The organism is Streptomyces sp. NPDC029159, assembly GCF_055564055.1.
On the sequence record NZ_JBVHWT010000001.1, the window covers coordinates 435,705 to 491,248 of the forward strand.

The window sequence follows — 55,544 nt, forward strand, 5'->3', positions numbered from 1 at the left end:
CGACAACGTCCGCACCGTCCACGTACCGCGCCGCCTCCACGAGCTGTGGGTCCAGGTCAACGGCGCGACGGAGGATCTGACGGTGCTCCACGGGCGCTCGCCGACCACCGCCGAGATCGCCGAACGCCTCAAGATCGGCGAGGAGGAGGTGCTGGCCTGCCTGGAGGCCGGGCGGTCATATCACGCCACATCTCTGGAGGCGGCCCAGGAGGGCGACGGCCTCCCCGGACTCCTCGACCGGCTCGGCTACGAGGACCCCGAGCTGGCCGGCGTCGAACACCGCGACCTCGTCCGCCATCTGCTCGTCCAACTTCCCGAGCGCGAACAGCGGATTCTGCTGCTGCGTTACTACAGCAACTTGACGCAATCTCAGATCAGCGCGGAGCTGGGGGTGTCGCAGATGCACGTCTCGCGGCTACTGTCACGGAGCTTCGCCCGGCTGAGATCCGCAAACAGGATCGAGGTCTAACCGGCAGGGGCGACACGGGACCCCGCGTTCCTGCGCAGATATGTCGACATGACGCTACAGCGCGTTGCCGACATGTGACATTCTGCTGGAACCGCGTTTGCCGCGGCGCCGCCTCCGGTATTCAGGTGGAGGTATCACTCTCCGGTCCGCCTCGGTCCGGGGACGCCGCAGCGACCCGACCCGCGACCTCAAGGGGGTGGCATGTCCGTAGAACTGGACAGCTCAAAGGTGCTTCCCGCGATTCCCGCGCCCGCACCGCCCGTGCACGACGACGACGCCATCAACACCCGCACGCTCTCCCGCTCCCTGTTCCTGCGGCTGGCCACGCTCGACAAGGACTGCGCGGAGCGTACGTACGTCCGCGACACCCTGATCGAGCTGAACCTCCCGCTGGTGCGGTACGCGGCGGCCCGGTTCCGCAGCCGTAACGAGCCGATGGAGGACATCGTCCAGGTCGGAACGATCGGTCTGATCAAGGCGATCGACCGTTTCGATTGCGAACGCGGCGTGGAGTTCCCGACGTTCGCAATGCCAACGGTCGTCGGCGAGATCAAGCGCTTCTTCCGCGACACCTCCTGGTCGGTGCGGGTCCCGCGCCGCCTCCAGGAGCTGCGACTCGCGCTCACCAAGGCCAGTGACGAGCTGTCGCAGAAGCTCGACCGTTCGCCGACCGTCCCCGAACTCGCCCGCGCGCTCGGGGTGTCGGAGGAGGACGTCGTCGACGGTCTCGCCGTCGGCAACGCCTACACCGCCTCCTCGCTCGACTCGCCCTCCCCCGAGGACGACGGCGGCGAGGGCTCCCTGGCGGACCGCCTGGGCTACGAGGACACCGCGCTGGAGGGCGTGGAGTACCGCGAGTCCCTCAAGCCGCTGCTGGCCAAGCTGCCGGCGCGGGAGCGGCAGATCATCATGCTGCGCTTCTTCGCCAACATGACGCAGTCGCAGATCGGCGAGGAGGTCGGCATCTCGCAGATGCACGTCTCCCGCCTCCTCACCCGCACCCTCGCCCAGCTGCGGGAAGGGTTGATCGCCGAATGAGGACGGGTCCGCCGAGCGGTCGTTGACCTTCCGCGTCATCGCACCACCCGCACCACGCGCACCACCGTTCGCACGATGCGCACCACTCGGCGGACTGCGAAGAGAACCGTCGGCCCGACACCCGTCGGCCGCCCGCCGCTCTTCTCTTCCTGGTCACCTCCCTCGCCTCTCGCGTTTCGCCCCGGGGTTTGCGCCGGGGCTTCGTCCCGGAGTCCGTGCCGGGGCTTCGTACCGGGTTCCGCTCCGAGGCTTCGTAGCGGGTCTTCGAGTCCGGTCGTTCGGCCGCGCCTTCGAGGCGGCCCCTTCTCTCGCGGTCCTGTGCCGCCGTCGGCCGCCTCTCGCGTTCACCCCTGGGATCCGCGCCCCTGGTGTCCCTCTCGCGCCTCCTGTGCCCTCCTGGCGGATCTTGCGCCCCTGCGCTGCGTCGCGGGCCCGCAGCCCTTCTCGGCGCCTTCCCCTCGGCAGTTCTCGCCTCTCGGCCTCTCGCCTCTCGGCCTCTCACCCGGCCTCTCGCGCCCGGATCAACGCGCCGGTCTCCGGCCGCCTCCCGGTCGGCGCCCACCGAGGTCTAGGAATCTGACGACTCGTCATCAACACTGGGCCGATGCGACAGTCACTCCGCATGGCCGCCCGTGACACGTCCTCGCGCCCCGTTCCTGGCGCCGTACGCCCGCCGGGTTCCGCCTCGGCGCCCCGCCACTTCCGCCCCTCCCGTACCGCGTCGGCGCTCGCCGTGTGCTGCCTGGGCGGCGCGGTGCTCGTGGGCTGCGGAAGCGGAGCCGGTCAGGGGTACGCGGCGGTCGGCGCCGCCGGGGAGAGCGCCCCCACCGGCGCACCGTCCGGGCAGGGCGTCGAGCTGACCCCGCTGGACGGCTCCGGCGCGCCCGGCGGGAGCGGCGGAGACGCAACCGGGAAATCCGGCGAGGGCAAAGATCCGGCCAACTCCGCATCCGGAGGCGCCGGTTCAGGCATTCCGGATCATTCAGGGAAGGACCCTGAAAGTTCCGGCACCCCCGGTATGCCCAACGCGCCGGGCGGCTCCGATATGCCGGGCGACTCCGGCACACCAGGCGGATCCGGTACCCCGGGCGGCTCCGGGAAACCGGGCGGCCCCGATTCATCCGCCTCGCCGCCCGCCCGGCCGGGGACGCCCGGCTCACCGGGCTCGCCCTCGAACCCCGGGCTCCCCTCCCCCACCCTCCCCGCGGGCGAGGGCGCGCCCGCCGGGCTGGTGATCGGGAAGCCGGAGCGTTCGGACGGCGGGGAGCGGTGGTGCGAGAAGATCGCGTTCCCCGTGGTGAACACCGGTACGGAGCCGGTCACCGTCGGCACGGTCACCTTCGGGACGCACATCATCGGCGCCCTCGGCGTCGACTGGGACACCCGTACCTCCACCCGGAAGCTCCCGCTGCCCCTCGCGCCGGGCGCGCGCCGCACCGCCTCGTACCGGATCTGCGTGGACGCCTGGCGGGTCCCGCTGGGGATGCACCTCGACACCAAGGACGTGTCCTTCGACTGGACCCGCCACCCCGGGGACAATCCCACGTCCGGCGCCGACACCGCCCCCGCGAAGAAGGCCCAACGGAAGCCCGACTGACGAACCGGCCACCCCGGCCGCCGCCCCCGAGCCCCGCGCGGCGGGCCCGACCGCCTGCCGCCACGAACACCGCAGGCCAGCCACACCGGGTCCGGCACCGGCATCCGCACCACCATCCGAGATCCCCAACGAAAACGGGGCCCGAAAGGATTCCGGGCCCCGCGCTGTACGGAGGGGAGGGATGAGGGGTGGTGCCGGATCAGGCGAAGGCGAGCCAGACCGCTGCGGCGACGACCACCACGGCGACGACGACGCCGACGATCAGGCCGACGCGGGGGCCCGTCGACTGCGCGGGGGCCGGGGCGCGGCGGCTGCCGGCCTGCGGGGTGCCGCCCTCGTCGACGAAGGCGCGGAACATCTGCGTGCTGCCCGCCGGGTCGTAGTTGCCCTCGGCCTGGTTCTGCGGGTTGTTCGCCATGGGCAAGGACCCTAGCGAACCGCGCCCTTCAGGGCACCCCTGGACCGCGCGTGAGGCGGCGCCGGAACGACCTCCGGAAGCAGCCGGAAGGCGCCGCGCCCCCACCGCCGGACCACCCCTCCCCCGCCGGAAACCCCCGCCCTCCCGGTACGTAAAGGAGACGAGGGGAGAAGGAGGGGGAAAAGGGGCCTTTGGGGCAGAGGGGGCAGTGCGGGGCGGAAAGTGCGGAACGGCGGCCCGTGCACCACGTCGCGCACCCTCGCCGGCGCCGCCGAGGCGACCCAAGCGCCCGCCCAACCGCCCCGGAGTGACGCTGACCACATCCCGGAGCCACCCGGGCACCCCGGGCGAGCGGCGCTGACCTGCACCTTCCCGGCGATCATCAATTCCCTTGACCCCGGCCTGAGATCGCCTTTCCCTCCCCTTTACCGTAGGGGCCACCTATTCGTTTGCCTTCAGCAACCAACCGACCCTATGGTTGCCTCAAGCAACAAAACCGCGTGGAGGAGCCCATGGCCGCCCAGAGTCAGTACGAGGAACTGGCCAGGCAGCTCAGCGCCATCGGAGCCGTCAAGCGTGAAATGGGGCGCATCCTGCCCCAGGACTGCCCGCCCGCCTCGGCCGGGCTGCTCACCCTCCTCGACCGCCACGGCGAGATGCGGATGAGCCAGCTGGCCGAGCTGCTCGCGATCGACATGTCGGTGACCAGCCGGCACGTCGCCCACGTCGCGGAGCGCGGCTGGATCGAGCGCAAGCCCGACCCGGCGGACAAGCGGTCGCGTCTGTTGCGTCTGACCCCGAGCGGCAAGGAACTCCTGTCGGAGCTTTCCGAGCGCTACACCCACACACTCGCCCGGTACCTGGACGACTGGTCCGACAGCGACGTCGGCCACCTCGTCGAACTGCTCACGCGGCTCCGTACGAGCTTCGGCGACTGCCGTACCCGGGCGCATCACGACTCCACCACCCGTACACCCGCAGGATGAAAAGGAACTACATGGCTACGACCACACCAGCCGGTGTGCGGGGCGGCCACGCCAAGCACGGGGGCATACCCGCCTCCGGACAGCCGCCCATGACGCACCGTCAGATCATGGAGGCACTCTCCGGGCTGCTGCTCGGAATGTTCGTCGCCATCCTGTCGTCGACCATCGTGTCGAACGCGCTCCCCGAGATCATCCACGACCTCGACGGCGGCCAGTCCGCCTACACCTGGGTCGTCACGGCGTCGCTGCTGGCGATGACCGCGACCACCCCGCTGTGGGGCAAGCTCTCCGACCTGTTCAGCAAGAAGCTGCTGGTCCAGGTCGCACTGATCATCTACGTCGCGGGTTCGGTCGTCGCCGGGCTGTCGCAGAACGCCGGGATGCTGATCGCCTGCCGGGTGATCCAGGGCATCGGCGTCGGCGGTCTCTCCGCCCTGGCGCAGATCGTCATGGCCGCGATGATCTCCCCGCGTGAGCGCGGGCGGTACAGCGGTTACCTCGGCGCCACCTTCGCCGTCGCCACCGTCGGCGGCCCGCTGCTCGGCGGCGTCATCACCGACACCAGCTGGCTGGGCTGGCGCTGGTGCTTCTACGTCGGCGTGCCCTTCGCGGTGATCGCGCTGATCGTGCTCCAGAAGACCCTGAAGCTCCCCGTCGTCAAGCGCGAGGGCGTCAAGGTCGACTGGGCGGGCGCCTTCTTCATCAGCGCGGCGGTCTCGCTGCTGCTGGTGTGGGTCACGCTGGCCGGTGACAAGTACGACTGGATGTCGTGGCAGACCTTCGCGATGGTGGGCGGCGCCGTCGTCCTCGGAGCGATCTTCGTCTTCATCGAGTCCAAGGCGAAGGAACCGATCATCCCGCTGCGGCTGTTCCGCAACAAGACGATCACCCTCGCCTCGCTGGCCTCGCTGTTCGTCGGTATCGCGATGTTCACCGGCACCGTCTTCTTCAGCCAGTACTTCCAGCTGGCGCGCGGCGAGTCGCCGACGATGTCCGGTGTGATGACGATCCCGATGATCGGCGGTCTGTTCATCTCCTCGACCGTCTCCGGCCAGGTCATCACCAAGACCGGCAAGTGGAAGGCGTGGCTGGTCACCGGCGGCGTCCTGGTCACCGCGGGTCTGGGCCTGCTGGGCACCATCCGCTACGACACCGCCTACTGGCACGTCGCGATCTTCATGGCCCTGATGGGTCTGGGCATCGGCATGATGATGCAGAACCTGGTGCTCTGCACGCAGAACCAGGTCGCCCCGGAGGACCTCGGCTCCGCCTCGTCCGTCGTCACCTTCTTCCGCTCCCTCGGCGGTGCGGTCGGCGTCTCGGCGCTCGGTGCCGTGATGGCCACCCGGGTCACCCACTACGTGAAGGACGGCCTCGCCGAGCTGGGCCCGAAGGCGGCCAAGGCCGCTGCCCACGGCAGCGGCGGCGGCATCCCGGACCTTGACGCGCTCCCGGCCCCGATCCGTACCGTCATGGAGAGCGCCTACGGGCACGGTGTCGCCGACATCTTCCTGATCGCGGCCCCGTGCGCCCTGCTGGCCTTCCTGTTCACCCTGTTCATCAAGGAGGTCCCGTTGAAGACTCGCGGCGGACTGGCCCAGAACGCGGACGGCGAGGAGCCGGCGGCCACCCCGGCCACCACCCCCGCGGCCACCCCGGCCCCGGCGGCCGCTGCGGCCGCGGACGAGCCGGAGCCCGCCCTGGTCGGCGCGGGTGCCCCCGCCGACGAGCACACGCCCACCTGGGCGCAGCCCGCCGCGGCGGCCACCACCCAGCCCCTGGCGGCGTTCGCGTCGGCCGGCGGCGGTGACGTCCCGGCCGGACCGTCGATCACCGGCTTCATCCGCAACCCCGAGGGCCACCCCGTGCCGCGCTCCGCGGTCACGCTGATCTCCCTCAGCGGCCGCCAGCTCGGCCGCGCCGCCGCCCAGGCGAACGGCGCGTACGAGCTGACCGCCCCCGGCGCCGGTTCGTACGTGCTGATCGCGGCGGCCGACGGGCACCAGCCGCAGGCGTCGACGGTGATCGTCGGCGACCAGCCGCTCGGCTACGACATCCTCCTCAGCGGCACCAGCGGCCTCGGCGGCCAGGTCCGCAGCGCGGTCACCGGGCAGCCGGTGGCGGGTGCGATGGTCGTCGTCACCGATGTGCGCGGCGAGGTGCTGGCCACCGGCGCCACCTCTCCCGAGGGCTACTTCGCCTTCGACGAGCTGGCGTCGGGCTCCTTCACCGTCGCGGTGAACGCCGCGGAGTTCCGCCCCACGGCCGTGCCGGTCGAGGTCGGGAACCAGGGCACCACCCGGATCGAGGTCGAGCTGCTGTCCGGCGCGAAGGTGGAGGGTGTCGTGCGGGCCGGTGCCGCGCGGCGGCCGCTGCCGGACGCCCGGGTCACCCTGGTCGACGCGGCGGGCAACGTCGTGGCGACCTCCACCACCGGTGAGGACGGCGCGTACGCCTTCACCGACCTGGACGCCGGCGACTACACGGTCATCGCGAGCGGCTACCCGCCGGTCGCCAACGGCCTTGCGGTCGACGCCCGCGGGGTCGACGGCTACGACGTCGAACTCGCCCACCCCGGCGACTGACCCGCCGCCCGGGCACCCGCCCGGACGACGACAGACCCCGGACCGGGGCGCGCTTTTTGAGCGGAGACGCGCCCCGGACCGGACCCCAGGGCTCCGGCAGCGGTGCTGCGCACAGGCAGGGGACGGCCTGCAGGCCGCTGCCGGAGCCCGATCACGTACAGGCAAGAAACGGGAGTGGGAATGACTTCGACGGGCGCGGGACCTGCGGGCGTACGGGCACAGGTCCGCACACGGGACGGCTGGGCGGTTCAGCACGCCGTGCTGACCGTCACCGACATGACGGGGGCGCAGATGCTGCGCGCCACGGCCGACGAGGACGGCGCGATCCGCAGCACCGAGCCGCTGCGGCCCGGTCCGTACACGGTGATCGTGACGGCCGTCGGCTACGCGCCGGTCGCCTCCAGCGCGATCGTGACGGCGAGCGGCCGGATGGACGTCGGCAACGTCGTGCTGGCGCGGCAGGGCGGCGCGGAGCTGCCGCCGCCCGGCACCTGGACGATCGACCCGATGCACTCGACGGTCGCGGCGACCGCGCAGCACCTGGGCATCACCAGCGTGCACGGCCGGTTCACCGAGTTCAGCGGGCGTATCGAGATCGCCGAGGACCTGGAGAAGTCCGCGGTCGAGGCGGTCATCGCCGCGTCGTCGATCGACACCGGCAACGGTATGCGCGACGGCCACCTGCGGTCCGACGACTTCCTGAACGTCTCGGCGTTCCCGGAGATCACCTACCGCAGCACCGGCCTGGAGCCGGCCGGTCCGGACCGCTGGACCGTCCACGGCGACCTGTCGCTGCACGGCGTGGTCCGCCCGGTCGACCTGAGCCTGAGCTACCTCGGCACCGGACCCGACCCGTGGGGCGGCGTGCGGGCGGCGTTCAGCGCCACCGCGGAGCTGCGCCGCGAGGACTTCAAGATGAACTACAACCAGGTCGTGGCCGCCGGTATCGCGGCGATCGGCACGACCCTGCGGGTCCAGCTCGACATCCAGGCGGTGCAGGGCGACTCGCTGCCGATGGCGGGCTGAGCAGGGCCGCCGCGCGGCGGAACGAGCGGCACGGCGGCAGGACGAACGGCGTACGGCGCAGGACCGGCGGCGTACGGGACCGGGCCGGGCGCGGGCACCTTGGGGGGTGCGCGGGCCCGGCCCGGTCCCGTTGTGCGGGGAGCCCTTACGGGTCAGCCGCCCGCGCGCCGGTCCCGTAGCGCCTCGATCCCCGCGATCTGGAGGTCGAGGGCGAGGGTGAACTCCCGGTCGAGCATCTCGACGATGCCGTGGCCCTTGCGGGCGTACCCGGCGCGGGCGGACAGCTCGCGGGTCTCCGCGTACTCGGGGCGGTCCGCCATCGCCGCGGTGACCTGCGCGAAGTAGTCGTCGAGGGAGACCCCGGCGGCCCGGCAGCGGGCCTCGTGCAGCGCCCGGATCGTCGCGAAGCCGTAGACGAAGTGGAAGACCGTGCCGAGGGCGCCGGCAGCCCGCTCGGGGCCCAGACCGCTGCGGCCCATCACCCGCAGTGTGGCGTTGGAGAACGCCAGCGAACGGGGGCCGATGTTGAGGTACTCGCCGAGCAGCCGGGCCACCCAGGGGTGGCGCAGCAGCAGATCGCGGTAGGCGGTGGCGAGCACCCGCAGCTGCTCGCGCCAGTCGGCGCCGCCGTCCTCGTCCGGCAGCGTCATCTCCCCGGCGACCGCGTCCATCGCCAACTCCAGCAGATCGTCCTTGGTGTCGACGTACCAGTAGACGGACATCGCGGTGACGCCCAGCTCGGCGGCGAGGCGGCGCATCGAGAACTTCGCCAGGCCGTCGGCGTCCAGCAGCCGGACGGTCGCCCCGACGATCTTGTCGAGGTCGAGTCCGTCCGGCTGGTCCGCCTTCCGCTTGAGCGGCGGGCGCCCGGCCAGCCAGACGCTCTTCGGCCGTCCACCGGCGCCCTCTCCTGCCGCTGCCATGACGCCTCTCCCCTCGCGCTTCGCCCTCCCGCCGAGCGGGACGTGCTCCGCTTTCGATGCTATTCCGCCGCGGCGACCGCCCCCTCCGCCGCCGGGCCGGACGGCTCCCCGGACGACCGCTCCGCCCGCCGCAGCAGCACCGCGGCGAGCAGCCCGCCGAGGAACACCGCGACGGCGCCCGTCAGTTGACCGGTACGGATGCCGGCGGCGAACGCGTCGTGCACAACGGCCCGTTCCGCTTCCGAACCGGTCCGGGCCAGCGCCGCGGCCAGCGAACCGGCCCCGGCGACGGCCACCGGCAGCAGCGCCTGGAAACGCGCGGTGAGCACCGCACCGAGCACCGCGACGCCCAGCCCCTGGCCGAACTCCATCAGCGTGCCGTTGACGCCGGCGCCGACACCCGCCTTGGCCGGCGGGATGGCCGACATGATCGCGTTGGCCATGGCCGGCATGGAGAGCGCGATGCCGGCGCCCATCACGATCAGCCCGGCGAGCATCCCGCCGTAACCGGACCCGCCGAGCGTGGCGATGAGGACGAGCCCCGCGGCCAGCAGCGACATCCCGGAGACGATCATTCCGGGGGTGCCCAGGCGGGGCAGCAGCCGGGCGCCGAGCCCGGTGAAGTTGATCAGTACGACGGTGACGGCGAGCGGCGCCATCCGCAGCCCCGCCTCCAACGGCCCGTAACCGAGGACGAGTTGGAGATGCTGGGTGAGCAGGAACATCGAACCGCCCATGCCGAAGGCGACGAGGATGCCGCCGGAGACGGCGCCGATGAAGCGGCGGTTACGGAAGAAGTGCATGTCCAGCATCGGATGCGGGGTGTGCAGCTCCCAGAGCGCGAAGAGCGCGAGACCGGCGAACCCGATCGCGGCGGAGATCAGCACCTTGCCGGAGAGCCAGCCGTCGACCGGCCCGGAGATGATCGCGAAGACCACCCCGACCATGCCGACCATCGACAGCACCGCACCGAGCGGATCGGGCTTCTCGGCGCCCGGACTTCTCGACTCCGGCACGAGGGCGACCACCGCGCAGAGCGCCAGCACCGCGACCGGCAGGTTGACCAGGAAGAGCGAGCCCCACCAGAAGTGGTCGAGCAGCGTCCCGCCGATGAGCGGACCGGCGGCGAACCCGAGGGAGCTGACGGAGCTCCAGATGCCGATGGCCTTGGGCCGCTCCGCATCGTCGAAGATCTGCATGACGACGGCGAGCGTGGTGGTGACCAGCAACGCCCCGCCGACGCCCATCCCGGCGCGGGCGGCGATCAGCATCCCCGGCGAGGTCGCCAGCGTCGCACCGAGCGAGGCGAGCCCGAACAGCGCCAACCCGATGGCCAGCATCTTCTTGCGCCCGTAGCGGTCGGCGGAGTTCCCGGCGGTGAGCAGCAGCCCGGACTGGACGAGCGAATACGCGTTGATCATCCACTGGACGTCGGCGGTGGAGGCCCCCAGATCCACGGTGAGGGAGGGGATCGCCACGCTCAGCACGGTGTTGTCGAGGATGACGGTCAGCTGCGCGAGACAGATGACGCCGAGGGTCAGCCAGCGGGTGCCGGAACGCCCGGGGACTGCGGGTGGGCCGGTCGAGGGCGAGGGTGCGGTGTCATGGGTGGCGCGGGGCATGTGCGGCTCCCGGAGCGGAGGGTGAGCGGAACGGGACGTGCCGCCGGGCCCGTGGTGGTTCAGGCTCGCTGTCCGGGTCGGCGCCCGGGGTTCGGTGGGACCCGAACTGCCCGGCACCGGTGGCGCGGTGCGGTCGCCCGGAGCGGAACTGCCCGCACCGGGCGCCGAGGTGGGGCCTGGGGCCCACGGCGGCGTCGTAGAGCGTACGAGGCCGGGCTGTACGGTGTACAACACATTTTTGCGAGCCGATACGAAAACCCCCGGACGGTTCCACGAGGAACGGTCCGGGGGCTGCCGTTTCACGTGAAACGGGGGGCCTGAGGGGGGAGTTCGGGGGGCGGGTCGGGGTGAGGGCCGGGGCCGCCCAGCAGATCGCCTTTTCGCGTGTCGGTGTACCGGTGCGGCGGTGCGGCGGCACCTCGGTGCGCCGGCGTTCGGTACATCGTCAGGTCGTCACTTCTTCGGTGCCGCTTCTTCGGTGCCGCTTCTTCGAAGCCGTCGCCTTCTCGAAGCCCTCATACCCGCGTCCGTACTCGCGCCCGCCCGCGTCCGCGTCCGCGTCAGCCCGCCGGCTTGATCAGATATCCCGCGCCGCGCCGGGTGTGGATCATCGGCTCCCGCCCGGCGTCGATCTTCCGCCGCAGATACGAGATGTACAGCTCGACGACGTTGGCCTGCCCACCGAAGTCGTAGCTCCAGACCCGGTCGAGGATCTGCGTCTTGCTCAGCACCCGCCGCGGGTTACGCATCAGATAGCGCAGCAGCTCGAACTCGGTGGCGGTCAGCCGGATGTCGTCCCCGCCCCGCGTCACCTCGCGACTGTCCTCGTCCAGGGTCAGATCACCGACCGTCAGCACCGAGGCGCTCTTCGCCGCCGCGGCCCCCGCCCGGCGCAACAGCCCCCGCAACCGGGCCACCGCCTCTTCCAGGCTGAACGGCTTGGTGATGTAGTCGTCGCCGCCCGCCGTCAGCCCGGCGATCCGGTCCTCGACGGAGTCCTTGGCCGTCAGGAACAGCACGGGCACGTCCGGCAGTTCACGCCGCAGCCGGGACAGCACCGCGAGCCCGTCCATGTCCGGCAGCATCACATCGAGCAGCACCGCGTCCGGCCGCCAGCTCCGGGCACAGCGCAGCGCACCCGCGCCGTCGCCCTCGGCCCTGATGTCCCAGCCCTCGTAGCGGAGCGCCAGCGACAGCAGATCGGCGAGCGAGGACTCGTCGCCCACCACCAGCACCCGCACCGGGCCCCCGTCGGCCCGCAGCAGTCCCTGCTGCCCACCGGGCGCACGGGCCTCCCCGCCGCCCCCCACGGCGGACCGGTACGGCCGGGCACCCGAAGGCCCCGCGGATACAGCGGACGGCGATGAAGTCACGGTCATATCCCGAACGTGCCCCTCCCCCGTGAGAGCCCCCTTTCCCCTTTCTGTGAATCCCCTGAGAATCCCCCCGACCGTGCGGCCTCGGCGTTCGGCCCCGCTGCCCCCGTACTGTGCCGGGTGCCGCCGCCCGGTGTCCCGTCCGCCGGATCCCCCCTTGCCCTTGCCCCCGGTCCCGCCCCTCCCCCTCCCCCTCCCCCTCCCCCTTCCCCTTCCGCCAACGATGTCCATCACCCGCCCTGACCCTCGCGGCGCCCGCCGGCCCTCCCGGCTCAGGTCCGTCACAACCTGTGCGCCGCCGCTCCCACGCCCTTCTCCCCACCCGGACGTCGCCCTCGCTCCGCACCCCCTCTCCTCATCACTCCCCCGTCACCGACAACCCGGCCACGACCGAGCTGGACCGCCCCCCCCGCACGGCCCACCCCGATCACTGCATCCCACCTTCTCACCCACCACTGACAATCACCCTGACCTGCAATAACACTGTATGCATGGCGTCCTGACACCCCGTCGGCATAGCGCCATCAGATCCTTGGGCCCCTCCGGTCGACCGGCCATCCACCGCATGCCGGCCCAACCCCCGGCGTACGGTCGCCCCATGAGACTCGTCGCCCTGTCCGGCAGCCTGCGTGCCCGCTCCTCGAACGGTGCCGTGCTGCGCTCCGCGCTGGCCTTCTTCGACGGCCCGGCCACCCTCGCCGACATCGCCGCCCTGCCCCACTTCAACCCCGACCTGGACGGCGAGGGCGCGACGCCGCCCGCGCCCGTCGCCGCGCTCCGTGCCACCGTCGCCGCCGCCGACGCGCTGCTCATCGTCAGCCCCGAGTACGCGCACGGCGTCCCGGGCGCCCTCAAGAACGCGCTCGACTGGCTGGTCAGCAGCGGCGAATGCGTCGACAAGCCGGTGGCCGTGATCACCGCGTCGCCGTTCCCCACCGGCGGTGATCACGCCAACGCGCAGCTGCGGGAGGTGCTCCGCATGATGACGGGCCGGGTCGTCACGGACGCCTGCCGCGAAATCCCCGCCATCGGCCCGAAGATCGACCCCACCACCGAACGCGTCACCGACGAGGCAACCCTGAACGAGCTGCGCACCGCCCTCCACACCCTCACGACAGCGGCGACAGCGGCAGCAGCAGCCGCCGCGTCCACATCAGCAGAAACGACGGCAGCCACCACAGCGGCGACCACCACCTGACCGACCACCCGCGCACGGCGCTCCACAACCGGTCCCCCCGGAGTCAGAACAACCCCTCCTGCCCTCCCTCCCCCTCCGCCCCACCGCGACGCGCCCCTCTCCCGTACGGGGCCTCCCGTACGGGAACCGTCGTCACCCCGCCCCGTGCAGGCCCCAGCACCCACCCGGACAGCAGCCGCGCGTCAAGCACCGCCACCACCTCAGCGGCTCCCTCCGTCCGCGTCCGCACATACACATCCGACCCGGCCCCCGCCAGGACCTCCCCGACCACCTCCGCCCCCGCGGTCGGCGCCCCCAGCTCGGCGGCGTCCGCCGGGATACGGTCCAGTCCGAACAGCGCGCTGTGATCGCCGAACGCGAAGTCCACCGGCTCCAGCGTCTCCGGCCATCCGGGCAGCCCCCGGGCCCGCGCATGGAGTTCCGCCAGCTCCGCGGAGCGCTCCGCCACCGGCGGCAACGTGCCCCGCGCCGCCCGCTTGGCCTCCTTGGCGAACCGGTCCGGCACCGCGAGCGCGCTCCCCAGCACCGCCTCCGCCCGCCGCGCCGCCATCAGCGGCCCGCGCCCCAGCCACGCGTACGCCACCGCCCCCTGCTCCACCAGGCGCGCCGCCCCGCGCTCGGCCGCCGTGATGCCGACCTTCACCAGAGCGGGACCGAAGTACGCGAGGTAGACGCCGTACGGGCGCGGATCGTCGGCCATGGTGTCCGCCGCGACGGACCGCGAACGGTCCAGCCGGGCACATGCCTCGCACTGGTCCCGGGCAGCGGTCGCCGTGATCACCGCCTCATACGGGCAGGCGAGCCACCGCCCACCGCGCCGCACCCCCAGGCACCGCCGCTCCCCCACCACGGAGAACGCCAGCCGCTTGCCCGCGGGCAGCGCGCTGACCCGCTCCGCGCCCCGCTCGGCGGAGTACCAACCGAGGCCCTGCCGAAACCCCCGCCCCTCTCCCGCTTCCCCCTCCAACGACCACCGCGGACCCGTACATCGCCACACCCCGCAAGCGTACGACCACCCACTGACATCGCCCCGGCCCGCCGGCCCCGGCCCCGCACCGCCCAGGGGCGGGCGTCCTCACACCCCTCGGAACGTCCGCCGGTACTCCCTGGGCGAGACCCCCAACGCCGCCTGCACATGGGCCCGCAGCGACGCCGCCGTGCCGAACCCGGCGCGGGCGGCGATCCGTTCCACCGTCAGGTCCGTCTCCTCCAGCAGCTCACGGGCGCGTTCGACCCGTTGGCGGGTCAGCCAGTGGTGCGGCGAGACGCCCATCTCCTCCCGGAACCGCCGGGTGAACGTGCGGACGCTCATCGCCTCGCACTCCGCCAGCTCGCGCAGCGTCACGGGCCGGTCGAGGTGGTCCAGCGCCCAGGTACGGGCCGCCGCCGTCGACGAGACCCGCGGCGCCGGTACGGGCCGCCGGATGTACTGGGCCTGCCCGCCCTCCCGGTACGGCGGGACGACCGTCCGCCGCGCCACATCGCCCGCCACCGCGGCCCCGTGGTCGCATCTGACCATGTGGAGACAGAGGTCGATCCCCGACGCGACCCCGGCGGCGGTCAGCACCCCGCGGTCCTCCGTGTAGAGCACATCGGGCTCCAGCGCCACGCCGGGGAAGAGCCGCCGGAAGTCGTCCACCGACTTCCAGTGCGTCGTCGCCCGCCGCCCGTCCAGCAGCCCCGCCGCCGCCAACACGAAGGAACCCGTACAGATCGACGCCACCCGGGTCCCCGCCCGCATCCGCCGCAACGCCCGCGTCATCGCCGCCCGCTCCGCCTCCGCCGACCGCCCGGCCGTCCCCTTGGGCGCACCGGCCCCCGGGCCCGTACCCGGGGCTCCGTCCACCACCCCCGCGCGCTCCTGACCTGCGTCGACGGCGCCCGTCACCACGGAAGACACCCCCGGTGCACCCGCTTCCCCGACGGCGCACTCCACGCCCTCGCGCGCCGCCTCCGCACCGTCCGCGCAGCCCTCGCCCGGCACCGTCCCACGGCCCCCGCCGCCGTCCGCGTAGTCCGCCGCGGACGCCGGGACGACCACGGTGTCCGCCTCCGCCAGCGCCTCCGGCCCGTGGGCGACGTTCACGGTGAAGTCGGCGTCCGTCCGGACCTCCCCGGGCACCGGCGCGCAGGTCACCACCTCGTAGAGCGGCTCTCCCGCCGCCGACCGCGCCTCCCCGAAGATCCGGTGGACGATGCCGACCTCGATGGGCAGCATCCCGTCCCGTACCAACACCGCCACCCGGTGCCGCGCCCCGCCGCCGACGAAAGCCCGCGCCCCGCCCGTCACACTCACCACAACCGCCGCCTCTCCGCCGTACGCACCGTTCCGGGGCCGCCGCCCCCTGGCGCCGACCTCGGAACACCTGCCACGAACTCCAACCCCGAACCCCCGCACGCCCATCCCACCGCGCTCCACCCTGTGCGCCGGGCCCCGTACGCCCCCGGCGCACACCACCCACCGCACGCCCCGCCACCTGCCTCAGCAGCCCTGGCCCGATCCTCACGCATCACGACCATCCGGCCACTCGTCCCCCGGGGCGGCCGCCCCGACAGTTGCCCCATGGCCACAAATCCCACCACCGGCACCACCAGCCCCACCGCCGCAGCAGCCGCACCCCGGCCGCCGACGCACCGCCCCCTGAAGGTCCTCTGGGTCTCCGCCCACCCCGACGCCCGCTCCCTGAACGCCTCCCTCCAGGCGGACGGGCTGCGCGCCCTCGCTGCGTACGGCCATGAGCACCGCCTCTCCGACCTGCACGCCATGCAGTGGAACCCGGTCGTCGACGCGGCCGACTACGCCCACGACCCGGCCGACCGCCTCCACGTCGGCACAGCCTCCGAACGTGCCCACCGCAACGGCACGTTGAGCCCCGACATCCGCGCCGAACAGGAGAAAGTCGACTGGGCGGACACGCTGATCGTGCAGTTCCCGCTGTGGTGGTACGGGATGCCGGCGCAGCTCAAGGGCTGGTTCGACCGGGTCTTCGTCAAGGGCTTCGCCTTCGGCCTCGACGACCCGGCCACCGGCCGCCCGCTCCGCTACGGCGACGGCCCGCTGACCGGCAAACGCGCCATGGTCGTCGTCACCGCGGGGGCCCGCACCGCCACCCTCGGGCCGCGCGGCGTCAACGGAGACCTCAACGATCTCCTCTTCCCCCTCCAGCACGGCACCTTCTGGTACACCGGCATGACCGTCCTCCCGCCGCTGCTCGTCCCCGGCGCGGACCGCCTCACCCCGGACACGTACGCCACCGCCGCCGACCGGCTCCGCGAACGCCTCCGCACCCTCGCCACCACGCCGCCCCTCGCCTTCCGGCACCAGAACTCCGGCGACTACGACGACGAGCTGCTCCTCCGCCCCGATCTGGCGGCCCCACGCCATCTCGGCCCCGCGGCCCACTACACGACCCCACCGGCACCGCTCGCCCCATGAGCCGCCGCGGGCACGTACCGCATACAGAAAAAGCCGTAGGCCCGGTGGACGAATCCACCGGGCCTACGGCGTCAGTAGCGGGGACAGGATTTGAACCTGCGACCTCTGGGTTATGAGCCCAGCGAGCTACCGAGCTGCTCCACCCCGCGTCGGTGAACAGAACACTACGCGAACTCGGCACCAATGCCTAATCCTTTCCCCACCAGACCCCCGAGCACCTCTTCCACCCTCCGGCCCGAGGACCACAAGCCCCCGATCCCCGGCCCCACGAGCCCCGACAGGAACTCGCTGAAGCTCCCGTCCAGCGCCCCTACCCACAGGAGTCCCATGCCTCCGCACAGTCACACCGCCCCCGCCCCCCACTACGTCCGCTTCCAGGGCGCCACCCGTAACGACCACGGCTACTTCCCCGGCGTCTTCGCCCTCGTCAACGGTCTCGCCCGCCAGGGCCTGCTCACCCCGGCCGAGGAACGCTTCCGCCGCGCCTCCAACGACTGGTACGACACCCACTTCACCAACCCCGCCCACGTCGACCCCACCGTCTACGACCGCGCCCGCCACCCCGGCGCCGCCGCCTGGTTCAAGTCCACGTCCCCGCACCTGATCACCCGCGTCGACGGCTACCTCGCCATCCTCCGCACCCACCGCATCCCCTGCCACCGCCTCCACTCCCACTCCCCCGGCCACGTCATCTACGAGGACCCGGACCAGGTAGTGGTGGTGCCGCGGCAGCTTCCCTGAGGGCGAGGTGTGGCGACCGATCATCACTCTCGGGTGAACCTTTCGCCATGCCCGGGAATGCGTGGACGAAAGCGCGGAAAGGGCCGCCCCACGGGCACGAAAAAGGCGCAGTTTCCCGGCCCTCCACCCCACCCGGGAAAGGAAGTCCGCGGGTGGCGACCCAACGATGGCGCAACAGGCACAAGCCGCCCCCGGGGACCCTTTCCCCGAGGGGCCCGGACTGGTCTTCGTGGCCCAGGGCCCGGCGCCCGGCCAGCCGACCACCCTGTACGAGGCGGTCCAGGGCACCGGTCAGATCCACTTCTCCAACATCCAGACCGCCCCCACCGCCGCCGTCGGCTACAACGCCATGGGCTTCCACACCCTGGACCGCTACCTCTACGCGATCAACAACAACGACGCCCTGGTCCGGATCGGGCAGGGCAGCGCGGTCACCAACCTCGGCCAGGCCGGCCTGCCGTCCAATACCGGCACCGTCAGCTACAACCAGGGCACCTTCGGCGAAGGCGCCACCGCGCCGACATCCTCTACGTCCGCCGCTCCACCACCGACAACAACCTCTACGCGGTCAACGTCGTGACCCGTACGACGACGCACATCACCCTCGCGTCCAACGTGCCGAACCTCTCCGACATCGTCTGGAAGGACGGCTACCTCTGGGGCGTGTACGGCGAGGGCCATCAGCTCTACCGCATCGACCCGAACACCGGTGCCGTCCTGTCGGTGCCCCTCACCGGGCTCCCCGCCAACCCGTACGGGGCCCAGTGGGTCTACGGCAACGGCAACATGTCACCGAGGTCGACGCCGCGGTCGGGCAGGTGCGCAACACCGCCGTGGCCCGCGGTGCGTCCGACGGCACCGCGGTGGAGTCCCCGCCGGCCAGCGCCCAGATCGACATCGTGGCCAGCCGGCCCGGTCTGGCGCTCCGCAAGACCGTCGACACCTCGCACCCGTACCGCGTCGGCGACGCCGTCACCTACACGTACACCGTCACCAACACCGGCAACACCACCCTCAACGGCGTCACCGTCACCGACAACCGCGTCACCGACGTGACCTGCCGCATCACCACGCTGGCGCCGGACGAGAGCACCACCTGCACCGGCACCTACACCGTCACCCGGGAGGACGCGAAGCGCGGCACGATCACCAACACCGCGGTGGCCACCGCCGACCACGGCTCCGTCCGCTCCGATCCGGCCGAGGCGACCGTCAAGGTCACGGAGAAGCCGTGCAAGGGCAAGGACTGCCACAAGCCCTGCAAGGGCAAGCACTGCGACCGTCCGTGCCACGGCAAGCACTGCGACAAGCGCTGCGACGGCAAGCACGGGACAGGCACTGCGACAAGCCGTGCGAGGGGAGGCGCTGCGAGCAGGAGTGAGGCACCCGGCGTGGTCGTGAGGCCCCCACGGGGCTGATCGCCACGCCGCATGACAGGGCGCCCGCCGGTGGCCGGCGGGCGCCCTCGTCATGCGGCCGGTGGACCGAACGCCGAAGGCCCCGTCGATCTCTCGACGGGGCCTTCGACCTGCTGTGCGCTCGGCAGGATTCGAACCTGCAACCTTCTGATCCGTAGTCAGATGCTCTATCCGTTAAGCTACGAGCGCTCGACTTCCCGGCGATCTTCCTACCGGTCGGCGTGCGGGAACCACCTTACATGAACCACGGCGCGCCGCCCTTTCCGCACCTCTCGGAGCTGCGGAAAGACTCACCGAAGCTTCCCGGAGCCCCGGAAGATCCTCGAAGCGGGAATCCGCGCCCGCTCGACGGCCCGGCACCGACCGCCGCACTGCCCTCGCTCTCCGCCACCGGAAACAATGACGGCACCGCGACCGGCATCCCGACAGTGCGCGCCCCATACGAACGCCGGAGGCCCCGTCGATCTCTCGACGGGGCCTCCGGCTTGCTGTGCGCTCGGCAGGATTCGAACCTGCAACCTTCTGATCCGTAGTCAGATGCTCTATCCGTTAAGCTACGAGCGCTCGGCTTTCCGGCAGCTTTTCTTGCCGGTCGGCGTTGCGTGGACAACATTACATGAACCGCGCCGGGACACGAAATCCATTGCCCATACCGCGCCTGAGCTGCGGAAACGACCCCTGGACGGCGCGGCGGGGCCCGGCTCGCGACACTCCCGCGAAAGCGGTGAGGACCGGCGCGGGGGAAACGCCATCGCGGCGTACTTCCCCGATCTACGGCCGCGAGCCCCGCAAGGCCCGATTCCCGGCTCCCGCGCCTCTTCCCCTGTACGCAAAAACGCCTCCGGGCCCTTTCCCACTGGGGGAAGGGGCCCGGAGGTCGGACGCGGAGGCGGAGGGATTTGAACCCTCGATGGGGGGTAAGCCCCAAACCGCATTAGCAGTGCGGCGCCATAGACCGGACTAGGCGACGCCTCCACACGCACCGGCGCGTGAGCGCCGTGGCGTGACCAGATGATGGCACAGCTCAGGGTGCTGTCACCAATCGCCCCCCACGGTACCGGGCGGGTGAGTCGTCGGGCAAAGACGTTCCTGCAGCGAAACGTCGGGGTGCCGGGCGCGTTAGTGGGGGTGGGGCCGGGTGCGGCGTGGCCGCGGGGTGCCCCGGTGGGTGCGTGCCGCGCGCCCGTTCCGCTCTCGCGTCTGGAGCCCTGATGCCGTATCTCGGGAAGTCCCTGCTGACCGTCGTCGCCCCGGTGGTGGCCGCCGCGGCCGCGCTGGCGCTGGCCGCGCCCGCCGCCTCGGGTGCGCCGATCCCGCTGCCGCTGCCCGGGGAGCGCGCCGCGGCGCCGAACCCCACCGGTCCGGCCGGCGTCCTCGACCGTACGGGGCTACGGCCGCCCACCGGGCACCGTCACCTCCGGGGCGTCTCGGGGCTGCCGGGTCCCGTCACGCGTACGGACGGCGGGGGCGGCGAGGGCACGGACGGCTCGGACGACACGGAGCGCGGGGCGGGGCGGTTGCGGCCGGCGGATCATCTGACGGTGACGGTGACGCGGTCCGGGGCGGCGGGGGTCGACGGGCGGTACGAGCTGTTCTGCCATCCGAACGGCGGGAACCACTTCGACGCGGCGGGGGCGTGCAAGCGGCTGGACCGGATGACGCGGTGGGGGCAGGACACCTTCGCGGCCGTTCCGCAGGCGGCGAAGTGCACGATGATGTACGGCGGTCCGATCACCGCGCGGGTCTCCGGCTACTGGGCCGGGCGGCCGGTGGACGCCACCTTCCGGCGGACCAACGGCTGTGAGATCGCCCGCTGGGACCGGTTCGAGCCGCTGCTCCCGACGACCGGTTCATGACGCGATGCCCGAGCCCTTTCGTGGCGGAGTGGGCGGTCAGGTCAGGACGCGGGGCACATGTCGGGCGTGCGGCGAGTCGCGCACGGCCCTGACGGCACCTCCCCCTCATCCGCCTCGGCGCCCACGGGAACTGCCCGTAGACTCCTGTCCAGCGGCCCGCCCAGCCGGGCCGGCACTGTGCGGTAACAGGGAGGAAGCGTCGTCGTGAGCAGCAGGCCATCCCGAGGCGCTGCTCGCCTCGCAGCCATACTGGACGCCCTTCCTGACGCCTTGTTGCTCGTCAACTGCAACGGCACGGTCGTCAACGCCAACACCATCGCCCTGGAGACGTTCGAGGCGCCCGGCACCGCCCTGGTGGGGCGCGGACTGCTCGATCTCCTGCCGTCGTTCGACTCCAAGCGGATCCCCGGCTCGATGCGGCGGCACGACACCGAGACCGAGGGCGGGCGGACGAAGCCGACCCGGATGGTGGCGCGCCGGACCGACGGCACCGAGCTGCTCGTCGAGGTGACCAGCGCCAACCTGGAGGACGGCCGTACCCCGTACGAGTCGGCCTTCGAGGCGGCGTACGCGGATCACCGCAACGGCTACACCGGCAACGAGCTGCTGATGCTGGTGGTGCGGGATCTGACGGGGACGGTGGACACCGAGACGGAGCTGGCGCGTCAGCAGCGGCAGACCGAGATGATCCTGCGGGCCGCGGCCGAGGGCGTCGTGGGCGTGGACGCGGACGGCAAGGTCGTTCTCGTCAATCCGTCGGCGGCGCAGATTCTCGGCTACCGGGCGAGCGAGCTGGGCGGCAAGGAGCTGCATCCGCTGATGCATCACTCCCGGGCGGACGGTTCGCCGTTGCCGTGGGAGGAGACGCCGCTGGCGGACACCCTGCGGTCCGGGCGCAAGCACCGGGTGCGCGGGCAGGCGCTGTGGGCGAAGGACGGCAAGTCGGTCTCGGTCGATCTGACGACGGCTCCGGTGCGCGACGGGGATCAGCTGGTCGGCGCGGTGATGACGTTCACCGACCGGCGGCCGTACGACGCGCTGGCGGCGCGCCACACGCAGTTGCTCGCGGTGCTGGAGCAGGCGCTGCGCGGGCCGTTGGAGGAGCTGACCGGGGAGCTGCGGACGCTGGCGTCCGACCCGGCGGGGCAGCTGTGGCCGGAGGCCAACCAGATCCTGCACCATCTCGCGGCCGGGCACGCGCGGATGACGACGCTGGTCGACAACGTTCTCAGCTATCAGCGGCTGGACGCCGGGGCGGAGAAGCTGCGGCGCAAGAAGGTGAAGCTGGACGGCGTCGTGGCGGCCGGTGTGGAGGGTGCGATCGATCTGATCGGGCCGGGCCGGGCGCAGTTCGCGGTGCACGCGCCGCCGATCGAGGCGGCGGTCGACGCGGAGCGGGTGGCGCAGGCGCTGTCGCATCTGATCGCGGATGTGGCGGGCGTCGACTCGACGGGCCGGATGCCGTCCGCGGAGGCGGCGGCCCAGGGCGCCCGCGGCCCGGTGTCCCAGGATTCGACGATCGTGGTGGCCGCGGCGCGGCGCGGCGATGTCGTCCGTATCGAGGTGCGCGGTCCGTACGCCGGTGGCGATCCGGTGCACGCGCCGATCGCGCGGGGCATCGTGCGGCAGCACGGCGGGGTGATGCAGACCCACAAGGTGCCGGGCGGCCAGGGCGCCGGCGGCAGTGCGTGGGTGCTGGAGCTGCCGGTGGCGGCGGACGGCACGGTGCCCGCGGGCGGCAGCCGGGTGCCGGAGGCGCAGGGTGACGGGACGACGGTGATGCCGGTCCCGACGCAGCGGGCGCGCGGTACGGAGCAGTCCGGTACGGACGGTTCGGGTCCCGGCGGTTCGGACGGTGCCGGGCGTGCGCTCGGTGACGGCGAGGCGGCGGACGGCGGTTCCGGTGGGTCCGGGGCCGGGCGGCCGGGCGGCGGTGCGGAGGCGAGTGACGGTTCCGGGCGGCGGCGGGCGCCGCAGCCGGACGGTGCGCCGGCGCTGCCCGGTGGTGCGGGGACGGGCGCGGCGCAGCTGACGCCGGTCGGGCATCCGGGGCAGCCGCAGCAGGCGCCGCCGCAGGGCATCGCGCAGCAGGGTTCCGGGCGGCGGGCGCGGCGGGCGCTGGCGGAGGCGCCGGAGCGCGCCGGTCAGCAGCAGGCACAGGGCGGTGCGCGGTCGCCGTTCGCGCTGCCGCCGGCGGCGGCCGATCAGGCGCCGGGTTCCGCCGGGGCTGCGGGTTCGGCGCTGCCGGCGCTGCCCGCGGTGGCCGGGCAGGCGCCCGCGCAGGGCGAGGGGACCGGGCGGCGCCGGGCGCGGCGTCCGGTGGCGAACGGTCCGGCGCACCCCGCGGAGGCCCCGGCGGGTCCGCCCGGGCTGGAGCCGGCGGTCAACCCCGGGGTGCCGCAGGGCGAGTGGCAGGACGAGCCGACCGGCCGGCGGCGGGCCCGGCGGGCCGCGGCCGAGGAGCGGGCGGCGGCGGCGATGGCCGATTCCGAGACGTCCGGGATGTTCGTGGCGGGTCCCGAGGGGCTGGTGGCGCAGTCCGGCGAGGAGGCCGAGGGCGCCGCGGCGCCGGGCGCGCCGGAGCAGCAGCAGGCCCGCCCGGGCGGTAAGCACGGGCAGCACGGCCGTCCCGAGGAGTCCGGACCGCAGCAGGCCCGCCCGGATGTGCCGCAGCAGCGCCCGGCCCACGGCGGGCCCGTACCGCCGCAGGGCACGGGCCCCGTACCGCCGCAGGGTGCTGGTCAGCCGGTGCCGCCGCAGGGGCAGCCCGTGCCGCCGCAGGGTGCGCCGGTGCCGCCGACCGAGCCGACGCGGGCGGCGCACGGCAGCGCGCCCGGGGCCGTGCCGGCCGACGGGGAGGCGCCCGCGCCGACCGGTCGGCGGCGGGGGCGGCCCAGTCCCGCCGAGGCCGAGGCGGAGCAGCGGCCGGAGGAGGACGGCGCTCCCGGTCCGGGGCAGTCGCACGGCCGGGCGTTCAGCGTCCGCACGCTCGGGCAGGGCGTGCCGTTCGCGCAGCAGCTCGCCGATCCGCAGGCCCAGGGTCAGCCCGCCGGGGGCACGCCGCCCGGCGGTACCCCGGCCGCCGGTTCCGGTCGGCGCCGTAAGCTCGCCGCGCCGCAGGAGGGCGCGCGCGGGGAGGCGGGCGCCGGGCGTCGGCAGGGTGCGCCGTCCGGGCAGGGCGCGCCGCAGCCGCATCTGCTGGACGCGAGCGAGGGCCGGGCGTTCGCGGTCTCCGCGCCGGACGAGGGCAGCGAGGGGCCGGAGCCGCTGGACGGGCCGAACGGCGCCGTGGAGGTGCTCGGTCCGCAGCAGCCGCCGATGGACGACGAGTTGCCGCCGGAGCCGCTGGACAATCCGCGGCGGCTGCTGGTCTGGCCGGCGCCGGACGTCTCCACGCAGCAGGCGCTCAGCGACCGCGGCTACCGCCCGGTGATCGTCAACTCCCGCGAGGAGGTCGACGCGCAGATCGCGGCGTACCCGGCGGCGCTCTTCGTCGACCCGCTGACCGGGCCGATCACCCGTACCGCGCTGCAGTCGCTGCGTCAGGCGGCGGGTGCCGCCGAGGTTCCGGTGCTGGTCACGGCCGGGCTGGGGCAGGCGACGCGGGAGGCGGCGTACGGCGCGGATCCGGCGGTGCTGCTGAAGGCGCTGGCGCCGCGGGACAGCGAGCAGCATCCGCCGCGGGTGCTGCTGATCGAGCAGAACGACGCCGTCGCCGGGGCGCTGACCGCCTCGCTGGAGCGGCGCGGGATGCAGGTGGCGCGGGCCGCGGCGGACAGTGACGCGGTCACGGTGGCGCATCAGGTGCGGCCGAATCTGGTGGTGATGGACCTGATGCAGGTGCGTCGCCGCCGGGCCGGGATCGTCGACTGGCTGCGGTCGAACGGTCTGCTCGACCACACCCCGCTGGTCGTCTACACCTCCGTCGACCTCGACCCGGCGCAGCTGCCGAGCCTCGCCAAGGGCGAGACGGTGCTGTTCCTCGCCGAGCGTTCGACCAGCGCCGAGGTGCAGGCCCGGATCGTCGACCTGCTGGCGAAGATCGGGACGAACTAGTCCGTACGCGCCGGAGCCCCCGCGGGTGAGATCCCTGCGGGGGCTCCGGTGTGTCGGTGTGCGGCTCAGCCCAGGTGGGTGACGTCCAGCTCGCCGTCGGCGTACCGCCGGCGCAGCAGCTTCTTGTCGAACTTGCCGACGCTGGTCTTCGGGACGGACGCGATGCGCGCCCAGCGCTCGGGCAGCTGCCAGCGGGCGATGCGCTCGGCGAGGAACGCCTTCAGCTCGTCGTGGCCGGTGGCGGCTCCGTCGTTGAGGACGACGGTGGCGAGCGGGCGTTCGCCCCACTTGTCGTCCGGTACGGCGATCACGGCGGCTTCCGTGACGTCCGGGTGGGCCATGAGGTGGTTCTCCAGCTCCAGGGAGGAGATCCACTCGCCGCCGGACTTGATGACGTCCTTGGCGCGGTCGGTGAGGGTGAGGAAGCCGTCGGGGGTGATGGTGCCGACGTCGCCGGTGCGCAGCCAGCCGTCGGGGCTGAACTTGTCGTCGGGGCGCTGCGGGGCGCCGTCCGCGCCACCGTAGTAGGCGCCGGCGATCCACGGGCCGCGGACCTCCAGCTCACCGGCGGACGTGCCGTCCCAGGGCAGCCGCGTGCCGTCCGGGCCGATCAGCCGGGCCTCGACGGAGGCGGGGAAGCGGCCCTGGGTGCTGCGGTAGCGCCACTCCTCGTCGCCGGTGACGCCGGCGGGCGGGTGGGCGACGGTGCCGAGCGGGGAGGTCTCGGTCATGCCCCAGGCGTGGACGACGCGGATGCCGTGCCGCTCCTCGAAGCCGCGCATCAGGGCGGGCGGGCAGGCGGAGCCGCCGATGATGACGGTGCGCAGACAGGCCACATCCCGCCCGTGGGCGTCGAGTTCGGCGAGGAGGCCCTGCCAGATGGTGGGGACGGCGGCGCCGATGGTGGGCCGCAGCGTCGCGATCATCTCGGCGAGCGGCGCGGGCTGGAGGAAGCGGTCCGGCATCAGCAGCGACGACCCGGCCATGAACGCGGCGTGCGGCATGCCCCAGGCGTTGACGTGGAACATCGGGACGACGGGAAGTGCCAGGTCACCGGCGCCGAGCGCGAAGGCTTCGGCGGTGTTGACCTGGAGGCAGTGCAGGTAGAGCGAACGGTGGCTGTAGAGGACGCCCTTGGGGTCGCCGGTGGTGCCGGAGGTGTAGCAGAGGATGGCGGCCTCGCGCTCGTCCAGCTCGGGCCAGTCGTAGCGCTCCGGGTGCCCGGCGAGCAGCTCCTCGTAGTCGTGGACGGTGGGGCGGACGCCGTCCAGGACGCTGCGGTCGCCGGGGCCGGTGACGACGAGGTGTTCCAGGAGCGGCAGTTGGGGCAGCAGGGGCGCGAGGAGCGGCAGCAGGCTGCCGTTGACGAGCAGGACGCGGTCCTCGGCGTGGTGCGCGATCCAGGTCAACTGCTCCGGGGCGAGCCGGAGGTTGAGGGTGTGCAGCACCGCGCCCATGGAGGGGACAGCGAGGTACGCCTCCAGGTGTTCGGCGTTGTTCCAAAGAAGCGTTGCGACCCGGTCCTCGCGTTCGACGCCGAGGCCCCGCAGCGCATGGGCGAGTTGCGCGGCCCGCGCGCCGACCTCGGCGAAGCTCCGACGGTGCGGCTCACCGCCGGTCCAGGTGATGACCTGCGACGATCCGTGGACGGTCGAACCGTGCTCCAGGATCCGCGAGACCGTGAGCGGTACGTCCTGCATCGTGCTGAACACCGGGTGCCTCCGCGTGGTACGGGCGCTGCTGCGGGCGCTTGTTACGGGCGAGTAGTGACGCTGGCTGCGATTCTCGGTGCGTACCCGGTGGTATGTCACGCGCTCGGGGGTGTTCTTCCGGGCACATGGCCTGATGAGAAGGGGTGCGGTGGCCTGACGCCCCGCGGTCGTGCCCTTCCCCGCTACTTCCCGATGACCGAGCGGATCCATGTCAGCTGCCCGGCGACGTCGCCCGCCCCGGCGATCCGCTCCCGGTCGGAGGTGTCGAAGACTCCTAGGAGGGTTTCGGTGCCGTTCGGGGCGATGCTCATCACCGGGCCGCCGGAGTCGCCGCCGGCGGGCACCCCGGTCACCTTCGCCATGCAGAAGTCGGAGCCGCCCGGCGCGCTGAACCCGTCGCACCGGGGGTCGTCCGGCCGGACGACGCGCAGGTCCGACTGTTTGAGCAGCGGGGACTGGCAGGCGTTCTCGTCCCCGGTGCAGGTGGCGCCCCACCCGTACTGGCGGACGAGTTGGCCCGGCGCGACCGGCTTCGTGGCCAACCGGGCCGTGGGGATCTTCATCGGCGGGACCTTGACCAGCATCATGTCCGCCGCCGCGGCGCCCTGCCGCGCGCCGGGAACCGGGCGGACGGTGGTGCCCTTGCGCATGTCGAGGCTGCCGACCCGGAACGTGATCCGCCGGTCGGCGATCGGCCGCGCCTGCTCGTAGAAGCAGTGCGAGGCGCTGATGATCCACTCCGGGGCGACCGCGGTCCCCGTGCACTCCGGTTTCCCGTCGACGAGCATCCGCACCGCCCATGGCCCGTACGTGCTCTCCGTCCCGCCGATGACGGCGGCGGCCGGGGAGGCCGCCAGCACCGTCCCCGTCATCAGCAGCGCGGCGGTCAACAGCATTGCGCGTACGCGGCGCACCATCCGGATCAGCTCCTCCGACGGGGAAACGGGCCGTACGGAGGGGGAGAGGGCACGGCGGGCCGGGGCGTTCCCGTAACGGCTCGGAGGCGCCGGGTTCTGGACACGTCGGCCCACCGGATCGGTGGTCGGGTCCGTCTGGAATCCTTCCCCTCATGAGCACACCCCCGGACGGACTGCCCGTCTACCGCGTCCTGACCGGCCCGGACGACGCCGCGTTCTGCCGCCGCGTGAGCGAAGCGCTCGCCCTCGGCTACGCGCTGCACGAGGGCCCGGCGGTCACCTTCAACGGGGAGCGCGTCATCGTCGCCCAGGCGGTGGTCTGGGCGGCGGAGGGGCAGGCGGAGGGCCAGCCGTAGGGCTGTTCGCGCCGCTTCATGGAAGGGTGCGCGATTCATCAGGAAGGGTTCCTGAAGGCGGCACCTACCCGTCGCACGGGCATTCTCGGTGCGGTGACCGATGACCAGTGACCGGTGGACGGAACGGCCGAACCTTCCTCCACCGTCACCGCGACCTCCTCGCCCGGATCCACGCGCAGGCCGCCGAACCCGCCACCGCCCCCGGCGGTCACGGACCCGCCGTCAGCCGGGCCTCACTCACAGCCGGCCTCGCGTCCGCCACATCCACCACCTCGGCCTTGCCGGCTCGCCGCCGCCCCACGCCTGCACCAGGGGCAGGTGCAGGTAAGAGGTGGGCAACGTGACAGCCCAAGAGATCCCGTGGCATGCCTTGCGGCAACGGGTGGGGTCAGGGGGGTGTGAGGGTGTCGAGCCGGGCGGCGAGGTCGGGGTGGCCGGCGGCCAGGTAGGGGCGGGTGGCGGTCAGGGGGGTGACGAGGTCGGCGGGATCGTCGTGAGCGAGGGCCGCGTGGAGCTCGTCGAGGGGGCGGCGGGCGGCTGCGGGCAGGTCGGTGAGGGCGGTGATCTGGCCGGCGAGGCGGCGCAGATCGGCGGCGTTGGCGCGGGCCCAGGTGCCGGTGGTGCGCCTCGCGGCCCGGGCCTGGCGGGTGGCCGTCACACGCTGCTCGCCGGTGGTCCCGGCGGGTCCGGGGCGGCCGCGCAGATATCGGCGTTCGGCGGCCTGGCGGCTGGCGACGCCGAGAGGGGAGGCGAGGTCGGCCCAGCTGGCGCCCGCGTCGCGGGCGGTTTCGATCAGTCCGGTCTCCCATCCGGCGAGCTGCTCACGCACCTGCCGCAGCAGCATCAGGGAGGCCAGCGCCTGCTCGGGACCGGGGCCGACGGTGTCGGGGGTCTCGTGCTGGGCATCGCGCAGGGCGTCGTCTATGGCGGCGAGGGCCGCCGCGGCGGCGAGAAAGGACGCCGGACTGTGGGCGTCGGTGCTGGTGGTGGACGGCTGGTCTGTTGCGGTCACGGGCACCTCCCTAGATCGTCATCAGGTCGACGACATCGTGTTTGTCATCCATTGGATGACATGTTACAACGGTGTCAGTGCAGCGCATTGGCAGCAACTGCCGACAACCCGCTGGAGGTGTTTCACGATGTTGATGCGCACTGACCCCTTCCGTGAGCTGGACCGGCTGGCGCAGCAGCTGGTGGGCCCGGGCACCTGGTCCAAGCCGTCGGCGATGCCGATGGACGCCTACCGCGAGGGCGACGACTACGTGGTGGCCTTCGACCTGCCCGGCGTCACCGCGGACGCGATCGACATCGACGTCGAGCGGAACATGCTCACCGTCAAGGCCGAGCGGCGGCCGGTGGCGAAGGCCGACGACGTGCAGATGGAACTGTCCGAGCGGCCGCTGGGCGCCTTCTCCCGCCAGATCGTGCTCGCCGACACCCTCGACACCGAGCACATCAAGGCCGACTACGACGCGGGCGTGCTCACCCTGCGCATCCCGATCGCCGAGCGCGCCAAGCCCCGCAAGATCTCCATCGACGTCGGCTCCGGCCACAAGGAGATCTCCGGCTGACACCGGCCGGACAGGTGCGGAGGTCGGGCACCTGACCGCCCCCCCTCTCCCGCCCTCCGCACCCCCGTGGACAGTCTGAAGCGGAAGGGGCAGCCGAGATGACGCTGCGACACGAAGCATTCCTCGACCGCGTGACCGAGCGCGGCGAGTACGGCACTCCGGAGGAAGCCGAACGTGCGGCCCGGGTGGTCCTCGCCCTGCTCGGCGCCCACCTGGTCGGCGAAGTCCGCGCCCAGCTCGCCGCACGACTGCCGGACCGCTTCGCCCTGATCCTGCTCAACCCGCTGCAGAGCGCCGAGCCACTGTCTCCGGAGCGGTTCATCCGCGCGACCGCCGCCTGGATCGAGGGCGCCACCGAGCAGACCGCGACCTGGGACGTCAGCGCCGTGCTGTCCACCGTCGCCGACACGGCCGGCGAGGACCTGATGGGGCAGATCCTGCTCCAGCTCCCCGTCGGCTACGACCTCCTCTTCGGTCGCCCCCAGCCCACCTGACCACCACCGGGGGTGCCGCACCCGGCACCCCCATGGCTCCATGAAAGGCATACACCGCAGTGATCTCCGACATGCGCGTACCGCTTGAGCAGCAGCCGTACTCGACGGCGTACGAGCAGATGCTGGAGAAGGTCCGCTACGAGGGCGCCTACCCCACCCGCGAGCGGGCCGACGAAGCCGTCCGCCTGGTCCTCGCCGGATTGGGACGCCGGCTGACCGGCGACGAACGCGTCGACCTGGCCGCGCGCCTGCCCCTGGAGGCCGCACGCGTGCTGACCGCACAGATCCCCGACACCCGACCGCTCACCGGCTGGGCCTTCGTCAAGGACCTCGCCGCCCGCTCCGGCGCCTCCCTGGCCACCACCCGCTGGGACACCGGCTCCGTTTTCGCCGCCGTCACGGCCCACGCCGGCCCCGACCTGATCACCCGCATCCTCCACCAGCTCCCCACCGGCTACGCCCTGCTCTTCGGCCGAGCCGAACTCGCCCCGGCCGCCTAGACGGCGATACCCGGGGCAGCTCGCGGCTGGCGGCGCGCGGCTTCCCGTTCGGCTTCTCGTTCTTCGTGAGCGGCTTCCTTAATGCGTACTTACAGCCCAGCTTGTAGCTTGGCTGCAAGTTGGGTCGACGCGAGGAGAAGAAGGAACATGACCGATGAACTGCGCAAGCTCGACATCGCGATCCTGGTGTGTCCCGGGTACCTGCCGGTCGATGTCATCGGGTTCCACACGCTGCTGGGCTTCCAGCCGGAGGTGAATGTGCATCTCGTCTGGAAGGACCTGGACGAGATCGAGGGCTTCCCCCGCTTCCCCACGCGGGCGACCACCACCTTCGAGGAGTGCCCGGCCGATCTCGACGTCCTGCTCGTGGGCGCGGTGCCCGCCGAGATGTGCGAGGACGCCGAGACGCTGGAGTTCCTCGCCGACCGCGGCAGCCGCGCGAAGTGGGTCGCGGGGGTCTGCCTGGGCAGCGTGCTGCTGGGCGCGGCCGGGCTGCTGCGCGGGTACCGGGCCACCACCAACTTCCACGCGTACGACCTGCTGCCGTCCTACGGGGCGACCCTGGTGCCGACCAACCGCGTCGTGGAGGACCGCAACCGCATCACCGCGGGGCCGGCGACCGGCGGCATCGAGATCGCGCTGCGGCTGATCGAGGAGTTCCGGGGCACCGAGGCCGCGCGCATGTCCGAACTGAACTGGGAGTACGCCCCGGAGCCCCGGTTCGGTGTCGGTACGCCGGAGCTGGCCGGGCCCGAGATGGCCGGGGCCTCGCTCAGGGCGTTCGGCGAGGAGAACGTCGCCTTCCGGGAGATCTCCGAGCGGGCGGCCGAGCGGCTCGGGGTCGTGGTGCCGCCGGCCTGAGCGGCGGCCTGGGACACTGAACACCGGGGGCTCGGGAGCGTAGAGCCCCGGTAGGGAGTCTCAGGTGAGCAAGGCGCCGGAGGGTGCACCGTCGACCGTCATTTGGATGATCGCCGCCGGTCGGCGTCTGCAGGAGCAGATGGAGGAGCGGCTCGTCGGCATCGGCCTGTCGGTGCGGCTGTTCAGCGCGCTCGGGCATCTCTCGCGCGACGCCGACCTGTCGTACAGCGATCTGGCCCGCCGCGCGGGCGTCACCAGTCAGAGCATGCGCGCCACCGTTCTCCTTCTGGAGGAGAAGGGAGCGGTGGAACGCAACGTTCAGGGGCAGGGGCACCGCGCACGGCTGGAGCTGACCGACAAGGGGCACGCACTGCTCGACAGGGCCCGGGCCCTCGTGGCGGAACTGGACGCGGAGCTTCTGGCGGATGCGGACGAGAACCTCAAGGGGGCACTGGAAGAGGCGTGCCGGCGCGCCCTGGGGGACTCGTTCCCGGGGCGGCCGCGGTAGCGGGGGCGCGCCGGGAGCGGGGCCGTATCCGTACGCCCTCGCAGCCGGAGCGGGGGCGCGCCGGGGGCGGTCAGCTGCCGAGGGTTGCCCCGTAAACCCCGGGGGCGCGCGGGATCACCGGACAGTCCATGGATGAGACAGGGCCGAGTTTTAGATCGCTCGGTTCAATATCTGCTACGTTGCCTCCATGGCACGACCGAGGACCTTCGACGAGGAACGTGCCCTGGCGGGCGCCATGCGCGTGTTCTGGGAGAAGGGGTACGAGGCCACTTCGACCCAGGACCTGTGTGAGGCGACCGGGCTGGGGCGCAGCAGCATCTACAACACCTTCGCCAGCAAGCACGCCTTGTTCGTCCGCGCGCTGGAGAGCTATCTCCGGGCCGCGACGGACAATCAGGCAGCCATCCTGAAGGATGCGGACCGGCCACCCCTGGATCGGCTGCGGAACCTGTTCTCCGTGATCGTCGACGGGGAGGAGGCCAACCGCCGCGAGCGGATGGGCATCGGCTGCCTGGGGGTCAACAGCAGCGTCGAACTGGCGCCGTGCGACGCGGAGGTCGCCGGGCTGCTCCAGCGTGATCTGGAGGAGCGGCTGGGGGGCCTCCAGGACGTCATCGCCGCCGGCCAGCACGCCGGGGAGATCTCCCGGGCGCGCTCCGCGCGCGCATGCGCCCTGTTCGTCAACGCGACCATCGGGGGCATGCGCATCTCGGCCCAGAACGGCCTCGACCGCGCCGCCCTGGAGAGCATCGCGGACCTCGCCCTGGAGGCGCTCGCCGGCTGACATCCCGCCGCGCCGACCGCGCGGTGTCCCCGCGTACTCATGTGTGCTCACGCACGCCCACGTTTCGTACTGATCTGTCCAAAACTCCTCAGCCACCCTTCCAGCAAAGGATGTGACCCACCCGTGCCACGCGCCGTCTATGTGCTGGCCCTCGGCATCTTCGCCATGGTGACCAGCGAGTTCGTCGTCGCCGGTCTCATGCCGCAGATGGCCGACGGGCTCGGTGTGACGATCGCTCAGATCGGCTATCTCATCACCGCGTTCGCCGTCGCCATGTGCGTCGGCGGGCCCTTCCTGGCCGTCGCGCTGAGGAAGCTGCGGCCCAAACCGGCCCTGTTGATCCTCTTCGCCGTCTTCCTCGTCGGCAATGTCCTGGCGGCGACGGCCACCACCTACGCTGTGATGCTGGCCGCCCGCGTCATCAGCGGCACCGCCTCCCAGGCGTTCTTCGGCGTCGCGGTCTCCGTGGGCTCCGCCCTCAGCCGGGAGGAGGAGCGCGGCCGGGCCGTCGGGGTGGTGCTGAACGGCCTCATGCTCGGCACCCTCCTCGGGCTGCCCCTCGCCACCTTCATCGGCGGCAATCTGGGCTGGCGCGCCGCCTTCTGGGCCATCTCGGCCCTCACCGCCCTCGCCGCCGTGGCCACCGGCTTCGGCATCTCCCGGATCGACCGGCTCGGCGGCACCGGCGGCCTCCGCGACGAGGCCCGGGTGTTCCGTCGGCCGCGGCTGTGGCTGGCGCTCGTCACCAGCACCTTCGTCATCGGCGCCACCTTCTCCGCCTTCAGCTACCTCAACCCGATCCTCACCCGGGTCAGCGGCTTCGACGAGGGCACCGTCCCCGTGCTGCTCATCGTCTACGGCGCCGCCACCGTCATCGGCAACACCGTCGTCGGCCGCCTCGCCGACCGGCACACCGTCGGCGTGCAGGTGGCCGGCCTCGCGCTCAACACGCTGTTCCTCATCGGCTTCGCGCTCTTCGCCCAGGTGAGCGGCGCCGCGGTCGTCCTCATGACGGGTATCGGTCTGGTCGGCGTGACGATGAACCCGGCCATGTCGGCCCGCGTCCAACGCATCGGAAACACCGGCACGTTGGTCAACACCATCCACTCCTCCTTCATCACGCTCGGCGTCATCATCGCGTCGTCCGTGGGCGGCGCCTTCCTGGACCGCTTCGGCCTACGCGCCCCCCTCTGGCTCGGCGCCGCCCTCGCCGCCCTCGGCCTGCTGAGCCTGCTGCCCGAACGGAGCCGACGAGGACGCGCTCGCCCGGCGGCGGCGCACCCCGCGCCACCGGAGCCCGCCGGTCCGGCCTCGTCCGCGTCCTCGTCCGCGCCGGTCACGCCGTTCCCGCACCCTCCGCTCGCGGCTCCTCCGCGATCTCCAGACGCTCCCGGCGGATGCGCTCCCGCCCCCACTCCCCCAGGGGCGCCGGCGCCGCGTTGAGGGCGGCGCCCGACCCGGTGAAGGAGTACTCGCGGCGGGCGCCCGGCCGGCTGTGGTTCGCTGCGGGGATGACTCAGGAACGGGAGATCGTCGTCTTCGCCTCCACCGAGGAGTTCGAGGCATGGGTCGCCGAGCACCACGCGGTCTCGCCCGGCATCTGGCTCAAGCTGCGGAAGAAGTGCCCCGGCATCGTCGCGCTGGACTACGCGCAGGCGCTCGACGTGGCGCTCTGCTACGGCTGGATCGACGGGCAGAAGGCCAGGTTCGACGACGAGTGGTGGCTCCAGCGGTTCACCCCGCGCACACCGCGCAGCAAGTGGTCCAAGGTGAACCGGAACAAGGTCGCCGCCCTGGTCGAGCAGGGCCGGATGCGTCCGCCGGGACAGGCCGAGGTCGACCGCGCGAAGGCGGACGGCCGCTGGGAGGCGGCGTACGACAGTGCGCGGACCGCCACGGTGCCGGACGATCTCGCCCACGCCCTGGCCGCCGACCCGGCCGCGGCGGCGTTCTTCGGGACGCTGGACCGGCAGAGCCGCTACGCGATCCTGTACCGGATCCAGGACGCCAAGCGGGCCGAGACCCGCGCGCGCCGGATCGCGACGTACGTGGCGATGCTGGCGAGAGGGGAGAAGCCGCGCCCGTAGCCGCGGGGCGGTCCGGGGCCCGTGGCGGGTGGCCCTGGGGTGGCCCCGCGCCCGGTCGGTACGATTCCGGCCGCGGGGCGGGGCCATCGGGGGCCGTGCCGCCCACGCGTCGCACACGGGGGTTCATCGCATGTTCGGGATCGTCAGGCCCTGCGCGCACCGGCTGGCCGGTGGGTTGAAGGCGGAGTGGATGGCGCATCTGTGCGGGCTGTGTCTGGCGCTCCGCGCCGATCACGGGCAGTTCGCGCGGGTCGTCACCAACTACGACGGGTTGATCGTCTCGGTGCTGACCGATGCGCAGCGCGGCCTCGCGCCGGGCGGGCGCCGCACCGCGGGGCCGTGTCCGCTGCGGGGGATGCGGACCGCGTCGGTGGCCAAGGGCGAGGGGGCGCGGCTCGCGGCGTCGGTCTCGCTGGTTCTCGCCTCGGCGAAGCTCCGCGATCATGTCGCGGACCGGGACGGGCTGCTGCGGCGCCGCCCGGTGGCCGCCGCGGCCCGTAAGGTCGCGGCCGGGTGGGACCGCGCGGGGGCCCGTACGGGTGCCGGGCTCGGCTTCGACACCGCCGTCCTCGTGGACGCGGTCGACCGGCAGGAGGGCATCGAGCAACTGGCCGGTCCCGGTACGCCGTTGACGGTGATCACCGAGCCGACCGAGACGGCGACGGCGGCAGCCTTCGCCCACACCGCGGTACTCGCCGGGCGGCCGGCGAACGCCGCCCCGCTCGCCGAGGCCGGGCGGCTCTTCGGGCGGCTCGCGCACCTCCTCGACGCCGTGGAGGACCGCGCGGCCGACGCCGCCGAGGGCGCCTGGAACCCGCTCGCCGTCACCGGTGCCTCCCTGCCCGAGGCCCGTCGGCTCTGCGACGACGCGCTGCACGGCATCCGGCTGGCGCTGCGCGACGTCGCCTTCACGGACGGGAAGCTGGCGCACGTCCTGCTCGTCCACGAGCTGCGGCGCTCGGTGGACCGGGCGTTCGGGACGGAGTCCTGCGGGCACGGGTCCGGTGGCCCCGGCGGCGTCCCGCACCTCAACCGCCCGCAGGGCACCCCCGGGCCGTACGGGAACCCGGCCGGGGCTCCGAACCCTTACGGGGAGCCGAACCCTTACGGGAGCCCGAACCCGTACGGGACGCCCGGGCCCGCCGCGCCCCCTCCGCAGGGCGCACCTGTCGGCGGCAATCCGTACACGACCGGGCCGCAGCACCTCAACGGCGCGCAGCCGCCGCAGCCGGGCGGCGGGGCGACGCCGCCGCACCGGTACGACGGCGGGGCGGACGGCGGTCACGGCGGGGGCGGTTCGCACGGGGGCGGCGGCGGGGCGCACGGCGGTGCACCGGCGCCGCAGCCGCCCAAGCCGCCGCGCGGGCTGCTCGCCGGGTGCCTGGTCGCCGTCGGCCTGTGCTGCTCCTGCCAGGTCTGCTGCGCGAGCAGCTACGAGGGCCCCTGGTCACGGAAGAAGCACGAGGGGTGCTGCCACTCCGCCTGCGACGGGTGCGACTGCGACTGCTGCGACGGCTGCTGCTGTGACGGGTGTGACGGCTGCTGCTGCGACGGGTGCTGCTGCGACTGCTGAGCCAACTCCCCCGCTACGTAAGCGAGTTGGCCGGTTGATCCGGTCAGCCGAACAGCGCCGGCGCCAGTTCCTCGTCCTCGCGGAGCTTGACCAGGGCGCGGGAGACGGCGCTCTTGACCGTGCCGACCGAGACCTCCATGATCTCGGCGGTCTGCGCCTCGCTCAGGTCCTCGTAGTAGCGGAGCACGACCATGGCGCGCTGGCGGGGCGGCAGCCGCATGATGGCGCGCCACATCGCGTCCCGCAGCCCCTGGAGCTCGGCGGGGTCGGGCGCGGGCACCGGGTCCGGCTCGGGCAGCTCCTCGCAGACGAATTCGTCGACCTTGCGCTTGCGCCACTGGGAGGTGCGGGTGTTGAGCAGCGCCCGGCGGACGTAGCCGTCCAGGGCGCGGTGGTCCTCGATGCGGTCCCAGGCGACGAACGTCTTGGCCAGCGCGGTCTGGAGCAGGTCCTCCGCGTCGTTGGGGTCGGTGAGCGACCGCGCCGCCCGCATCAGCACCGGGCCCCGGGCCCGTACGTACGACGAGAACGACGGGTACGACGGGCGCGCGGCGGCGGACTGCGCGGGGGGTGTGCACACTGGCGTGGTCATGGCTCCACGCTAGAAGCGGCCCACCCCCCGGCGGATCGCCCCAAGGTGCCGAAGCGCCGTCCGTCTGAAGTTGTACGGGTGGGGTTCGCCCCACCTCCTTCGGACGGAGGGCGGACCCCGGTTCCGTAGGGGGTGTGCCCCGGACCCGTAGGGCACGGCCCGTAGGGCGTACGCGCCCCGGGTCAGGTCTCCGCGGTGGCCTCCAGGGGGCTGAGGTTCGCGGCGCGGCGGGCCGGGAGGGCGGCGGCGAGGGCGCCGACCGCGAGCGCGAGGGCGCAGGTGAGCAGCAGCGTTCCCCAGGGAGGGGCGAAGGAGTACTGCTTGATGGAGCCGTTGGCCAGGGAGCTGACGGCCCAGGCGCCGAAGAGGCCGCTCACGAGGCCGAGGACGGTGCCGAAGGCGGCGACGGTCAGCGCCTCCAGACGGATCATGGTGCGGATACCGGCGCGGTGCATGCCGAGGGCGCGCAGCACGCCGATCTCCCGGGTGCGGTCGGCGACGGACAGGGCCAGGGTGTTGGCGATGCCGAGGCCGGAGATGACACCGCCGAGGACGAGCAGGCCGTACATCAGGTCGAGCACGGTGCCCATGGCGCCGGCGGCCTCCTGGACGACGTCGTCGCGGCTCTCGATCTTCAGCAACGGGTTCCGGCCGGTGGCGCCCAGGAGTTCGGCCCGGGAGACGCCGTCGGCGGCGACGAGGACGCGCTGGACGTACCCGGCGTGGCCGTCGGCGCGCTGCATCTCGCTCCGGTCGCCGAGGGCGTCCGCGGCGGTGGGGTTGTCCCGGTAGACGCCGATGACGGTGTAGGTCCTGGCGTCCGCGGTGCCGGGGCCGGGGGCGGCCTCGGTCCGGCTGCCGACCGTCAGGCCGTCCTCGCGAGCGGTGGTCTCGGAGACGGCGATGGCGCCCGGCCGGAGGCCGTCGAGGGAGCCGGCGACGAAGTCCAGTGCCATCACGGAGTGCACGGTGGCCGGATCGACGCCGGTGACGCTCAGCACGTCGCCGCCGACGATCAGTTGGCTGTCGGCGACGCCGCTCGCCGTCCGCACGCCGGGGGTGGCGGCGATCCGTCGCACGGTGGCCGGGTCGATGCCGGTCATCCGGTCGGCGCTGATCAGGTAGTCGGCGGTGAGGCCGGCGGCGGCCTGCCGGTCGAGGGCCCGGGCGCCGGAGTGGCCGATGGTGGCAAGGCCCGTGGTCAGCGCGGTGCTGACGAGCACGGCGGCGGCGGTGGCGGCGGTGCGGCGCGGGTCGCGCAGCGCGTTCTCGCGGGAGAGCCGGCCGGCGGTGCCGAACCGTGCGGTGAGCCCTCCGACGGCCCGGATCACGGGCCCCGCCAGGATCGGGGCGAGCAGGAGCAGGCCGATGACGAGGAGGAACGCGCCGAACATCGCGTTTTGGAGGTTCTCGTCCGAGGCGTCCTCGGCGCCGGAGAGGGAGATCAGCAGCCCCGCGCCGCCGAGGGCGAGCAGCGCCCCCGCGAGGGCCCGGTAGCGGGAACGGGCGGCGGGCGGCGGCCGGTGGGCCGCGCGCATCGCCTCGACCGGAGCTATCCCGGCCGCCTTGCGGGACGGCAGCCAGGCGGCGAGCACGGTGACACCGACGCCCAGGAGGAGGGCGGCGGCGACGGGGGCCGGGCCGATCACGAGGGGCCCGGTGGGCTGGGCCTTCCCGTCGACGGTCAGGAGGTGGGGCAGGGCGGCGGCGACGCCGGTGCCGAGCGCGAGGCCGAGGACCGAGGAGGCCAGGCCGATGACGGCGGCCTCGCACAGCAGTGAGCGGATCACCTGGCGGCGGGAGGCGCCGATCGCCCGCAGGAGCGCGATCTCCCGGCTGCGGCGGGCGACGAGCACGGTGAAGGTGTTGACGATCAGGAACGATCCGATGAAGAGGGCGACGACGGCGTAGATCAGCGCGATCTTCTCGATGCCCCGGATCCGGGTGCCGATGTACCTGTTCTGCTGCTCGGCGAGGTCGCTGCCGGTCCTGACCTCGGCCCGGTCGGCGGGGAGTGCCGCGGTGACGCGCCCGGCCAGTTCGGACGCGGTGACGCCGGGCTCGGCCGACAGGTCGATCGAGGTGTAGGCGCCGGGGGCGGCGAACAGTTTCCGGGCGGTGGCCTTGTCGAACAGGGTCAGCGTGCCGCCGCCGGAGGTGACGCGGGTGTCCTCGGTGGTGACGAGGCCGACGAGGCGCTTGGTCAGGACGGGGCCGTCGGTGGCGAGGGTGACCTCGTCCCCGACGGCGAGCTTGCCGCGGGCGGCGGTGGCGCTGTCCACGGCGATCTCGCCGGCGTTCCGGGGCGCGTGGCCGGCGGCCAGCGGGAAGCGCGGGTCCGTGCCGTCGTGCCCGGGGATCCAGGCGTCCGCCCGGTTGCCGCCGAGGTCGTCGCTGCGCAGCGGGGTGCCGTCGGCGGCGTTCAGCACGGCGGAGCCGTCGATCGCGGGCCGGACGGAGGCGACTCCGGGCACGTCGGCCAACTCCGCCGCGACCGCGTCGTCGAGCACCGGCCGCCGGTCCTTCGGCGCGGGCTGCCCGGGCAGCGGCGGCTTGGGGGCGAGGCGGACGGCGATGTCGGCGTAGTTCTCGGCGGCGGCGGCGCGGTGGGCGGCGACGGAGGTCTCGCCGAAGATCAGGGCGCCGCTGACGAAGGCGACGCCGAGGCAGGCCGCGAGGACGCTCATCAGCAGGCGGGCCTTGTGCGCCAGGACGTTGCGCAGGGCTGTTCTCAGCATGGGTGGGCTTCCGGAGCGAGAGGGAGGGGCGGGCGGGGGCCTGTCGTCGGACTCCCGTCGTTCGCCCGGCGGGCGGGCCGGGCGGGAGTCCGACGGCAGGCCCCGGGGGGGCACGTCAGTTGGTGCGGTCTCGGGCGTCGAGATCCTTCATGCGGTCCAGCACCCGGTCGGGAGTGGGCCGGCTCATCTCGTCGACCGGGCGGCCGTCGGCGAGGAAGACGATCCGGTCGGCGTAGCCGGCGGCCACCGGGTCGTGCGTGACCATCACGACGGTCTGGCCCCACTCGCGTACGGAGTCGCGGAGGAAGCCGAGGACTTCGGCGCCGGCGCGGGAGTCGAGGCTGCCGGTGGGCTCGTCGCCGAAGACGATGGCGGGCCGCGAGACCAGGGCGCGGGCGATGGCGACACGCTGCTGCTGGCCGCCGGAGAGCTGGGCCGGCCGGTGGCCGAGGCGGTCGGCGAGGCCGGTCCGCGCCACCACGCGCTCCAGCCAGGCGCCGTCGACGGGGCGGCCGGCGAGGTCCGTGGCGAGGGTGATGTTCTCCCGTGCGGTCAGGGTCGGCAGGAGGTTGAACGCCTGGAAGATGAAGCCGATCCGGTCCCGGCGCACCGCGGTGAGCTGCCGGTCGTCGAGCGTGCCCAGTTCGGTGCTGCCGAGCCGCACGGAGCCGGAGGTGGCGGAGTCCAGGCCGGCGACGCAGTGCATCAGGGTGGATTTGCCGGAGCCGGAAGGGCCCATGATCGCGGTGAACTCGCCCTCCCGGAAGGAGAGGGTGACGCGGTCCAGGGCGGTCACACAGGTGTCGCCGGTGCCGTACACCTTCGTCAGATCCACCGTGCACGCCGCGATACCGGGCGTGCGGTGCGAGCCGTCGAGGGCGGGCGGGGACGGGGGGAAGAGCTGCGGGGCCATGACACTCCGACGGGGGACGAGGGCGCCGTATGCGGGAACGGGCCGGGGACACGCACCATCGTCGGCCCGCCTGACCTGCACGGACATCGTTCGCGAGAGCGGACTTCGGCTCCGTCGTCGGACAGGTGGCGTGCGGGAGAACCCATGGCCGGGTCCTCCTCGGGGAGGGCCGCCGGCTCTGTCGTCCGGCGGAGGAAGGGGCGCCATCGGGGAACGGCGCGGAACGGAGGCTCCGGGCCCGGGTCAGGTCACGAGGCCGGTGCGGTGGGCGAGGAGGGCGGCCTGGACGCGGCCGGAGGCACCCGTCTTGCCGAGGACGGCCTCGACGTGGGTCTTGACGGTGCCGAGGGTGATGCCGAGCCGGTCGGCGATGTCCCGGTTGGCGAGCCCCTCGCCCAGCAGCGTGAGCACCTGCCGCTCCCGGTCGGTCAACCGGGCGATCCGCTCGTCGAGTTCGGGCGGGGCGGGCCGGAAGCTCTGGACCATGCGCGCCACGACGGCACCGGTGACCTGCGGGGACAACACGGAATCCCCGGCGGCCGCCGCCCGCACCGCCCGGATCAGCTCCTCGGGGCCCTCGTCCTTGAGGAGGAACCCGGCCGCCCCCGCGCGCAACGCGGTCAGGACGTTGTCGTCGGTGCCGAAGGTGGTCAGCATCAGCACCCGGGGAGCGGGGTCCAGGGCGAGCAGGGGGCCGATCGCGGCGAGCCCGTCGCAGGCGGGCATGTAGATGTCCAGCAGGACCACGTCGGGGCGGTGGGCGGCGGCTTCCCCGACCGCCTGCCGGCCGTCGGCGGCCTCGGCGACCACCTCAAGGCCGTCCGCGTGATCGAGGATCATCCGGACCGCGGCCCGGATCATCTCCTCGTCGTCGGCGAGCAGGACGCGGATCGGGTCGGCGGTGCCGGTCACAGGCTCTCCCAGGGGGTGCTGTCGTGCACCGTCGGAACGGTGAACGTTTCGATGGCGATCAGCCGCCGGCCGGCGTCGAAGCAGTAGCGCTCCACGGGCAGGGCCGCGGCCGGCCGGTGATCGGACCGCGGGCCGAATCTGTAGACGCAGCCGGCCGCCGCTGCCGGGCGGCCGGGTTCCCGCCCGGCAGCGGCGGCCCGCGCGCCCACGTCGTCGCTCCGCCCGGTGTTCCGGAATTCCTCAAGGGTCATGCCGGTACGGGGTTCCGGCGGGATCGGCGACGGCCGGGGCGAGGTGGAGTACGCGAATCCGATCCCCACCAGGATCAGCGCCGCGAGTCCGGCCAGCGCCCCACCGAGCACCGAGGTCCGCATCGCCCGGCGCCTCCCCGCCGGGGGCGCCGGCGGGGCCGCGGGGGAGGGCGGCGGATTCCCGGGCGGCGGGCCGGACCTGGCTGCGCCCGCCGGGCCCGTGGGGAGGCCGGCGGCGAGCCGGAAGCCGCCGTCGGGGAGCGGCCCGGCGGTGAAGGACCCGCCCAGGAACTCGACGCGCTCGCGCAGGGCGGGCAGGCCGCGGCCCGTTCCCGCGTCCTCGGCGGCCGCGGGCCGCGGCGGGGCGGTGTTGCGGACGACGACCCGCACCAGCTCCGCGTCGTGGGTGACGGCGACGGTGACCGCGGTGTCCGGCGCGTAGCGGTGCACATTGGTGAGGGCCTCGCGCACCAGCCGGTGCACCGCGCGCCGGACCGGCATCCCCGTCTCCGTCAGGTCCGCGCCCGTCCACTCCAGGCGGACGTCGATCCCGCCGGCGGCCGACCGGGCGACCAGCTCCTCGACGTCGGCGCGGGTGCCGGTGTCCTCCGTCAGCGCCTCCTCGGCCCGGGTGCTCACGCCCAGCGGGTCGAGGACGCCCAGCGCCTGACGCAGCTCGCGCAGCGCGTCCCGGACGGTCGTACGCACCGCGGCGGCGTCCGGCCGCAGTGCGGGGGCGGTCTTCTCCAGGGCGAGTTCCAGACCGCCTACGTGGAGGGAGGCCAGGCTCAGCCGGTGGCCGACCAGATCGTGCATCTCGGAGGCGATCCGGGACCGTTCCTGGGTGCGGGCCTCGCTGTCGGCGAGGGCGCGCGCCCGTTCGGCCGCGTCGGCCCGCTCCCGCAGGGCCGCCACCACCCGGTCCTCCTGGCCGAAGACCGTGCCGACCAGACCGGGCACCACCACCGACGCCACCGCCAGCACCAGCCCGAGGGCGACGGCGTAGGGCAGGGAGGTGAGGCCGGACCAGGAGGCGGCGGTGGCCACGACCGCCGAGCCGACCGGCAGGGCCACCGCCCAGGCCCACGGGCCCATCCGGCGCCGGCCGGGAAGCAGCAGGCGGGAGACGGTGTAGGCGGTCGCCCCGGTGATCGGTCCCAGGAACGGGAGCAGCCCCGCCGAGGCGGCGGAGAGCAGCAGGACCGGTACCGGGTGGCGGCGGCGCAGCGGGTAGAGGACGGCGGCCACGGCAATCGCCGCAAGCTGGAGGACCGGCCGGGGCATCTCCCACAGGCTCAGCCCCGCCGCGCACATCAGACCGGTGAAGGCGGCCGCGAAGGCCCCTTCCGCAACCCCGCGCCCCCATCCGGTGCCGACGGCCGCGCGGCAGACCTCGACAACACGGCTGACCTGGGACATGCCTTCAGTATCGGCACGCGCCCCGGCCGCGGACGTACCCCCGGGGAACGACCCGCCTCCGCCGAACGACGGAGACCGGCGGCAACCGCCCTGGAGGGGTACGGAACACCCACCCCGCAAATCCCCCAAAAATCTCCACAAGGGGCTTTTCACCCATAGGTGTGGTGAGTATCATAAATAACAGCCTGCGGGGCGAGCGAGGGAGTTCGACCGGAGCGTATCCGCCAGAGAGGACACAGGTTCTCTCGCACAGGAGAGGATGAGAGTTCTCTCGAATACGCAAGGGCCGGGCTGAGAGGCCGGAAGGTCGGGGAGACCGGAAGGCGACCTCCATCACCTGATGCGGACAATGCCGCCGAAGGAAGCCCACCTCGCAGGTTCATGACGCCCGGAGCCGCAAGTCGGCGCCGGGCGCCGCCGTGTGCGGGCCGCGGCCCCGGGCACGGCGGCGTGCGGGCCTTTACGCCCCGTCCCGCCCCAGGATCAACCCCGACGTGGGCACCCCCGTACCCGCCGTGACGAGGACGTGGGCCGCGTCCGGGATCTGGTTCACGGCGCTCCCGCGGACCTGGCGCACCGCCTCCGCGATGCCGTTCATGCCGTGCAGATACGCCTCGCCGAGCTGGCCGCCGTGGGTGTTGAGCGGCAGCGTGCCGGCCGCGACGAAGGCGGGGGCCTCGCCGGGGGCGCAGAAGCCGAACTCCTCCAGCTGCATCAGCACGAACGGGGTGAAGTGGTCGTAGAGGATCGCCACGTCGATGTCGGCGGGGGTGCGGCCCGAGGTGCGCCACAGCTGGCGGGCCACGACGGCCATTTCGGGGAGACCGGCGAGGTCGGACGGGTAGAAGTCGGCGCGGTAATAGCTGGTCATCTGCTCCTGGGCGCGGCCGGCGCCCTGGGCCGCGGCGGTGATCAGGGCGGGCGGGCGCCGCAGGTCCCGGGCGCGTGCGGCGGTGGTGACGACGAGCGCCTGCCCGCCGTCGGTCTCCTGGCAGCAGTCGAGCAGGCGCAGCGGTTCGACGATGGGCCGGGACCCTGCGTGATCGGCGAGGGTGATCGGGCGGCCGTGGAAGTACGCCGCCGGGTTGGTCGCCGCGTACCGGCGGCCGGTGACGGCGACGTGGCCGAACGCCTCGGGGGTGAGCCCGTAGGTGTGGAGGTAGCGCTGGGCGGCCATGGCGACCCAGGAGGCGGGGGTGAGGAGGCCGGGCGGGAGGTTCCAGCCGAGGGCGGTGCCTTCGGCGGACGGTTCGCGGTGCTGGACGCCGGAGCCGAAGCGGCGGCCGGAGCGTTCGTTGAAGGCGCGGTAGCAGACGACGACCTCGGCGATGCCGGTGGCGACGGCGAGCGCCGCCTGCTGGACGGTGGCGCAGGCGGCGCCGCCCCCGTAGTGGACGCGGGAGAAGAAGGAGAGTTCGCCGATGCCGGTGGCCTGGGCGACGGCGATCTCGGGGCTGGTGTCCATGGTGAAGGTGACCAGCCCGTCGACGTCGGACGGGGCGAGCCCGGCGTCGTCGAGTGCGGCGCGTACCGCCTCGGCGGCGAGGGTCAGTTCGCTGCGGCCGGAGTCCTTGGAGAACTCGGTGGCCCCGATGCCGACGACGGCTGCCCGGCCGCCCAGGGTGTCCGCGCGGCGCACGCTCATGGGGCGGCGCTCCCTCCGGTGACGGGCACCGTGAGGGTCACGGTGCCGGTGACGTGGTGCCCGAGGCCGTTCGCACCGGCCACCCGGACCCGTACGGTCGCGCCGTCCACCTCGGTGACCATGCCCGTCAACTCCATGGTGTCCCCGGGGTAGTTGGGTGCGCCTAGACGGATGGCGACCTTGCGGAGGACGGCGGCGGGGCCGAAGTGGTCGGTGAGGTAGCGGCCGACGAGGCCGTTGGTGGTGAGGATGTTCATGAAGATGTCCGGCGAGCCCTTCGCGCGGGCGGCCTCGGCGTCGTGGTGGACGTCCTGGTAGTCGCGGGAGGCGAGGGCCCCGGAGACGATCAGGGTGCGGGTGATCGGGATGCGGAGGGGCGGGAGGGTGTCGCCGGGGGCGGGGGGCTTCCGCTGCGCGTCGCCGCTCATGAAGCCACCTCCTCGTCGACGAGGAACTCGCCGAGTTCTTCGAGGAGTTGGGCGCCCGCGCCGAGGTCGGCCGCGAGGTGGCGTCCCCACAGGAAGTGCCGGTGGACGGGGTGGCCGACGTCGGCGCCGAGGCCGCCGTGGAGATGCTGGACGGCGTGGACCACGCGGGTGCCGGCCTCGGCGGCCCACCAGGCGGCGGTCAGCGCGTGCGGTGCGGCGCCGCGCCCGGTGTCCCGCCGCCAGGCCGCCTCGTACGCGGTGACCCGGATCGCCTCGGTGTCCAGATGGGCGTCGGCGGCACGCAGCAGGACGGCCTGGTGGGCGTCGAGCGGTTTGCCGAACTGCTGCCGCTCGGCGGTGTGTGCCACGGCCCGCGCGAGGGCGCCCGCGCAGACGCCCGCCTGGAGCCCGGCGTGTGCGATCCGGGCGCAGGCCAGCACGGACGCGTACGGGCCGGGGCCGGCCGGTTCCGGGGCGCCGCCGAGCCGTTCGGCGGGGGCTTCGGTGAGGTCGAGGCGCCCCGCGGACCAGGGCGCGGTGGTCGCGACCGGGGTGACCGCGACGCCCGGCGCATCGGTCCGCAGCAGCCACAACTCCCGGTCCGCGTCGGGCACCAGCACCACATCGGCGCAGGTCAGCCAGGGGACGACGGGCACGGTGCCGGTCAGGTGGGCGGCGGGTCCGGCTCCGGCGCGGGCCCGTACGGCGGGTGGTTCGCCGGTCCCGAAGGCGCCGGTGGCCACCGTCCCGCCGTCGGTCAGCTCCGGCAGCAGGCGCTCGCGCTGCTCCGGCGCACCGTGCGCGGCCACCGCGAGGACGCCGTACGCGCCGGTGGCGGCGAGCGGGACCTGTGCGGTGGTCCGTCCGGCCTGCTCCAGCAGCAGGACCAGCCCGAGCAGCCCGGTCTCGGTGACGGAGTCCACCACTCCGGCCCGGCAGAGCGTCTGCCACAGGGCGGTGTCGGCGTCCGTGCCCAGGGCCGTCAGCCGCTCGGGCGTGGACCGGTCGCCGAAGATCTCCGCGGCGAGTCCGGCCGCCGCCTGCTGCTCCCGCGTCGGCGTGAAGTCCATCTCAGCCCTCCTCCCGGGGCGGGTGCGCCGCCCCCGGCTCCGCGCGGAACACCGGCAGCTCCCACGCCCCCTTCGCGTCCCTGACCTGCTGAAACTCCAGCCGTACCGGCATCCCGATGCGCACCGCGTCATACGGCACACCGGTGACGCCGGCGACCAGCCGCACCCCCTCGTCCAGCGCGATCAGCGCGACCGCGTACGGCGGGTCGAAGGCGGGGAACGGCGGGTGGTGCATCACGACGTACGAGTGGACGGTGCCGCCACCGGCCGCCTCGACGGTGTCCCACTCGGGCGCTCCGCAGCGCGCGCACCCCGGCAGCCAGGGCATCCGCAGCCGCCCGCAGCCGGTGCACCGCTGGATCAGCAGCCGGTGTTCGGCCACGCCCGCCCAGAATCCGGCGTTGTCACGGTTGATCACGGGCCGGGGGCGGGCGGGGGCGGCGTCCGGGCCTCCCTCACGGGATGTGGCGGCGGGCTCGGGGGTCCCCTTACGGGTGCCGGGCACGGCCTCGGGGCCGGTCCCGGGGCCACCCTTACGGGCTGCGCTCCCGGAGCCCGATCCTCCCGGACTCCCCGGACTCCCGGCCCCCGGCGCGTACTTCAGAATCCGGAAACGGTGCGTTCCCGCGGGCAGACCCCCGGCCCGGACGTCCATCCGCGTCGTGACGAAGTACCCGCTGCCCAGCTTCGTCGTCTTCCGCGGTGACACCGACTCGATGACCGCGTCGAAGGTGATCTCGTCGCCGGGCCGCAGCGGGCGCAGATACTCCTGCTCGCAGTCGGTGGCCACCACGGCGGTGCACCCGGCGCCGTCCAGCAGTGCGGTCAGCTCGTCGTAGGCGGCCGAGCGGCCCTGGTGGCCGGAGAGGCCGCCCATCGTCCACGCCTGGAGCATCGTCGGCGGGGCGACGGCGTCCGGCCCCCGGTACGCGGGGTGGCTGTCGCCCATCGCCTCGCACCAGTGGCGGATCATCGCCGCGTTGACCGGGTCCTTGCCGCGTCCGCCGGTCGCCGCGGGCCGCCCCTCGAACGCCTTGAGCCGCGCGTACAGCGCGTCGTCGCCGGCCGCCGCGCCCCGCGCCTCGTCCCCGCCGTTCACCGCCGCCCCCTCCGCATCCCCAGCCGCATGGTCGCGACCAGCTCCCGCTGGATCTCGCTCACCCCGCCGCCGAACGTGTTGATCTGCGCCGCCCGGTTCATCCGCTCCAGCACGCCGTCCCCGAAGGCGCCGGGCGCTCCGGCCCGGATCAGCGCCGCGTCGCCCACCGCCTCCTGGCACAGCCGGTACACCTCGACCGCGCTCTCCGTCCCGGCGAACTTCACCCCGGCGGCGTCGCCCGGCGCGAGCGTCCCGGCGCCGACGTCGCCGACCAGCCGCCAGTTCAGCAGCCGGGTCGCGGCCAGCCGGGCGTACGCCTCGGCCAGCCGGGAGCGCACCCACGGACGGTCGGCGGGGCGCCGCCCGGTCGCCGGGTCGGGCGTGCGGGCGTGGGCGAGCGCCGCCTCGTAGACGTCCTCCGCCTGCATCCCGATGGCGGCGAGCGCGACCCGTTCGTGGTTGAGCTGGTGGGTGATCAGCCGCCAGCCGGTGTTCTCGGCGCCGACGAGGTTGTCCGCCGGGACCCGTACGCCGTCGTAGTACGTCGCGGTGGTCGTCAGCCCGCCGACCGTCTCGATCGGCGTCCAGGAGAAGCCGGGCGCGTCCGTCGGGACGAGGAGCAGGGAGATGCCGCGGTGTTTGGGCGCGTCCGGGTCGGTGCGGCAGGCGAGCCAGATCCAGTCCGCCTGGTGGGCGTTGCTGGTGAAGATCTTGGAGCCGTCGATCCGCCAGCCGTCGCCGTCGCGGACCGCGCGGGTGCGCAGCGACGCCAGGTCGGTGCCGGCCTCCGGTTCGGTGTAGCCGATCGCGAAGACGGTCTCGCCGCTGAGGATGCGGGGCAGGAAGTACGCCTGCTGCCGCTCGGTGCCGTACGCCATCAGGGTCGGGCCGACGGTGTTGAGCGTGACCATCGAGACGGGTGCGCCCGCCCGGTACCCCTCGTCGAAGAAGACGAACTGTTCGTCGGGGCCGCGGCCCTGCCCGCCGTGCTCCCGGGGCCAGCCGAGGCCCAGCATGCCGTCCGCGCCGATCCGCCGCAGCACGGCCCGCTGCGCGGCGGCCCCTTCGGGTGGCCCGTCCGGCATCACCTCCCGGAAGTAGGCGCGGAGTTCGGCGCGCAGTTCCTGTTGGCGTGCGGTGGGCGCGAGGTGCACGTCGACGGCCTCCCCTTCGGGGCACGGGCGGCGCGGGGCAGGGGTGCCCGCACCTCCAGGGTTTCTGACTGTCCGTCAGAAATGCTGGAGGTGTCAAGAGTCGGACGACCGGCCGCCCCGGCTCCGCCTCACGCCTCGCCCGGCGCCGCCCCGACCTCGATCACCAGCTCCGGCCGGTCCCACCGCACCGCCGGTGGCCGCGCCCGGACCACACCGACCGGCCGGGCGCCGACACTGCGGTAGAACCCCTCGGCGGGCGGATGGGCGACCACCCGCACCCGGTCGAGACCGGCCCGGCGGGCCTCCTCGCGCAGATGGTCGACGAGCCGGCGCCCGATGCCCAGCCCCTGTGCCTCGTCGGCGACGAACAGCAGATCCAGCTCCGGCGGATCGAGCAGCAGCGCGTAGAACCCGAGCACCCGGCGGCCGGACTCCTCCGCCGCCCGCCCCGTCTCCGCCGCCTCCGCGACGAAGACAGGATGCGTCTCGATGTAGTCGGGCCCGACGCGGTACCCCTCGACCATCGACGCGTACGGGCCCTCGTACGCGCGCGACGTCCGGACCAGGCGGGTCAGCCGACGGGCGTCCCGTGGTGTGGCCCTCCGTACGGTCACCGCGCCGAAGCGTCCATCGCCTTTACCGCCGCCCATCAGCCCACTCCCCCACCGCTCACTTTCGGCCTTCCGGCGTTTTCGGGCCCTCCGGGGGCCGCTCCGCCGGCACTTTTCGCAGAACCGATTCCGCCGTTCCACCGTACCGCCCCGATCAGCACCGGAACCGGCCGGTCCGGAGTAAACCCCCACCCGTACCGACTTTCCGCACCGCCGCCGTCCGGCGCGTTTTCCCCGAACGCGTACGAAGATTTCCGGTGCCGCTGGACACCCGGACGAATACCGCCGCCGGTATTCCACAAAAAGCGGTCATCACGGTCCCCCGCCGCAGCGATCCGGGAATTTCCGCAAGGGATACGGGACCGCCATCTCGGCACTCTCGGCCAAAGCTTTCCCGGCCCGTTCCGCACCCCGGTCCCCGGTAGTTTCCTGTTCGCCACGAACCAAGTCAGGGGGTTTTCATGACCACCGGTATCAGGGGCTGCGACAACCAGTCGAACTCCCAGGTCTCCTTCGTCAACAAGGAGCACCCCGGGGACAGCAAATCGGTGGGGCCCAGGACGTACGACGGCAGCGTGTACGCCTGGATCTCGCAGCACAAGGACAACCCGCTCAACGTCCAGACGGGCCGGGGGAACTGCATCCTGTGGGACGAGGACTGGAAGGTCAAAGGCCAGTGGAACGACGGTAGCGGGGAGTTCGTCCTCGCCGAGGTCCACAGCAGTCCGCAGGATTACGGCATGACCGTCAGCATGACCGGCGACATCACCCTTGCCGCGAAGTGAACCACCGGGCGCCGGCCGGAGCGGCCCTTCCGACGGCCCGGCCGGCGCCCCGACCGCACCCCGCACACCGGCCGGAAAGGGAGTAACGCCGTGTCCATGACGGACTGGACGATCACTGGCTCCAGGGAGAACAACACGGGGAACTGGGTGTACTACGTGTGCACCGTCATCGCGGAATTCGCCAACATCCATTTCAGCCGGCACGTCGACGTTCCCGGCCAGGACCACATGGCGACCAACGACAATCAGTATTACTACTACGGCGTCACCGGCACCTTCAACACCCCGAACATGCCGGAGTCCGTCCGCCGGGCGCTCGTCGACGCATGGAACAACTACTTCACTACGCGCTGAAACAGACGCCGCAGAAAGATGCCGCTGCCCGGAATCCGTCAGGCAGCGGCATCTCCACGCCGGGCGCCGGCCTCAGACCGCCGCACCGTCCGCCGCGTCCGCGCCGCCCCGCCGCCGGTCGACCAGCGAGATCCAGCCGAGCACCAGCAGCGCCACGACGGAGGTTCCCGCCACCAGCCACATCGCGGCCTGGGTGCCGTGGGCGAACATCCGCCGGAAGAGGTCGGTGACCTCCGCGGGCCCGAGCGAGGTGTGCCGCGTCAGCAGCGCCTCGGCCCGCTCCGGATCGGCGGCCACCTCCCGCGTCCAGGCGCCGCCCCGCCCCGCGAGCGCCGACGTCAGGTACGCGTCCGCCTGCACCCGGTAGAGGACGATGCCGACGGCGAGGCCGATCGCGCCGCCCAGGTTGTGGAACGTCCAGGACGAGCCCATCGCCAGGCCCGCCTGCCGCTCCGGCACCGACGACAGCGCCGAGACGGTGGCCGGGCCCAGCACACAGGCCCAGGCCAGACCCATCGCCACCAGCGCCGCCACGATCACGGTGAGCGGGGCGTCCGCGGTGAGCCGGGTGAACAGCAGCGCCGCGACGGTGAACAGCGCGAAGCCGGTCAGCAGCAGCCGGCGCGGTCCGAAGCGGTCGGTGAGCCGCCCCACGAACGGCGACAGCGCCGCCATCACCGCCGTACACGGCAGCAGCATCGCGCCGGTCGCGTATCCGCCGTACCCGCGGACCTCGGCGAGGTAGAGCGGCAGCAGGAACAGCACCGTCGCGTAGAAACAGGCGAGCGCGAAGTCCGAGACGATGGCGGCGAGGAAGGCGCGGCGGCGGAAGAGCCCGAAGCTGACGATCGGGTCCGCCGCCCGCCGCTCGACCGCGTAGAACGCGACGAGCGCGACGACGGCGAAGGCCAGCAGGCCCAGCGTCCGCCCGCTCGACCAGCCCCAGGTGCCGCCGAGTGTGAACGCCAGCACCACGGCGGGGATGCCGAGGCTGATCAGGACGAGCCCGGGCCAGTCCACGCCGGTGGCCGACTCCTCGTTGCGGGACTCGCGGACGCTGAACGAGCAGAGCGCCAGCGCCAGGACGACCAGCGGGACGTTGAGCCAGAACACCCAGTGCCAGCCCGCGGCGGAGACCACGACGCCGCCGAGCAGCGGGCCGATCGCCAGCCCGACGCCGTTGACGCCGTAGAGCGCGCCGATGGCCCGGCCACGCTGCTCCGGCGGGAAGGCGTGCTGCACGATCGCACCGGTGGAGGTGTAGAGGATCGCCCCGGCGGCGCCCTGGAGGAAGCGGAAGGCGATCAGCCAGCCGGTGGTCTCGGCGAACCCGGCGCCCAGGGAGGCGAGTCCGAAGACGACGGTGCCGACGTACAGGACGCGGCGGCGCCCGTAGGAGTCGGCGAGACGGCCCATCGTCACCATGAACATCGACAGCGCGACGAGGAACATGTTGACGATGAGCTGGAGGTCGGTGACGGACGCCCCGAGATCGGCCTGGATCTGCGGGGCGGCCGTGTTGACGATGGTGAGGTCGATACAGCCGAGGAAGCTGATCAGGCTCACGCCCGCGAACGCCCACCACCGGCGGTCCGGTACGGACGGCGCGGTGGTCTGGGCGGCGGTGGTCGATGACGTCACGGTGTGGGTTCCTCTGGGCCTGAGGGGGGTGCGGGCGGAGCGGTCCGCCGGACCTGCTGGGGGATGGTCGCCGACCGCTTCTTGTACCGGAGCGACAGCCAGCCGCCCTTCCCGGGAAATTCCCCGGTGACGAAACGGGCTTGGGTTTCGGCCATGGCGGCGGTCATGGGCTGCGGATAGATGACGTAGTCGTATCCCTGGTGTGCCCACATCGGCATGATGATCGGGCACTCCTCTATGAGATAGGCGAGGCAGCCCCGGAAGGCTTCCTCGGTGTCGACGTCCGGGTCACGGGCGGTGAAACGCTCGATGAATTTCCCGATCGTCGCGTCCACCGCCTGCCGGTATTCCGGCTCGTTCGCGTACGCGTCCGCTATCCGGCGCCGGAATTCCGCGTAATCCGGATCCTTCAGCGCCTCGTCCCACCGCAACACACTCGTGGGCACGGTGAGTTGGCCGAGGATCTTCTCATTGCGCTCCAGCCACTCGTCGCCGGCGCGCAGCGCGCGGGCATACGCCTCCTCCGGGGGGATGCCGTGGAAATTGGAGCGCTGGAGGGTGTCGGCGACGGCGATGGTCAGCTCACCGAAGGCACTGCGGTTGACGAGTTCCACGGTGGCGCGGAGTTTGTCGCCCTCGTGGTAGCGCTGGCCGACACTGACCAGCAGAATGGCCCGGGTTCCGGCGAGGGTGAGTTTCTTCGCCGCCTCCCCGAAATTCGCCTTCGTACGGCCGTCGACAACATGGGTGGTGGTCATGGCCGGCTCAGCTCCACAGGGTGAGCGGTCGGTCGGCGCCGTGGTAGCCGAGGAAATGGCCGAGGGTGATGCGGGGCTCGTCGCCGGAGGGCCGCACCGCGTGGATGCGGCGCGGGTCGATCAGCAGCAGATCGCCGGGCTCGGGCCGGATGACCTGCTGCGGAGGGCCGAGCTGCGCACGCTCCAGACCCCAGACACGGTCGCCCTTCAGGGCGTTGTAGGCGTCCTCGCCGGGCTCGGTGCCCCAGAGTTCGAGTTCGCCGCCGGTCTCCGGAATGTTCAGATAGATATTGGCGGAGAGCTGGGCGACGAGGTCGTGGGCGGCACTGTCGGGGAGATTGCGCTCCAGGGCGTCGGTGTGCGGATTGAGATCGACGCCCTTGTCCTGGAAGCGGCAGATACCGATGAATGCCTTACGGCCCTCTATCGTCAGCAGCTGCGCCCCGGCGTTCCAGGTCTCCTCGACGAGCGCCCGGAAAGTGTCGCTCGGTAAGGCGTACGGAGCGAACAGGTCCCGCATCCGCTGGATGTTGTCCCGTGCCTCGCGGTGGTAGCGGTCCCGGGATTCCTCGTCGCTGATCTCGGAGTAGGCGAATCCGATCCGCTGGAACGCGGTGTCCTGGCTCAGCCCTCCTTTGTCCGGATGGTGCAGCACCTCCTCGCGTACGGCTTTCACCACCTCGTCCGGGATGAAGTGCGGTACGTGTACGGCGAGGGCTTCCCCCTCGGCGAGCGCCAGAATGTCCTCGTGCACGAGTTCGCGTGCGCGGGCGCGTCTTATGACGGTCATCGTGTCCTTCCGGGTCAGCAGGAAAGGGCGGGCGCGGGCGGCCGCCCGAAAATCGCTCCTCAGCCATCGCACACGGTCCGGCAAACCCGGTCAACCGACGTCGCGGTGGTGTAATGCAGCGTTAAAACAGCGATGACAAAGGGCTTCGGCGGGCTCTGGGGAACCCTGCGAAAAGGGGCCCGAATGTGGCAGAAATGGCCGATGGGCCGTCAAAACCTGGGCAGAAAAGGACCCCTGACCGGGAATAGCCAGGTCAGGGGTGGTGGCGTGAAATGCCTCGGGGAGCGAAGGGGCGCCGGGGCCGGAATCGGCCCCTCGGGTGGGACTTGGGGCGGGCCTCGTCGGACTCTGGGGCGGGCCCTCCGGCGGAGCCTGGCGCGGCTCTTGGGGCGCACTCCACCGAACACAGCCGGGCGGCGCCCGCCCGGCGGAGCCCCGGCCCGCGCCGGCCCCCGCCTCACCGCCTCCCGCCCCGCTTCACCCAGGGCGGAACGCCGCACCCTTCCCCCGGCGGCCCGGATCCCTACGCTGAAGGGGTGAGCACTCATGCGCGGAACGAAGCCCACGTCATCCCGCTGCGCCCGCAGCCCTCTCAGCCCTCGCCGCCCTCGCATCCCGGTTCCGGCGGGGCGACGCACCGGCAGCCGGCCGGGGGCCCACCGGCGCCCACGCCGCGCGAGCCCCTGTGGCGCGACCTCGTCGGCCAGGCGCTGCGGCGCCAACGGCTGGACCAGCAGCGCACGTTGAAGGAGGTCGCGGAGGCGGCCCGGATCTCGATGCCGTACCTCTCGGAGCTGGAGCGCGGCCGCAAGGAAGCCTCGTCCGAAGTGCTCGCGGCCGCCGCCCGGGCCCTCGGGCTCGACCTCGCCGACCTGCTCTCGCTCACCCAGGACGAGCTGACCCGGCACGTCCGCAGCCGAATGAGCCGCAGCCGGACGGAGCGCAGCCGCACCTCGGCCCCGGCCCGGTACGAGGTCCTCGACCTGGCCGCCTGACGGGCCGACCGGCCGACCGGCGCTGCGCGGTATCCCCGCCGCAGCGCCGGTCCGCCCATCGAACCCGCAGGTCAGGCGGGCAGCAGCCGCCTGCTCAGCACCTCGTCGGCGAGCCCGTAGGCGACGGCCTCCTCGGCGGTGAGCACCTTGTCCCGGTCCATGTCCGCGCGGAGCGTCGCCACGTCGTGGTGGGTGTGCCGGGACAGCACCTCCTCCGCCTGCGCGCGGATACGGGCCATCTCCTTGGCCGCGAGGCCGAGGTCGGAGACGGTGCCCTGCTGCCCGCCGCTGGCCGGCTGGCCGAGCAGCACCCGCGCGTGCTGGAGCACGAACCGCCGCCCGGGGTCGCCACCGGCCAGCAGCAGCGCCGACGACGACGCCGCCTGCCCGACGCAGCAGGTCGAGATCGGCGCCTGTACGTACGTCATCGTGTCGTAGATCGCCATCAGCGAGGTGAACGAGCCGCCCGGTGAGTTGAGATAGATCGAGATCTCGCTCCCCGGGCTCGCCGACTCCAGGTGCAGGAGCTGCGCGATCACCACGTTGGCGACCCCGTCGTCGATCTCGGTGCCGACGAAGATGATCCGCTCGTTCAGCAGCCGGCTGAAGACATCGGAGGACCGCTCGCCCTGCGGCGTCCGCTCGGTGACGTAGGGAACCGTGTACGCACCCATGTCACAGCCCCATCCGTCGGCGCGAGGTGATCGGGCGGATGTCGGCGAGCGACTCCACCACCCGGTCCACCATTCCGTACTCCCTGGCCTGCTCGGCGGTGAACCAGCGGTCCCGGTCGCCGTCCCGGGTGATGGTCTCCTCGCTCTGCCCGGTGTGCTCGGCGATGATCCGCGCGATGGTGGCCTTGGTGAACTGGAGGTTCTCCGCCTGGATTTCGATGTCCGCGACGGTGCCGCCGATGCCCGCCGAGGGCTGATGCATCATGATCCGCGCATGCGGCAGCGCGAACCGCTTGCCAGGCGCGCCCACGGTGACCAGGAACTGGCCCATGCTGGCCGCGAACCCCATCGCCAGCGTCGCGACCTCGTTCGGGATGAGGCGCATGGTGTCGAAGATCGCCAGGCCCGCGGAGACCGAACCGCCGGGGCTGTTGACGTACAGGCAGATGTCGGTGTGCGGGTCGTCCGCCGACAGCAGCAGAAGCTGGGCGCACACCCGGTTGGCCGAGACGTCGTCGACCTGGGTGCCGAGGAGGACGATGCGCTGGGCGAGCAGCTGGGTCGCGAGATGGTCGTCGAAGTGGCTGGGCGGGGTGTCGCCGTCCTC

At 73.0% G+C, this 55,544-nt stretch carries 51 protein-coding genes, 4 tRNA genes and 1 pseudogene (2 of these 56 cut by a window edge); 27 read left to right on the forward strand and 29 right to left on the reverse strand.

The window, feature by feature from the left end; all coding sequences use genetic code 11:
- The 3 genes from ACZ4U4_RS01950 to ACZ4U4_RS01960 form a co-directional block, all read left to right on the forward strand.
- On the forward strand, window positions 1-469 hold the 3' portion of the coding sequence (locus ACZ4U4_RS01950) for an RNA polymerase sigma factor SigF (protein ID WP_467868319.1). 341 nt of this gene lie to the left of the window's left edge; 469 of the gene's 810 nt are visible here — the last part of the coding sequence; its start codon lies beyond the left edge, outside the window; the stop codon is at window positions 467-469.
- Window positions 470-670: 201 nt separating this feature from the next.
- Window positions 671-1,507: an RNA polymerase sigma factor SigF gene (locus tag ACZ4U4_RS01955; protein WP_345078343.1), complete on the forward strand. Its 837-nt coding sequence runs from the start codon at window positions 671-673 to the stop codon at window positions 1,505-1,507.
- Between the two features lie 604 nt (window positions 1,508-2,111).
- A complete protein-coding gene (locus tag ACZ4U4_RS01960) occupies window positions 2,112-3,104 on the forward strand; it encodes a hypothetical protein (RefSeq protein ID WP_467868320.1) in 993 nt (330 codons plus the stop codon).
- Window positions 3,105-3,303: 199 nt separating this feature from the next.
- Here ACZ4U4_RS01960 and ACZ4U4_RS01965 read toward each other — a convergent pair whose 3' ends face one another.
- On the reverse strand, window positions 3,304-3,522 hold the full coding sequence (locus ACZ4U4_RS01965) for a hypothetical protein (RefSeq protein WP_467868321.1): 219 nt from the start codon (window positions 3,520-3,522) through the stop codon (window positions 3,304-3,306).
- Window positions 3,523-4,034: 512 nt separating this feature from the next.
- Here ACZ4U4_RS01965 and ACZ4U4_RS01970 point away from each other — a divergent pair.
- The 3 genes from ACZ4U4_RS01970 (at window position 4,035) to ACZ4U4_RS01980 (ending at window position 8,119) form a co-directional block, all read left to right on the forward strand.
- On the forward strand, window positions 4,035-4,508 hold the full coding sequence (locus tag ACZ4U4_RS01970) for a MarR family winged helix-turn-helix transcriptional regulator (RefSeq protein ID WP_467868322.1): 474 nt from the start codon (window positions 4,035-4,037) through the stop codon (window positions 4,506-4,508).
- An 89-nt stretch (window positions 4,509-4,597) separates the two neighbouring features.
- Window positions 4,598-7,093, forward strand: coding sequence for an MFS transporter (locus ACZ4U4_RS01975; protein WP_467868921.1), 2,496 nt, complete (start codon window positions 4,598-4,600; stop codon window positions 7,091-7,093).
- 180 nt (window positions 7,094-7,273) lie between these two features.
- Window positions 7,274-8,119 carry a YceI family protein gene (locus tag ACZ4U4_RS01980; RefSeq protein WP_467868324.1) on the forward strand — a complete coding sequence of 282 codons (846 nt, stop codon included), beginning with the start codon at window positions 7,274-7,276 and terminating at the stop codon, window positions 8,117-8,119.
- A gap of 152 nt (window positions 8,120-8,271) precedes the next feature.
- On the opposite strand, the gene ACZ4U4_RS01985 is transcribed toward ACZ4U4_RS01980, so the two are convergent.
- The 3 genes from ACZ4U4_RS01985 to ACZ4U4_RS01995 form a co-directional block, all read right to left on the reverse strand.
- Window positions 8,272-9,042, reverse strand: a complete 771-nt coding sequence (locus tag ACZ4U4_RS01985; RefSeq protein ID WP_467868325.1) for a TetR/AcrR family transcriptional regulator — start codon at window positions 9,040-9,042, stop codon at window positions 8,272-8,274.
- 59 nt (window positions 9,043-9,101) lie between these two features.
- Window positions 9,102-10,664, reverse strand: a complete 1,563-nt coding sequence (locus ACZ4U4_RS01990) for an MFS transporter (RefSeq protein WP_467868327.1) — start codon at window positions 10,662-10,664, stop codon at window positions 9,102-9,104.
- Window positions 10,665-11,224: 560 nt separating this feature from the next.
- Window positions 11,225-11,926 carry a response regulator transcription factor gene (locus tag ACZ4U4_RS01995; protein ID WP_467868922.1) on the reverse strand — a complete coding sequence of 234 codons (702 nt, stop codon included), beginning with the start codon at window positions 11,924-11,926 and terminating at the stop codon, window positions 11,225-11,227.
- A 712-nt stretch (window positions 11,927-12,638) separates the two neighbouring features.
- Here ACZ4U4_RS01995 and ACZ4U4_RS02000 point away from each other — a divergent pair.
- On the forward strand, window positions 12,639-13,238 hold the full coding sequence (locus ACZ4U4_RS02000) for an NADPH-dependent FMN reductase (RefSeq protein WP_467868328.1): 600 nt from the start codon (window positions 12,639-12,641) through the stop codon (window positions 13,236-13,238).
- 43 nt (window positions 13,239-13,281) lie between these two features.
- Here the strand turns inward: ACZ4U4_RS02000 and ACZ4U4_RS02005 are convergent, their stop codons facing one another.
- Both ACZ4U4_RS02005 and ACZ4U4_RS02010 read right to left on the reverse strand, forming a co-directional pair.
- Window positions 13,282-14,235, reverse strand: coding sequence for a DUF2797 domain-containing protein (locus ACZ4U4_RS02005; protein WP_467868329.1), 954 nt, complete (start codon window positions 14,233-14,235; stop codon window positions 13,282-13,284).
- Between the two features lie 78 nt (window positions 14,236-14,313).
- The gene (locus ACZ4U4_RS02010; RefSeq protein ID WP_467868923.1) at window positions 14,314-15,480 is read right to left on the reverse strand and encodes a GlxA family transcriptional regulator; all 1,167 of its coding nucleotides are present in this window, start codon (window positions 15,478-15,480) and stop codon (window positions 14,314-14,316) included.
- Window positions 15,481-15,879: 399 nt separating this feature from the next.
- Between ACZ4U4_RS02010 and ACZ4U4_RS02015 the strand changes: the two genes are divergently transcribed.
- The gene (locus ACZ4U4_RS02015) at window positions 15,880-16,674 is read left to right on the forward strand and encodes an NAD(P)H-dependent oxidoreductase (RefSeq protein WP_467868924.1); all 795 of its coding nucleotides are present in this window, start codon (window positions 15,880-15,882) and stop codon (window positions 16,672-16,674) included.
- Window positions 16,675-16,749: 75 nt separating this feature from the next.
- Here ACZ4U4_RS02015 and ACZ4U4_RS02020 read toward each other — a convergent pair.
- A tRNA-Met gene (locus ACZ4U4_RS02020) sits at window positions 16,750-16,823 on the reverse strand.
- Window positions 16,824-17,001: 178 nt separating this feature from the next.
- On the opposite strand from ACZ4U4_RS02020, the gene ACZ4U4_RS02025 reads away from it, so the two are divergent.
- The 4 genes and pseudogenes from ACZ4U4_RS02025 to ACZ4U4_RS02040 all read left to right on the forward strand — a co-directional run bounded on the left by ACZ4U4_RS02025 (window position 17,002) and on the right by ACZ4U4_RS02040 (window position 18,833).
- Window positions 17,002-17,415 carry a hypothetical protein gene (locus ACZ4U4_RS02025; RefSeq protein ID WP_467868331.1) on the forward strand — a complete coding sequence of 138 codons (414 nt, stop codon included), beginning with the start codon at window positions 17,002-17,004 and terminating at the stop codon, window positions 17,413-17,415.
- Window positions 17,416-17,581: 166 nt separating this feature from the next.
- Complete coding sequence (locus ACZ4U4_RS02030; protein ID WP_467868332.1) at window positions 17,582-17,995, forward strand: DUF6923 family protein; 414 nt, start codon at window positions 17,582-17,584, stop codon at window positions 17,993-17,995.
- Window positions 17,992-18,147, forward strand: a pseudogene (locus ACZ4U4_RS02035) (DUF6923 family protein); the annotation flags it as partial. The gene ACZ4U4_RS02030 and the pseudogene ACZ4U4_RS02035, both read left to right, overlap by 4 nt.
- Before the next feature lie 32 nt (window positions 18,148-18,179).
- Complete coding sequence (locus ACZ4U4_RS02040) at window positions 18,180-18,833, forward strand: DUF7507 domain-containing protein (protein WP_467868334.1); 654 nt, start codon at window positions 18,180-18,182, stop codon at window positions 18,831-18,833.
- A 116-nt stretch (window positions 18,834-18,949) separates the two neighbouring features.
- Here ACZ4U4_RS02040 and ACZ4U4_RS02045 read toward each other — a convergent pair.
- The 3 genes from ACZ4U4_RS02045 to ACZ4U4_RS02055 all read right to left on the reverse strand — a co-directional run bounded on the left by ACZ4U4_RS02045 (window position 18,950) and on the right by ACZ4U4_RS02055 (window position 19,808).
- Window positions 18,950-19,022 (reverse strand) — tRNA-Arg (locus ACZ4U4_RS02045).
- 302 nt (window positions 19,023-19,324) lie between these two features.
- Window positions 19,325-19,397 (reverse strand) — tRNA-Arg (locus ACZ4U4_RS02050).
- 320 nt (window positions 19,398-19,717) lie between these two features.
- Window positions 19,718-19,808, reverse strand: a tRNA-Ser gene (locus ACZ4U4_RS02055).
- Window positions 19,809-20,044: 236 nt separating this feature from the next.
- Here ACZ4U4_RS02055 and ACZ4U4_RS02060 point away from each other — a divergent pair.
- The gene (locus tag ACZ4U4_RS02060) at window positions 20,045-20,689 is read left to right on the forward strand and encodes an SSI family serine proteinase inhibitor (RefSeq protein WP_467868335.1); all 645 of its coding nucleotides are present in this window, start codon (window positions 20,045-20,047) and stop codon (window positions 20,687-20,689) included.
- A gap of 204 nt (window positions 20,690-20,893) precedes the next feature.
- Entirely contained in the window at window positions 20,894-24,745 is a 3,852-nt protein-coding gene (locus ACZ4U4_RS02065) for a PAS domain-containing protein (RefSeq protein ID WP_467868337.1), read from the forward strand.
- 65 nt (window positions 24,746-24,810) lie between these two features.
- On the opposite strand, the gene ACZ4U4_RS02070 is transcribed toward ACZ4U4_RS02065, so the two are convergent.
- Both ACZ4U4_RS02070 and ACZ4U4_RS02075 read right to left on the reverse strand, forming a co-directional pair.
- Complete coding sequence (locus tag ACZ4U4_RS02070; RefSeq protein WP_467868339.1) at window positions 24,811-26,457, reverse strand: long-chain fatty acid--CoA ligase; 1,647 nt, start codon at window positions 26,455-26,457, stop codon at window positions 24,811-24,813.
- A gap of 182 nt (window positions 26,458-26,639) precedes the next feature.
- Window positions 26,640-27,374 carry a S1 family peptidase gene (locus tag ACZ4U4_RS02075; protein WP_467868340.1) on the reverse strand — a complete coding sequence of 245 codons (735 nt, stop codon included), beginning with the start codon at window positions 27,372-27,374 and terminating at the stop codon, window positions 26,640-26,642.
- Window positions 27,375-27,526: 152 nt separating this feature from the next.
- On the opposite strand from ACZ4U4_RS02075, the gene ACZ4U4_RS02080 reads away from it, so the two are divergent.
- Window positions 27,527-27,730: a DUF1737 domain-containing protein gene (locus ACZ4U4_RS02080; RefSeq protein WP_467868342.1), complete on the forward strand. Its 204-nt coding sequence runs from the start codon at window positions 27,527-27,529 to the stop codon at window positions 27,728-27,730.
- A 388-nt stretch (window positions 27,731-28,118) separates the two neighbouring features.
- On the opposite strand, the gene ACZ4U4_RS02085 is transcribed toward ACZ4U4_RS02080, so the two are convergent.
- A complete protein-coding gene (locus ACZ4U4_RS02085) occupies window positions 28,119-28,742 on the reverse strand; it encodes a type III effector protein (protein WP_467868343.1) in 624 nt (207 codons plus the stop codon).
- 127 nt (window positions 28,743-28,869) lie between these two features.
- Between ACZ4U4_RS02085 and ACZ4U4_RS02090 the strand changes: the two genes are divergently transcribed.
- From ACZ4U4_RS02090 to ACZ4U4_RS02130, 9 genes are all read left to right on the forward strand, one after another.
- Window positions 28,870-29,301, forward strand: a complete 432-nt coding sequence (locus tag ACZ4U4_RS02090) for an Hsp20/alpha crystallin family protein (protein ID WP_467868345.1) — start codon at window positions 28,870-28,872, stop codon at window positions 29,299-29,301.
- A gap of 98 nt (window positions 29,302-29,399) precedes the next feature.
- A complete protein-coding gene (locus tag ACZ4U4_RS02095) occupies window positions 29,400-29,795 on the forward strand; it encodes a DUF2267 domain-containing protein (RefSeq protein ID WP_467868347.1) in 396 nt (131 codons plus the stop codon).
- Between the two features lie 71 nt (window positions 29,796-29,866).
- Window positions 29,867-30,295 carry a DUF2267 domain-containing protein gene (locus ACZ4U4_RS02100; RefSeq protein WP_467868348.1) on the forward strand — a complete coding sequence of 143 codons (429 nt, stop codon included), beginning with the start codon at window positions 29,867-29,869 and terminating at the stop codon, window positions 30,293-30,295.
- Window positions 30,296-30,442: 147 nt separating this feature from the next.
- Complete coding sequence (locus ACZ4U4_RS02105; RefSeq protein ID WP_467868350.1) at window positions 30,443-31,156, forward strand: DJ-1/PfpI family protein; 714 nt, start codon at window positions 30,443-30,445, stop codon at window positions 31,154-31,156.
- A 64-nt stretch (window positions 31,157-31,220) separates the two neighbouring features.
- Complete coding sequence (locus tag ACZ4U4_RS02110; RefSeq protein WP_467868352.1) at window positions 31,221-31,664, forward strand: MarR family winged helix-turn-helix transcriptional regulator; 444 nt, start codon at window positions 31,221-31,223, stop codon at window positions 31,662-31,664.
- Window positions 31,665-31,851: 187 nt separating this feature from the next.
- Window positions 31,852-32,448 carry a TetR/AcrR family transcriptional regulator gene (locus ACZ4U4_RS02115; protein ID WP_467868354.1) on the forward strand — a complete coding sequence of 199 codons (597 nt, stop codon included), beginning with the start codon at window positions 31,852-31,854 and terminating at the stop codon, window positions 32,446-32,448.
- 123 nt (window positions 32,449-32,571) lie between these two features.
- A complete protein-coding gene (locus ACZ4U4_RS02120) occupies window positions 32,572-33,891 on the forward strand; it encodes an MFS transporter (protein WP_467868355.1) in 1,320 nt (439 codons plus the stop codon).
- 68 nt (window positions 33,892-33,959) lie between these two features.
- Window positions 33,960-34,535 carry a YdeI/OmpD-associated family protein gene (locus ACZ4U4_RS02125; protein ID WP_467868357.1) on the forward strand — a complete coding sequence of 192 codons (576 nt, stop codon included), beginning with the start codon at window positions 33,960-33,962 and terminating at the stop codon, window positions 34,533-34,535.
- A gap of 130 nt (window positions 34,536-34,665) precedes the next feature.
- Window positions 34,666-36,108: a proline-rich domain-containing protein gene (locus ACZ4U4_RS02130; RefSeq protein ID WP_467868359.1), complete on the forward strand. Its 1,443-nt coding sequence runs from the start codon at window positions 34,666-34,668 to the stop codon at window positions 36,106-36,108.
- A 43-nt stretch (window positions 36,109-36,151) separates the two neighbouring features.
- Here the strand turns inward: ACZ4U4_RS02130 and ACZ4U4_RS02135 are convergent, their stop codons facing one another.
- From ACZ4U4_RS02135 to ACZ4U4_RS02185, 11 genes are all read right to left on the reverse strand, one after another.
- Window positions 36,152-36,700 carry a SigE family RNA polymerase sigma factor gene (locus ACZ4U4_RS02135; RefSeq protein WP_467868361.1) on the reverse strand — a complete coding sequence of 183 codons (549 nt, stop codon included), beginning with the start codon at window positions 36,698-36,700 and terminating at the stop codon, window positions 36,152-36,154.
- A gap of 182 nt (window positions 36,701-36,882) precedes the next feature.
- Window positions 36,883-39,438 carry an FtsX-like permease family protein gene (locus tag ACZ4U4_RS02140; protein WP_467868363.1) on the reverse strand — a complete coding sequence of 852 codons (2,556 nt, stop codon included), beginning with the start codon at window positions 39,436-39,438 and terminating at the stop codon, window positions 36,883-36,885.
- A 115-nt stretch (window positions 39,439-39,553) separates the two neighbouring features.
- A complete protein-coding gene (locus ACZ4U4_RS02145) occupies window positions 39,554-40,351 on the reverse strand; it encodes an ABC transporter ATP-binding protein (RefSeq protein ID WP_467868365.1) in 798 nt (265 codons plus the stop codon).
- Window positions 40,352-40,594: 243 nt separating this feature from the next.
- Window positions 40,595-41,212, reverse strand: coding sequence for a response regulator (locus ACZ4U4_RS02150; protein ID WP_467868925.1), 618 nt, complete (start codon window positions 41,210-41,212; stop codon window positions 40,595-40,597).
- A gap of 47 nt (window positions 41,213-41,259) precedes the next feature.
- A complete protein-coding gene (locus ACZ4U4_RS02155; protein WP_467868367.1) occupies window positions 41,260-42,933 on the reverse strand; it encodes a sensor histidine kinase in 1,674 nt (557 codons plus the stop codon).
- Between the two features lie 460 nt (window positions 42,934-43,393).
- The gene (locus ACZ4U4_RS02160; protein ID WP_467868368.1) at window positions 43,394-44,578 is read right to left on the reverse strand and encodes a lipid-transfer protein; all 1,185 of its coding nucleotides are present in this window, start codon (window positions 44,576-44,578) and stop codon (window positions 43,394-43,396) included.
- Window positions 44,575-45,006: a MaoC family dehydratase gene (locus ACZ4U4_RS02165; RefSeq protein ID WP_467868369.1), complete on the reverse strand. Its 432-nt coding sequence runs from the start codon at window positions 45,004-45,006 to the stop codon at window positions 44,575-44,577. Before ACZ4U4_RS02165 ends, ACZ4U4_RS02160 begins: the two co-directional genes overlap by 4 nt.
- Window positions 45,003-46,076, reverse strand: a complete 1,074-nt coding sequence (locus ACZ4U4_RS02170; protein ID WP_467868370.1) for an acyl-CoA dehydrogenase family protein — start codon at window positions 46,074-46,076, stop codon at window positions 45,003-45,005. Before ACZ4U4_RS02170 ends, ACZ4U4_RS02165 begins: the two co-directional genes overlap by 4 nt.
- 1 nt (window position 46,077) lies before the next feature.
- Complete coding sequence (locus ACZ4U4_RS02175; protein ID WP_467868372.1) at window positions 46,078-47,175, reverse strand: bifunctional MaoC family dehydratase N-terminal/OB-fold nucleic acid binding domain-containing protein; 1,098 nt, start codon at window positions 47,173-47,175, stop codon at window positions 46,078-46,080.
- On the reverse strand, window positions 47,172-48,329 hold the full coding sequence (locus ACZ4U4_RS02180) for an acyl-CoA dehydrogenase family protein (RefSeq protein WP_467868374.1): 1,158 nt from the start codon (window positions 48,327-48,329) through the stop codon (window positions 47,172-47,174). The genes ACZ4U4_RS02175 and ACZ4U4_RS02180 overlap by 4 nt, the downstream gene beginning before the upstream one ends.
- Window positions 48,330-48,457: 128 nt before the next feature.
- Window positions 48,458-48,979: a GNAT family N-acetyltransferase gene (locus ACZ4U4_RS02185; RefSeq protein ID WP_467868376.1), complete on the reverse strand. Its 522-nt coding sequence runs from the start codon at window positions 48,977-48,979 to the stop codon at window positions 48,458-48,460.
- A gap of 422 nt (window positions 48,980-49,401) precedes the next feature.
- Between ACZ4U4_RS02185 and ACZ4U4_RS02190 the strand changes: the two genes are divergently transcribed.
- Complete coding sequence (locus tag ACZ4U4_RS02190) at window positions 49,402-49,725, forward strand: hypothetical protein (protein ID WP_467868377.1); 324 nt, start codon at window positions 49,402-49,404, stop codon at window positions 49,723-49,725.
- Window positions 49,726-49,872: 147 nt separating this feature from the next.
- Window positions 49,873-50,079: a hypothetical protein gene (locus ACZ4U4_RS02195; RefSeq protein WP_467868379.1), complete on the forward strand. Its 207-nt coding sequence runs from the start codon at window positions 49,873-49,875 to the stop codon at window positions 50,077-50,079.
- A 72-nt stretch (window positions 50,080-50,151) separates the two neighbouring features.
- Here ACZ4U4_RS02195 and ACZ4U4_RS02200 read toward each other — a convergent pair whose 3' ends face one another.
- The 3 genes from ACZ4U4_RS02200 to ACZ4U4_RS02210 are packed head-to-tail and all read right to left on the reverse strand — an operon-like array spanning window position 50,152 to window position 53,268.
- The gene (locus ACZ4U4_RS02200) at window positions 50,152-51,720 is read right to left on the reverse strand and encodes an MFS transporter (protein WP_467868380.1); all 1,569 of its coding nucleotides are present in this window, start codon (window positions 51,718-51,720) and stop codon (window positions 50,152-50,154) included.
- Entirely contained in the window at window positions 51,717-52,478 is a 762-nt protein-coding gene (locus ACZ4U4_RS02205) for a tRNA-dependent cyclodipeptide synthase (RefSeq protein ID WP_467868382.1), read from the reverse strand. The genes ACZ4U4_RS02200 and ACZ4U4_RS02205 overlap by 4 nt, the downstream gene beginning before the upstream one ends.
- Before the next feature lie 7 nt (window positions 52,479-52,485).
- Window positions 52,486-53,268, reverse strand: coding sequence for a 2OG-Fe(II)-dependent halogenase WelO5 family protein (locus ACZ4U4_RS02210; protein ID WP_467868383.1), 783 nt, complete (start codon window positions 53,266-53,268; stop codon window positions 52,486-52,488).
- Between the two features lie 536 nt (window positions 53,269-53,804).
- On the opposite strand from ACZ4U4_RS02210, the gene ACZ4U4_RS02215 reads away from it, so the two are divergent.
- Window positions 53,805-54,263 (forward strand): helix-turn-helix domain-containing protein, encoded by a 459-nt coding sequence (locus ACZ4U4_RS02215; RefSeq protein ID WP_467868385.1) that lies wholly within the window; start codon window positions 53,805-53,807, stop codon window positions 54,261-54,263.
- Window positions 54,264-54,334: 71 nt separating this feature from the next.
- Here the strand turns inward: ACZ4U4_RS02215 and ACZ4U4_RS02220 are convergent, their stop codons facing one another.
- Both ACZ4U4_RS02220 and ACZ4U4_RS02225 read right to left on the reverse strand, forming a co-directional pair.
- Window positions 54,335-54,937, reverse strand: a complete 603-nt coding sequence (locus tag ACZ4U4_RS02220) for a ClpP family protease (RefSeq protein ID WP_467868387.1) — start codon at window positions 54,935-54,937, stop codon at window positions 54,335-54,337.
- A gap of 1 nt (window position 54,938) precedes the next feature.
- Window positions 54,939-55,544, reverse strand: partial view of an ATP-dependent Clp protease proteolytic subunit gene (locus ACZ4U4_RS02225; protein ID WP_467868389.1) — the 3' portion only. It continues 33 nt past the right edge of the window; 606 of the gene's 639 nt are visible here — the last part of the coding sequence; its start codon lies beyond the right edge, outside the window — the gene reads right to left on this strand; its stop codon occupies window positions 54,939-54,941.

What these genes read in the sequence shown, in the direction of transcription:
- ACZ4U4_RS01955 (WP_345078343.1), top strand. Translation starts at nt 671, where the DNA reads ATGTCCGTAGAACTGGACAGCTCAAAGGTGCTTCCCGCGATTCCCGCG.
- ACZ4U4_RS01960 (WP_467868320.1), top strand. Translation starts at nt 2,112, where the DNA reads ATGCGACAGTCACTCCGCATGGCCGCCCGTGACACGTCCTCGCGCCCC.
- ACZ4U4_RS01965 (WP_467868321.1), bottom strand. Translation starts at nt 3,522, where the DNA reads ATGGCGAACAACCCGCAGAACCAGGCCGAGGGCAACTACGACCCGGCG.
- ACZ4U4_RS01970 (WP_467868322.1), top strand. Translation starts at nt 4,035, where the DNA reads ATGGCCGCCCAGAGTCAGTACGAGGAACTGGCCAGGCAGCTCAGCGCC.
- ACZ4U4_RS01975 (WP_467868921.1), top strand. Translation starts at nt 4,598, where the DNA reads ATGACGCACCGTCAGATCATGGAGGCACTCTCCGGGCTGCTGCTCGGA.
- ACZ4U4_RS01980 (WP_467868324.1), top strand. Translation starts at nt 7,274, where the DNA reads ATGACTTCGACGGGCGCGGGACCTGCGGGCGTACGGGCACAGGTCCGC.
- ACZ4U4_RS01985 (WP_467868325.1), bottom strand. Translation starts at nt 9,042, where the DNA reads ATGGCAGCGGCAGGAGAGGGCGCCGGTGGACGGCCGAAGAGCGTCTGG.
- ACZ4U4_RS01990 (WP_467868327.1), bottom strand. Translation starts at nt 10,664, where the DNA reads ATGCCCCGCGCCACCCATGACACCGCACCCTCGCCCTCGACCGGCCCA.
- ACZ4U4_RS02000 (WP_467868328.1), top strand. Translation starts at nt 12,639, where the DNA reads ATGAGACTCGTCGCCCTGTCCGGCAGCCTGCGTGCCCGCTCCTCGAAC.
- ACZ4U4_RS02025 (WP_467868331.1), top strand. Translation starts at nt 17,002, where the DNA reads ATGCCTCCGCACAGTCACACCGCCCCCGCCCCCCACTACGTCCGCTTC.
- ACZ4U4_RS02030 (WP_467868332.1), top strand. Translation starts at nt 17,582, where the DNA reads ATGGCGCAACAGGCACAAGCCGCCCCCGGGGACCCTTTCCCCGAGGGG.
- ACZ4U4_RS02060 (WP_467868335.1), top strand. Translation starts at nt 20,045, where the DNA reads ATGCCGTATCTCGGGAAGTCCCTGCTGACCGTCGTCGCCCCGGTGGTG.
- ACZ4U4_RS02075 (WP_467868340.1), bottom strand. Translation starts at nt 27,374, where the DNA reads ATGGTGCGCCGCGTACGCGCAATGCTGTTGACCGCCGCGCTGCTGATG.
- ACZ4U4_RS02080 (WP_467868342.1), top strand. Translation starts at nt 27,527, where the DNA reads ATGAGCACACCCCCGGACGGACTGCCCGTCTACCGCGTCCTGACCGGC.
- ACZ4U4_RS02090 (WP_467868345.1), top strand. Translation starts at nt 28,870, where the DNA reads ATGTTGATGCGCACTGACCCCTTCCGTGAGCTGGACCGGCTGGCGCAG.
- ACZ4U4_RS02095 (WP_467868347.1), top strand. Translation starts at nt 29,400, where the DNA reads ATGACGCTGCGACACGAAGCATTCCTCGACCGCGTGACCGAGCGCGGC.
- ACZ4U4_RS02100 (WP_467868348.1), top strand. Translation starts at nt 29,867, where the DNA reads ATGCGCGTACCGCTTGAGCAGCAGCCGTACTCGACGGCGTACGAGCAG.
- ACZ4U4_RS02105 (WP_467868350.1), top strand. Translation starts at nt 30,443, where the DNA reads ATGACCGATGAACTGCGCAAGCTCGACATCGCGATCCTGGTGTGTCCC.
- ACZ4U4_RS02115 (WP_467868354.1), top strand. Translation starts at nt 31,852, where the DNA reads ATGGCACGACCGAGGACCTTCGACGAGGAACGTGCCCTGGCGGGCGCC.
- ACZ4U4_RS02125 (WP_467868357.1), top strand. Translation starts at nt 33,960, where the DNA reads ATGACTCAGGAACGGGAGATCGTCGTCTTCGCCTCCACCGAGGAGTTC.
- ACZ4U4_RS02130 (WP_467868359.1), top strand. Translation starts at nt 34,666, where the DNA reads ATGTTCGGGATCGTCAGGCCCTGCGCGCACCGGCTGGCCGGTGGGTTG.
- ACZ4U4_RS02135 (WP_467868361.1), bottom strand. Translation starts at nt 36,700, where the DNA reads ATGACCACGCCAGTGTGCACACCCCCCGCGCAGTCCGCCGCCGCGCGC.
- ACZ4U4_RS02140 (WP_467868363.1), bottom strand. Translation starts at nt 39,438, where the DNA reads ATGCTGAGAACAGCCCTGCGCAACGTCCTGGCGCACAAGGCCCGCCTG.
- ACZ4U4_RS02145 (WP_467868365.1), bottom strand. Translation starts at nt 40,351, where the DNA reads ATGGCCCCGCAGCTCTTCCCCCCGTCCCCGCCCGCCCTCGACGGCTCG.
- ACZ4U4_RS02150 (WP_467868925.1), bottom strand. Translation starts at nt 41,212, where the DNA reads ATGATCCGGGCCGCGGTCCGGATGATCCTCGATCACGCGGACGGCCTT.
- ACZ4U4_RS02155 (WP_467868367.1), bottom strand. Translation starts at nt 42,933, where the DNA reads ATGTCCCAGGTCAGCCGTGTTGTCGAGGTCTGCCGCGCGGCCGTCGGC.
- ACZ4U4_RS02160 (WP_467868368.1), bottom strand. Translation starts at nt 44,578, where the DNA reads ATGAGCGTGCGCCGCGCGGACACCCTGGGCGGCCGGGCAGCCGTCGTC.
- ACZ4U4_RS02165 (WP_467868369.1), bottom strand. Translation starts at nt 45,006, where the DNA reads ATGAGCGGCGACGCGCAGCGGAAGCCCCCCGCCCCCGGCGACACCCTC.
- ACZ4U4_RS02170 (WP_467868370.1), bottom strand. Translation starts at nt 46,076, where the DNA reads ATGGACTTCACGCCGACGCGGGAGCAGCAGGCGGCGGCCGGACTCGCC.
- ACZ4U4_RS02185 (WP_467868376.1), bottom strand. Translation starts at nt 48,979, where the DNA reads ATGGGCGGCGGTAAAGGCGATGGACGCTTCGGCGCGGTGACCGTACGG.
- ACZ4U4_RS02190 (WP_467868377.1), top strand. Translation starts at nt 49,402, where the DNA reads ATGACCACCGGTATCAGGGGCTGCGACAACCAGTCGAACTCCCAGGTC.
- ACZ4U4_RS02205 (WP_467868382.1), bottom strand. Translation starts at nt 52,478, where the DNA reads ATGACCACCACCCATGTTGTCGACGGCCGTACGAAGGCGAATTTCGGG.
- ACZ4U4_RS02210 (WP_467868383.1), bottom strand. Translation starts at nt 53,268, where the DNA reads ATGACCGTCATAAGACGCGCCCGCGCACGCGAACTCGTGCACGAGGAC.
- ACZ4U4_RS02220 (WP_467868387.1), bottom strand. Translation starts at nt 54,937, where the DNA reads ATGGGTGCGTACACGGTTCCCTACGTCACCGAGCGGACGCCGCAGGGC.